Raw genomic sequence first — 57,671 nt, forward strand, 5'->3', positions numbered from 1 at the left:
TCGCTCCAAAAATTTGAATGATCCGATTGATCGTCGGATGATCTATGCGACACTAGCTCAGCTGGTAGAGCGCAACCTTGCCAAGGTTGAGGTCACGAGTTCGAACCTCGTGTGTCGCTCCAAATTTTGATTTCCTTCGGGAAAAACCACACGCAAGGAACCTTGCCAAGGTTGAGGTCACGCCTAAGCCTTGAAGATCGGGAACCTCGTGTGCTGCTCCAAATTTTGATTTCCTTCGGGAAGCGCAGAATAGGCTAAGCCTAACCTGCTAAAAACAAAAAATAATCCAACACTGTTGGAACAAAAAGCGACACTAGCTCAGCTGGTAGAGCGCAACCTTGCCAAGGTTGAGGTCACGAGTTCGAACCTCGTGTGTCGCTCCAAATTTTCTTTCGATAAGAAAGCTCGAATGGCAAATTTAGCCGTTTGATTCAAATTTACCGAAGCATTTCGGACGCTCTTTGAATGCGACACTAGCTCAGCTGGTAGAGCGCAACCTTGCCAAGGTTGAGGTCACGAGTTCGAACCTCGTGTGTCGCTCCAAACTTCCATTTGGAAGTGCGCTACAGCAGGTATCAAAGCCAAGGTTGAGGTCACGTCTTTTACCTTGAGAGCAGGAACCTCATGTATCGCTCCAAATTTCTTACAGAACATCATCTGTAAGCACCAACACTCCGCGTTGAATGCACCAGTTATTTTTAGGGTGTAGCGGGTCGTTGTCTTTTAATGCTGTGAAGCATTATCTCCGGGCAAGGTCTAGCCCAAATACAATCTGAATGAGTTTTTTGCAGGAACGTGTCTGCATCGCGCTTTGAGCACCTTTTTATCGTGTTTCTTAACAGAGTTATCCACAAAGTCTAGCTTGTGGGTAAAGCCGTTGATGAATATCAGAAGATGTGACGTTACTCAGAGTTATTTGTGCGGATGTTGATCGGTGGAAAACTGATCCCTGTGAATTGTTTTCATTGTAAGTCTATGTTTTTAATGGGATTAAAGTTTCGGTTTTCAATGTTTTCAAAAGATTATCCCCAGTTTCATCACCTTTCGTGACTTTCATCTGAGATTATTCACAGAGTGTGTTTAACTTTATCAGCATGCACTGTTTTATAGCGTACTGAAAAGGTTTTCCACATTTCGCAGAAGAAGTGAATCTATGTCTTGTTTTTGCATTAATTTTGAGCAGATAGGTGACTTTCCACTACCGCACGATTGCGCTTAGGCATCCCTTGGTAGACCTTTCTGAACGATTCTGACTAACCTCTTGGTTGAGGAAGGCAGAACATCAACAGCATGTTCATTCCGGCGTTTAATCTGTTGTTCAAGCGCCCAATCAAGGTGCTGATCAAGCATAGCAGAGAATCCTTTGGCCGATTCCAAAAGTTCAATAATCTCTGGATCATAAGGGGCATTTCCCATGGCCACAGAGAGGTTACGGCGCCATTTTTCGTGGCCTATACGGCGAATGGCCGAACCCTCAGTTTCTTTCAAAAATGTGGATTCATCCCAGCTGAACAACGTTTTCAGAGGTTGTTGGACCAAGCTTTCTCGCCCATAAAAATCAGACTCGTTGGTTAACTCAGCTTCGCGGTTGTATGGACAAACCAACTGGCAGTCATCACAGCCATAGATTCGGTTCCCCATCGCCTCGCGAAACTCTTCTGGGATTTCACCATCAAGTTCAATCGTGAGGTAAGAAATACAACGTCTGGCATCGACAATGGTGTCGCCAACAATGGCATCTGTGGGGCAAGATGTAATACATGCTACGCACTTGCCACACTGGCTTTCTGTCGGCTCATCCACTGGTAAGGGCAGATCAATCAGCAGTTCACCCAGAAAAAACCAGGAACCGACGTCTTCACTGAGCAACAGCGAATGCTTGCCTGTCCAGCCAAGACCGGCCTTCTCTGCCAATGGGCGTTCCAGAACCGGGGCGGAATCGACAAAAGGTCGATAGCCGAATTTCCCAACTTCTTCTTCAATTCGCTGCCCTAATTTTTTCAGGCGGTAGCGGATGAGTTTGTGGTAGTCACGGCCAAGCGCATAACGACTGATATAGGCGAGAGAGGGAGTTTCCAATGTTTTGGCGAACCCGGCATCTGGCGGAAGGTAATTCATTCTGGCACTGATCACGCGGACTGTGCCTTCAACCAGTTCCTGAGGACGGGCGCGCATCATGCCATGGCGCGCCATCCAATCCATTTCCCCGTGATAGCCATTATCGAGCCAGCGTTGCAACTGAGCTTCATGCTGACTGAGATCAACATCGGTGATCCCAATATGCTGAAATCCTAGTTCATGTCCCCATTGCCTGATATTTTCAGCAAGTTGGGTAAAATTGATCGACGATGAAGATCGGGACTCAGACATAAGATCAGCAAGGAAAAACTAAGATGAGCGCAAGTCTACCACACTCGCTTTACCGATCGGATCAGGTCAGAGACGGAGAGCGCAAGATCGCAGCAGATCTTGGCGTAGAAATGTACAACCTAATGGAGCTCGCAGGCTGTGCTGTCTTTGAAACGATGAAAGATCGTTGGCCTGATGCTGAGTCGATCCTCGTATGTTGTGGTAGCGGTAATAACGGCGGTGATGGCTATGTTATTGCGAGATTAGCTCTGGAAGCCAATATGTCGGTGACCCTCTGGTCGGCTGCCGACCCATCTAGTGCTAGCGGTGATGCGTTAAAAGCGCAGCAGAAGTTTGTGGCTGCTGGTGGCTTGATTGGGCAAGGTGCCTTTCCTGATGGTGATCATGATCTGATCGTTGATGCGCTATTTGGTACAGGGCTTAGCCGCGATTTATCGGGCGCATGCCTGTTAGCAGTGAATGCTATCAATGCGATTAACTGCCCCAAGATCGCGGTGGATCTTCCCAGTGGCTTGGATGCGGATACCGGACATGTTTGGGGTGGGGCCGTCATCGCAGATTGCACCGTCAGCTTCGTTGGGTTGAAGCAAGGCCTGTTTACCGGCAAAGCGCGTGATTATTGTGGTGACATTCTTTATGACGGCTTGGGTATTGGTGAAGAGTTTGCTGCGCATATCCCTGCTTCGTCTACACTGCTGACGCTTACTCTTGCCAAGACACTGGAGCCACAACGCCAAAATAGTGCACACAAAGGGCATGCTGGACGCGTCATTTGTATTGGTGGCCAAAAAGGAATGGGTGGGGCAATTATCCTCAGTGGTCAGGCGACACTGCGAAGCGGCGCCGGCCTCGTCGCGGTGCTCACCGATGAAAGCCATATTCCGGCAGTGCTGGCCCGCCAGCCTGAACTGATGACACGTTGGTGGCTTGAAGATGATGGCATTGAAGCGTTAGAAGAAACGCTGCGATGGGCTGATGTGATTGCCATTGGTCCCGGTCTTGGCCAAAGCGAGTGGGCGAAGAAACTATTTGATGCCGCGGTGGCGTGTGGGATTCCCATGGTGGTGGATGCTGACGCACTGAATCTCTTGGCATTCTCCCCGATGCGCAGGGATAACTGGATTTTGACTCCACATCCTGGAGAGGCCGCAAATTTATTGAGTACTCACGTAACAGAAATTGAACGGGATCGTTTTTCTGCCGTCAAAGAGTTACATAAACGCTATGGTGGCGTAGTGGTGCTTAAAGGCGCAGGCACAATCGTTTATGATGGCAGCACTTTACAGATCATCGATGCAGGCAACCCTGGAATGGCCAGTGGCGGCATGGGGGATGTTCTGACCGGTGTGATTGCCGGATGCGTGGCACAGATGTCTTCGCTGTCGGAATCAGCCAGTTTTGGTGCCTACTTACATAGCTATGCAGCAGATATTGCTGCACAAGACGGTGAGCGTGGCCTGATCGCCAGTGATTTGCTCCCGCTTCTTGGCAACAACATAAAAACAGAATCGCGATAGGGTAGCGCCTTATCGCAGAAAAGCAGTGAGAAACATGACACAGACTTTAATGACTGAGCTTGCCGATGAGCAAGCAACAGTGGCCTTTGGTGCAGCTGTCGCAGCCGCCTGCGCGCAGCAAACAACCCTTTATCTTCATGGCGATCTGGGCGCAGGAAAAACCACTTTTTCTCGCGGATTCATCCAGTCTCTTGGCCATTCTGGCAACGTAAAGAGCCCGACTTATACTCTGGTTGAACCCTACCAACTGGTTAGCTGGCAAGTCTATCACTTTGATCTGTACCGATTGGCTGATCCCGAAGAGCTTGAATTCATGGGGATACGGGATTACTTCACACCTGACGCACTTTGTTTGGTTGAATGGCCAGAAAAAGGCGAAGGTTTGTTGCCGCAACCTGATCTTGATATCACACTGAAATATAACGATGAACAACGCACAGTGCAGGTTCAGGCCAATACGCCTGTTGGTGAAGCGTTGCTGGCAAAACTGGAGTGGAAATAACGATATGCTTTGGCGGGGTGTGTTAGCAGGGTTGCTATGCTGGTTAGGTACACTTTCTCCTGTACTGGCTAATTCACTGGAAAATGTGCGGATCTGGCCTGCGCCGGATGAAACGCGCGTGGTGATGGATTTGGCCGATGAGCCTTCCTATACCTATTTTACCCTGACCAAACCGAATCGCCTGGTGGTAGATCTGAAAGACACGACCTTAGGGATGACATTGCCTAAAACGGTCAGCGACAGTAAAATTCTGACGAAAATCCGCAAGAGCAATCCGCCTGACAACAAAACATACCGTTTGGTCTTTGAACTAAAGGATCAAAGTGTCCCGCGCCTGTTTCCTCTGGCACCCGGCGGTGAATATGGCCACCGTCTGGTGATTGATATTCCTCACGGAAAGAAAACTGTCGCGGTGAAATCTGCCAAGCCTGCTGCTCCAGCCGAAACCCAGACCGCACTGCCGTTTGGTACCGACGACATTATTATCGCTATTGACCCAGGCCACGGAGGAAACGATCCGGGTGCCGTGGGACCAAGACGTAAATACGAAAAGCACGTAACACTGGCTATTTCGCGCCAAGTCGCCGCCAAGATTAACGCGGTGCCGGGCATGAAAGCAGTGCTGACGCGTAATGGTGATTACTTCGTCGATCTTAACAAGCGCTCGGATATTGCCCGCCGTAAGGGAGCGCATCTGTTGGTGTCTATTCACGCTGATGGTTTCCACAAACCGCAGCCTCGCGGAGCGTCTGTATGGGTGCTGTCCCGTCGTCGCGCGAACAGTGAAATTGGTCGTTGGATTGAGAAGCACGAAGAGCAATCGAACCTGTTAGGTGGTGGTGCGCTTCTGAATGACAACGAGGACGAATACCTGAGCCGTGCGGTGTTGGACTTACAGTTCAGTAACTCACAGAAAGAGGGGTATGACGTTGCAGTTCGCGTGCTGAAAGAAATGGGTAAAGTGACCAAACTTCACAAATCCAGCCCGGAACACGCGAGTCTTGCTGTGCTGAAATCCCCAGATATTCCATCTCTGTTGGTTGAGGCGGGTTTTATCACCAACCCACAGGAAGAAAAGCTGTTGCTGAGCTCCAGCCACCAGAACAAGATTGCCAATGCTGTATATAAAGGTGTGTTGACCTATTTTGAGGATTTCCCGCCAGATGGCACCTTGATGGCTGCGCGTAAGAATGGCGTCAAACACAAAGTGACGTCTGGTCAGTCTTTGTCAGTGATTGCGAGTAAATACGGCAGCTCAGTGTCGGCGATCAAAGCGGCAAATGGCTTGAAGTCCAATAACCTGAAAGTCGGTCAGGTTCTGACAGTGCCTGACGTCAACGTTGGGGCATTGACTAACGCCTCGAGACCTTCGTCTTCAGGTGCCAGTGCAAAACCCGCGTCACCTTCGGGTAAAACCGTGACTCACACCGTCAAACGTGGAGAGTTCTTGGGTAAAATCGCGCAGGAATATGATGTCAGTGTCGCCAGTATTCGCAGTGCCAATAAGCTGCGCTCAGATGAATTGGCGATAGGACAGAGACTGAAAATTGTGGGTGTCCAGCCCAAAGACAAGCAGCACAAAGTGCAACGCGGAGAGTATCTGGGTAAAATCGCCAGCAATTATGGGGTGACGGTAGACAGTATCCGTCGTGCCAACAAGTTGCGTTCTGACGAGTTGGCGATCGGCCAGACCCTGATTATTCCCGGGAGTTAAGCATGGCAATTCAAATCCTACCTGCACGTCTGGCAAACCAGATTGCGGCAGGCGAAGTGGTTGAAAGGCCTGCTTCTGTCGTTAAAGAGCTCGTTGAAAACAGCATTGATGCGGGGGCGACCCGCATTGATGTTGATATCGAAAAAGGCGGCAGCAAGCTTATCCGTATTCGAGACAATGGCTCAGGCATTGCCAAAGAAGAACTCGAATTGGCGCTCAGCCGTCACGCAACCTCCAAGATCTCCTGCCTTGATGACCTCGAAGCGATTATCAGTCTTGGGTTTCGTGGTGAGGCGCTGGCGAGTATCAGCTCGGTATCGCGACTCACCCTGACATCGAGAACAATCACTCAATCAGAAGCTTGGTCTGCCTATGCGGAAGGGCGTGATATGGCTGTTCAGGTTAAACCGGCGGCTCATCCAGTCGGCACGACGGTTGAAGTAGTGGATTTATTCTTTAATACACCAGCCCGCCGCAAGTTTCTCCGTACTGACAAAACTGAATTCGGACATATTGATGAGCTTCTGAAGCGCATTGCGCTGAGCCGTTTCGATGTGGCCATTACCCTTCGTCACAACGGTACCATCGTGCGCCAGTACCGCGCGGCATCGAATGATGTGCAGCGTGAAAAGCGACTGGCGGCTATTTGCGGTTCGCCGTTTGTAAAAAGCGCTGTGGCAGTGAGCCTTGAACATCAGGGTTTAACCCTTCATGGCTGGATTTGTACGCCGGAAGGTGCACGGGCCCAGAACGATATTCAGCACTGCTTCGTGAACCAGCGGATGATGAAAGACAAACTCATCAATCACGCGATTCGACAGGGCTATGAAGCATCATTGCGTCCCGATCAATTCGCCGCTTACGTTCTTTACATTGACATCGACCCGCACCAGGTGGATGTCAATGTTCATCCAGCCAAGCATGAAGTCCGTTTTCATCAGGCCCGCTTGGTGCATGACTTTATCTATCAGGCTGTAGCTGATGCCCTGATGCAAGTTGCGGCGGAACAAGCGCCTGCACTTGAGTTTGAACATCCACCAGTGAGTGATCTCAGCAGTGGGCAGAGTGCTACCCAACCTGAAATCACGCCTGATACCCCCGCATCTGAAACTCTCGAATCGTTGGAGCCTCAGGGGGCGGGAAATGCCTCATACTCAAACTACCCCGGTCAGACTGAATACACAGAATGGCGGCCACAGTCGTCAGGGCAAAGTCCACGAGGTTCAAGCCTTAGCCAATCATCTGGTAGCGGCTCGCGCCGAGAGCAATATGGTGATAACGCCCCTTCAAAGCGTGAGCAAAAAGTGTATCAAGCACTCATGACAACGCCTGTTGTCCCAGCTGCGGATACGCAGGTAGCCGAAGCACCACCTGTCTTTACGCCTTCATCAGTGGTGCAAACACCGGTCTCCGTCGGGCATGCAGGAAATGGCTTAGGTAAGGCGTTGGCCGTGGTGTCGTCTAAGTATTTGTTGCTTCAACGCGCCGAGGGTATTGCCCTGCTGGATTTGGATGCGGCTTCTTACCTCGCCACGCTTGGACAATTCCATGCTGCGGCAGAGGGTGAAGGCTTGAAAGCGCAACCGCTTCTGATCCCCCAGGCGCTGCCCGCTTCGACGGAAGAATTGGCATTGATTGCGAAACATGAAAGTCTGCTTCAGCAATTTGGTATGCTTCTTCGTCAAAAGTCGCCAACCCAATTGATGGTGATGGCGGTTTGTCAGCCTTTACGCAATCATAACTTGCAGCAGCTCATTCCTTCGTTGATGACATTTCTTGCCGGCGAATCTGACACTTTGTCGGCTGAGTTGCTGGCAAACTGGTTTGCAGCTCAGGCGACGCAAAAACAGACGTCTATGGTTTATCACAAGCCGTTACACTGATCACTGACTTAGAAAACTGCTGGCAGGAAAGGCTGGCAGCGCATTATTCAACGTTGTTGCGTCCGGTTGACGTAGCAGCGGCAATAGAAGCTTTTAAACATGACTAAGCCATTGCCGAAGGCAATTTTTTTAATGGGGCCTACCGCGTCGGGTAAAACTGATCTGGCGATCGGCCTGAGAAAACAATTTCCTGTCGAGATCATCAGTGTCGACAGCGCCCTTATCTACAAAGAGATGGATATCGGCACCGCCAAACCAACTGCAGATGAATTGGCACTGGCTCCACACCGTTTGATCGACATCCTCGATCCGTCAGAAGCATACTCAGCGGCTGATTTCCGTGCTGATGCCTTGCGGGAAATGGAAGAGATTGTCGCAAAAGGGAGAATTCCCCTTTTGGTTGGTGGTACCATGCTTTACTTCAAAGCATTATTAGAAGGTTTGTCACCTTTGCCACCCGCGGATCCAGCGATTCGCGCTAAAATTGAACAGGAAGCAAAGGAACACGGCTGGCAGGCTTTGCATGATGAGTTATGCAACATTGACCCTGTCGCAGGTGCGAGGATCCACCCGAATGATCCTCAACGATTGTCGAGAGCGCTGGAAGTTTTTCGTATTTCGGGTAAAACTCTCACTGAGTTGACCGAAACCAAAGGTGAACCATTGCCATATGAGGTTCACCAATTTGCTATAGCCCCTAAGGAAAGGGGAGAACTGCATCGCCGTATTGAACTGCGTTTCCAGAAAATGATGGAAGCGGGTTTCGAAGCGGAGGTACGCAAACTGTATGATCGTGGCGATCTGAATCCTGATATGCCATCGATCCGCTGCGTTGGGTACCGACAGATGTGGGATTATTTGGCGGGTAGCTGTTCGCTTGACGATGCAGTTTATCGCGGTGTGTGCGCAACCCGTCAGTTAGCCAAACGTCAGATCACTTGGCTTCGCAGCTGGGACAATTTGACATGGCTTGATAGCGACGATGCCGAGCTATCGTTACAAACAGTCACAAAGTGTCTGACCTGATCTAGGAAGAGACAGGTATACTTTGGGTTGTTGTAAGCGGCATTGTTGATTTTATTGTTGCTAATACAACTACAAACCAATAAGGAAAATTAAAAATGGCTAAGGGGCAATCTCTACAAGACCCATTTCTGAACGCACTGCGTCGTGAACGTGTACCTGTTTCTATCTATTTGGTAAACGGTATCAAGCTTCAGGGCCAGATCGAATCTTTTGACCAGTTCGTGACACTGTAAACCAAATGGTTTACAAGCACGCGATTTCTACCGTGGTCCCAGCTCGCCCAGTGAACCACCATCACAACAACTCTGAGCGTTCGCCAAACGAACGTCAGCAAGAGAAGACTGAGGAGTAATAATCCTTTGGTAAGGAGTTGATCGCTTGTTTGACCGTTATGAAGCCGGTGAACAGGCTGTTTTAGTTCATATCAACTTCACCCAGGAAGGCGAATGGGAAGATCTCAGCGAATTTGAAATGCTGGTATCGTCAGCGGGGGTTAGCAGGCTGCAAACCATTACGGGCAGTCGGCAGTCCCCGCATTCCAAATACTTCGTTGGTGAAGGTAAAGCCCTAGAAATCGCTGATGCAGTTCGATTGACAGGGGCTGACATTGTTATCTTCAACCATGCGCTTTCTCCTGCGCAAGAACGAAACCTTGAACGTCTGGTCAAATGTCGAGTGCTTGATCGCACTGGTCTGATCCTGGACATCTTTGCACAGCGTGCCCGCACTCACGAAGGTAAGTTGCAGGTCGAGCTGGCACAGCTTCGCCATCTTTCCACCCGACTCGTCAGAGGCTGGACGCACTTGGAGCGTCAGAAAGGGGGGATCGGTTTGCGTGGTCCGGGTGAGACCCAGCTTGAGACTGACCGTCGATTGCTGCGTGATCGCGTTAAGGCAATTTTGCGTAGACTTGAGAAAGTGTCTAAACAGCGCGAGCAAGGGCGACGAGCCCGAAACCGTGCTGAAGTACCAACCGTCTCGCTGGTGGGATACACCAACGCTGGCAAATCCACCCTCTTTAACCGTATTACTGAAGCGGGGGTCTACGCAGCTGATCAGCTGTTCGCGACCCTGGATCCGACGTTGCGAAAGATTGAGGTGGAAGATGTTGGTGATGTGATTCTTGCTGATACCGTTGGTTTTATCCGCCACTTACCGCACGATCTGGTTGCGGCGTTTAAAGCCACTTTGCAGGAAACACAGGAAGCGACCTTGCTTTTGCATGTGATTGACGCGAGTGATGATCGTTTCCGCGAAAACATCGAAGCGGTTGACGTGGTACTTGAAGAGATTGATGCACACGAAGTTCCGACTTTGTTGGTGATGAACAAAATTGACAACATGGATGAAGCCTCGCCACGTATTGAGCGTGATGAAGAAGGTTTACCTCAGGTTGTTTATGTATCAGCACTGGCAGATCAGGGCATAGATCTTCTTTTTGAGGCACTAACCGAGAGGCTAGCGGGGACTATGGTAAGCTATCGCTTACGTATTCCACCTGCGGCTATCGGCAGAATGCACAGTAAATTCTGTCAGTTGCGCTGTATTACGCATGAAGAATACGAGCAGGACGGACATTTGCTGGTCGACGTGCGGTTACCTCAAACAGACTGGTTGAGGTTGAAAAAAGGGAAGGCAGTGAGTTAGGCGACTTTATCGTCAACTGACAGCCTGTTACAGTATAAAAACTATCGTCATATCATACTGATGGAGTGCTCTAATGGCGTGGAATGAGCCAGGAAACAATGGCGGTCAGGACAAAGACCCGTGGGGAAACCGCGGAGGTCGTGACCAAGGGCCGCCGGACCTCGATGAGGTGTTTGGCAAGCTAAGCCGCAAACTGAGTGGCTTGTTTGGCGGCAAAGGGCCGTCTTTTGGTGGCAGCGGTGCTGCTGGTTTGGGCGTAATTGCCGTTGTGGGTGCAGTTATCTGGGGTGTCTCAGGCTTTTACACTATCGGTGAAGCTGAGCGCGGTGTCGTGCTGCGCTTTGGCGAATACAACCGCATTGTGCAGCCAGGTCTGAACTGGAAGCCAACGTTTATCGATGAAGTGACCCCGGTAAACGTTCAGGCAATTCGTTCTTTGCGCGGCTCAGGCGACATGCTGACCAAAGACGAAAACGTTGTGCGTGTTGAAATGGACGTGCAATACCGCGTTGCTGATCCGAAGAAATATCTGTTTGCAGTCACCAATGCCGACGACAGCCTGCGTCAGGCAACTGACTCTGCGCTGCGTGCAGTGATTGGTGATGCTGTGATGGACCAAATCCTGACCTCTGGTCGTCAGGAAATCCGTGAACGCACTGAAGTTGAAATCAACCGCATCGTGGACCGTTACGACATGGGTCTGCTGGTAGTTGATGTGAACTTCGATACAGCACGTCCACCGGAGCAGGTCAAAGACGCATTCGATGACGCTATTGCAGCGCGTGAGGATGAAGAACGTTTCATTCGTGAAGCAGAAGCTTATCGCAACGATATTTTGCCTAAAGCAACGGGTCGTGCAGAGCGTCTGAAGAAAGAAGCTCTGGGTTACAAAGAGAAAACTGTTAATGAAGCAGAGGGTGACGTAGCGCAGTTCGAGAAGCTGCTGCCTGAATATCAGGCTGCACCTGAAGTCACGCGTAGCCGTCTGTACCTCCAGACCATGGAGAACGTCTTCGGTAACACCAGTAAAGTGTTGATTGATTCACAGGAAGGCGGCAACAACCTGCTTTACCTGCCATTGGATAAGCTGATGAACCAAACTCCTCAGCAACGTTCGACCACGGTTAACAGCAATGCATCAGATTACGGCATTGAGCTGGAAAGCTCGACGCAATCTGCAGCGCCAAGCAACAGCCGTTCGTCGACTTCGCGCCAGGGGAGATATTAATTATGCGTAAGTTGTTAATTCCTCTAATCATCATATCGCTCGTTTTAGGCTTGATGTCAGTATTCGTCGTCGACGAAGGTGACCGCGGTATTGTGATTCGTTTCGGTCGTGTACTGAAAGCTGACGATGACATGGCGAAAATTTACCCGCCGGGGCTTCATTTTAAAGTTCCTGTTTTCGACAGCGTTAAAGTGCTGGATGCACGTATCCAGACCATGGATGACCAATCAGATCGTTTTGTAACGTCTGAGAAAAAAGACGTGATCATCGACTCCTACGTGAAGTGGAAAATCAAAGATTTCGGTCAGTACTACCTTTCAACAGGTGGTGGTAACCGTCTGACTGCTGAAGCCCTTTTGCAACGTAAAGTGGCTGATGGTCTGCGTGCAGAAATCGGTTCAAAAACCATTAAGGAAATCGTATCCGAGAAGCGTGAGCAGGTGATGGCAGACGTACTGACTGAGCTTCAGGAAGGTGCTAACGACATCGGCATTGAAGTGATTGACCTTCGTATCAAGAAGATCAACCTGCCTGATGAAATCAGTGAGTCAATCTACGCACGTATGCGTGCAGAGCGTGAAACTGTTGCGCGTCGCCACCGCTCGCAAGGTCGTGAGAAGGCGGAAGTTATCCGCGCTCAGGCTGAGCTGGAAGTGGCTACCGTTTTGGCAGAAGCAGAGCGTACTGCACGTGTAACACGTGGTGAAGCTGATGCAGAAGTTGCAAGGATCTATGCAAATACCTTCAACAAAGAGCCAGAGTTTTATAACTTCCTGCGCTCTCTGCAAGCTTACGAGAAAAGCTTCAACAACAAGGGCGACATCATGGTTGTTGACCCTAACAGTGAGTTCTTCCAGTACATGAAAGAGCCAACGTTGAAGGCAAATTAATCGTTGCCAGACAGCAAAACAGAAAAGACAAGGCGTCATGCCTTGTCTTTTTTTATCCAAACGAACGAGAGTGAAAAATGGGCAATGAGTTGTGGCTTGCAATGGGTTTAGTGCTGGTAGTTGAAGGGCTGGGGCCGATGTTGGTACCGAAAAAATGGCGGCAAATGGTCAGCGAAATGAGCCTGTTACCAGATGCTACCCTACGTCGCATTGGCGGGTGTTTAGTCGTCGCAGGCGCGGTAATCGCATATATGATGTGGCCGTCCAAGTAAATCGAAAGAGCAAAAAACTGTGACAGCCCGATGACCATAAGCAGGACGGCGCTCAAAAAATGACTGCATCCTTCAAACGATGGTGCTAGAATCCCGTTTTAATCATCAACTGACTGGAAAAGATGAGTAATAACGTAGTCGTTCTCGGCACCCAATGGGGTGACGAAGGTAAGGGTAAAATCGTTGATCTGTTGACTGAAGACGCTCAGTACGTTGTTCGCTACCAAGGCGGCCACAACGCAGGTCACACTCTTGTCATTGACGGTGAAAAAACCGTTCTTCACTTGATTCCTTCTGGCATTCTTCGCAACAACGTAAAATGCATCATCGGTAACGGTGTTGTTTTGTCCCCAGACGCCCTGATGAAAGAAATGAGCGGTCTGGAAGAACGTGGCATTCCAGTACGTGAGCGTCTTTTCCTGTCAGAAGCTTGTCCGCTAATTCTTCCTTATCACATCGCCCTTGATATGGCGCGTGAAAAAGCACGTGGCGCGAAAGCAATCGGTACAACCGGTCGCGGTATCGGTCCTGCGTACGAAGACAAAGTTGCCCGCCGCGGTCTGCGCGTTGGTGACCTGTTCGATAAAGAAGCGTTTGCCGAGAAGCTTAAAGAAGTGATGGAACTGCACAACTTCCAGTTGGAGCATTTCTACAAAGCTGAACCAGTAAGCTACGAAGAAACCCTGGCGAAAGTGATGGAGCAAGCTGACATCCTGACCAGCATGGTTATCGACGTGACTCAAGAACTGGATGACGCACGTAAGCGTGGCGACAAGATCATGTTCGAAGGCGCGCAAGGCACGCTACTGGACATCGACCACGGTACTTACCCATACGTAACGTCTTCAAACACTACCGCTGGTGGTGTTGCTGCAGGTTCTGGCTTTGGTCCTCGTCACCTGGGCTACATCCTGGGTATCGCGAAAGCATACTGCACCCGCGTTGGTTCTGGTCCTTTCCCGACTGAACTGTATGACGGTCAAGAAAAACAAGATCCAATCGGTAAGCACCTGGGTACTGTTGGCCACGAGTTTGGCGCGACTACCGGTCGTCTGCGCCGTACTGGTTGGTTTGATGCGGTTGCAATGCGCCGTGCAATCCAGATCAACTCGATCACTGGCTTCTGTCTGACCAAGATGGACGTTCTGGACGGTCTGGAAGAAATCAAAATCTGTACGGGTTACCAGAAAGCTGACGGCACCATCCTGAATGTTTCACCGATGGCGGCTGACGAGTACGAGAACATCACACCAATCTACGAAACCGTTCCAGGTTGGAGTGAGAAGACTTTCGGTGCTAAGTCTATCGAAGAGCTTCCACAAGCTGCACTGGATTACATTGCACGTATCGAAGAACTGACCGGCGTGCCAGTAGACATCATTTCGACTGGTCCAGACCGTAACGAGACCATCATCAAGGTTCATCCTTTCGCGTCTTAATCAGTTTCCGGTGAAAAAAACCAGCCTCCAAGGCTGGTTTTTTTTGCCCAATCGGCCCTATACTGTTGATATTGGTCGGCGGAAATTTTTCGCCGGAAAAAGGGTAAAGTTCGGCAAATCCTTGCCGATATAAGTTAGGCAAGACACACCGTATCCAAGGCCAAAGAGGTGGATGTTTCCTCTTTTTGGCAGAACAATACCTGTATAGTGGGAAGGCATGAAACTGCGTACCTTATTTATATCCATGATGTTAGCCAGCCCTTTCGCGAAAGCAGAAGTGGGTCCGGCTCTTCCTGTGTATGAAGAGTCGCAACTGATCCGCCTGTTTGAGTCGAATACGCACCTCAAGAAGGTGAAAGAAGACGATTGTCAGCTCCTTCAAGATATCGAGGCCCGCGCCATTCGCGTTGAATCCCCAGCTTACCAGTTCCTTTATGGTGATATGTTGGCATGGGGGGTGTGTGTCGACAGAGATGTCGAAACTGGCGTTTATTACATGCAGGTCGCGGCGCAGCAGGGTTTGCCTGCGGCGCTAGAGCAACTCGGTCGCTATTACTCCAAAGGCACCTTGGTGCAGCAGGACAAAGAACGGGCGATCCCATACTTGCGTGAAGCTGCATCTCTAGGGAACACCCGGGCTAGGCTTCAATTAGCCGAACTACTGGTGGCTGATTACGGTAGCCCGTTGGATTACGAAGATGCCTATCGCTGGCTGTATCACACCATTACCGCTGACACATCCACGCACAATCGCATTGCATTACTACGAAGAGCGTTGGAAGATAAAATGCCGCGAAATGTCATTGCCCGCGCGAAACGACGCGATACCTATTGGTGATGACCAGAACAAATTAAAAAATGCCCGCAGATTGCGGGCATTTTCGCTTTTAGGTGAACGCTTAAATCACCTTATGCGGGCCAAAGCATTCGTAGAAAATACGATCTTTGCTGATGCCCGCATCCACAAGCTGTGTGGCAACTGCCTGCATGAAACCGACGGGGCCACAAAGATAAAAGTCTCGGCTCGAGCCTTGGGCTAACCCTTCAACTTTGCTGATATCTATCAGGCCTTGATGGTCAAATTGTTCGCCCTGCAAATCTGAGTCTGAAGGTTCACGGAACCACACGTCACGCTTGGCAGTATGATGCTGGCTCAGCAAGGTATCAATATGAGCACCAAAAGCGTGGTGATCGCCATTTTCAGCGGCATGTAGCCAGTGGATTTCTGCATCATGCTTGCTGCTGAGAGACTCCAGCATCGACAGCATAGGCGTCAGCCCAACACCGCCTGAAATGAGAGCGACAGGGGTGTCAGTGTCTGAATGGAAGAAAAAGTCGCCGGTTGGTGGCGCGAGCTCAACGGTATCGCCCACGTTGAGGTGGTCATGTAGATAATTCGAAACCGTTCCCTGAGCTTCTCGTTTCACAGAGATACGGTAAAGCTCACCATTTGGGGCGGCAGACAGGCTATATTGGCGGATTTCCTGATTGGAAAACTGTTCAGGAGACAGGTAAATACTGATGTATTGTCCCGGTACGTAATCCGCCACTGGCTGACCATCGACAGGGGCGAAAATGAAACTGGTGATCACTTCGCTTTCGGGTGTTTTGCTGACCAGCTTGAAAGTGCGTGTTCCACGCCAGCCGCCGTTGGAGCCTGCATTCTGTTGGTAGATTTCCTCTTCACGATTAATGAATACCTGTGCAAGTACACCATAGGCTTCTGCCCATGCGTCTAACACTTCCTGACCTGGCGAGAAAAGCTCATCGATCGTTGCCAACAGGTTTTCACCGACGATGGCATACATTTCCGGGGTGATATTAAAGCTCGCATGCTTTTGCGCGATCTTTTCCACCACTGGAAGCAGGGCTGGCAAGTTATCAATGTTGGCGGCGTAGCCGTAGACCGCATTGAAAAGTGCCTCGCGTTGAGCTCCCGTAAACTGGTTACTCATATTGAAAATATCTTTGAGATCCGGATGTCGGCTGAACATGCGCTCGTAAAAATGCGCTGTCAGTTTAGGGCCGGTTTCAGCAAGCAAAGGGGCTGTGGACTTTACAATTTCAATGGTTTTCTCGTTGAGCATGAAGTTTACCTTCTTATGTTTTTAAAGATTCATCTGAAATGCATGTTTAAAGTTGTATCTAAAATGAATGTTTAAATCAACAAAAAATGGATTAAAAGGTATGATGATTTAAAACTGAGCAGTTTGGTTACTGAGAAGTAAAGAAAAATCAGAGAGTGCGCGCTTTTTACTTTCAAAGTACACTGTGTGCAAGGAGAGTTGATAACGTGCAATTAACCAGTTTTACCGACTATGGCCTGCGGGCACTGATATATCTGGCTACCCTCCCAGAAGGAGAGTTGACGAGCATTACTGTGGTCACCGAAAAATATGGGGTGTCCCGTAACCATATGGTGAAAATTGTTCACCGTATGAGTCAGATAGGACTTGTAGAAGCTGTTCGGGGAAAGAACGGTGGCATCCGGTTAGGTAAACCAGCAAAGAGCATTGTTGTCGGCGAAGTGATCCGTGCTCTCGAACCTTTGCAACTTGTTAATTGTGAGCAGCCAAATTGCCACATTACGTCAGCTTGTCGTCTGAAAGGTGCCCTTGCTAAAGCCTTGGAAGCTTTTCTTAACGAGATGGACAATTACACACTTCATGATTTGGTGTCAGGTAATAATGACCTGCAGCACCTTCTTATCCCAGCGCGCCCGCTCTGATTCTCATCGTTTGAGACGAACTGCCAGTTTTTGTCGGTATTTCTTGCGGGTGCCCAATTTCTTTTATTCAAAGCGATATACTGAGTAACACATGTCGCTAATGGGAATTTTATATGTCTCAGGACAAACACCTACACAGCAACGACCCTTATTTGGGTCGTGAAGCAGAAAAATACGACAATCCTGTGCCGAGCCGAGAGCACCTCCTCGAGGTGATTAAAGGTTTTACCACTCCGGTAAGCCGCGACCAGCTTTTCGAAGTACTGGGTTTGCGCAGCGACGAAGAATACGAAGGCTTGCGCCGCCGACTCCGTGCTATGGAGCGTGATGGCCAGCTCATTTTTACCCGCCGTCAGTGCTATGCACTGCCTGAGCGCCTGGACCTCGTCAAAGGCACCGTGATTGGTCACCGCGACGGTTTCGGTTTCTTGCGCCCCGAAGGCAAAGGCAACCGTGAAGACTGGCTGCTGCCACATCACCAGATGAAGCAGGTGATGCATGGTGATTTCATTCTTGCGCAGCCAGCAGGAACGGATAAACGCGGCCGTAAAGAAGCCCGCGTGGTTCGTGTGCTGGAAGAGCGAAAAGGCCAGATTGTTGGCCGCTATTTTGTCGAAAACGGCATGGGCTTTGTGGTGCCGGATGACTCGCGTCTCAGCCAAGACATCGTGATCCCGCAAGAAGAGCGTAAAGGCGCACGTATGGGTAACGTTGTGGTGGTGGAAATCTTCCAGCGTCCAACCCGTCAGCACAACCCGGTTGGCCGTGTGGTTGAAGTGCTGGGCGAAAACATGGCGCCAGGCATGGAAATCGAAATTGCCGTGCGTACCCACAACATTCCGCACGAGTGGCCGCAAGACGTCGAAAAACAAATCAAGAGCTTCACCGAGCAAGTACCGGAAGACGCGAAAAAAGGTCGTGTTGACCTGCGTGACTTGCCGCTGGTCACCATTGACGGTGAAGATGCCCGTGACTTCGATGACGCCGTATTCTGTGAGAAGAAAAAATCTGGCGGATGGCGCCTTTGGGTCGCGATTGCGGACGTGAGCTACTACGTACGTCCAGACTCGGCGTTGGACAAAGAAGCAGTGAACCGCGGTAACTCTGTGTACTTCCCGTCGCAGGTCATACCAATGTTGCCGGAGGTGCTTTCCAATGGCCTATGCTCACTGAACCCACAGGTAGACCGCTTGTGTATGGTGTGTGAAATGACCATTTCAGAAGCGGGTAAGCTTTCCGGCTTCAGACACTACGAAGCAGTGATGAACTCACATGCGCGCCTGACTTACACCAAAGTCGCCGCGATGCTGGACGGTGATGAAGAGCTTCGCGAGCGCTACGCGCCGCTGGTTCCGCACCTGGAAGAACTGAATCACATGTACAAAGCGCTGAAGGCGTCACGTGAACAGCGCGGTGCGATTGAGTTCGAAACTGTTGAGACCAAATTCATCTTCAATGCCATGCGTAAGATTGAACGCATTGTGCCGGTTGAGCGTAACGACGCCCACAAGATCATCGAAGAATGTATGATTCTGGCCAACATTGCGTCAGCGCGTTTTGTTGAGAAAGCCAAAGAGCCTGCACTGTACCGCGTGCACGAAGCGCCGGGCGAAGAGCGTCTCACAGGCTTTAAAGACTTCTTGAGCGAAATGGGTCTGGCACTTGAAGGTGGCTTAGAGCCGTCTCCAACCGACTACGCCAAACTGGCACATTTGATTGCTGGTCGCCCGGATCAGGAACTTATTCAAACCATGCTGCTGCGCTCCATGAAGCAGGCGGTATATCAGGCCGATAACTCTGGTCACTTTGGCCTAGCGCTCAAGCAGTATGCGCACTTTACCTCGCCAATCCGCCGTTATCCGGATTTGCTGCTGCACCGTGCGATCAAATATCTGATTGCTAAAGAGGAAGGACGTAACAAAGACCGCTGGACGCCAACCGGTGGTTACCACTATTCCTTCGACGATATGGACGTGATGGGTGAACAGTGCTCGATGACAGAACGCCGCGCGGATGACGCGACCCGTGATGTCTCTGACTGGCTGAAGTGTGAATACATGCAGGATCACGTTGGCGAAGTCATGGAAGGCACTATTGCCAATGTCACTGGTTTCGGTTTCTTTGTACGGCTAAAAGAGCTGCACATTGATGGCTTAGTGCATATCTCGAACCTTGACAACGACTATTACAACTACGACATGGTGGGTCAAAAACTGGTGGGTGAGAGCTCTGGTCGTATTTTCCGACTTGGCGATCAGGTCACGGTCAAAGTATTATCCGTCAACCTTGATGAAAGGATGATCGATTTCGAGCTGGACGGAACAACCCGTAAAGCGCGTGGAGCAGGTAAAACTGCCCGCAATAAAGCCAAGAAAGGCCGCGCCGAGTCAGGGAAAAATCCTGAAGCCCGTCAAGAGCGTATGTCTGTTCGCCAACAGTTGAAGCGTGGCGCAATTCCAAAAGGTGAGGGTGATAAAGCCCCGTCCGGAAAGCGTGGCGATAAAGCTTCGGCAGGAAAGCGCGGCGGCAAAAGCGAAAACCCGGCGAAGAAGAAAACCAAGGCAGAGAAGGTGCGCAAGAAAAAGGCGCAGAAAGGCAAACCAGCCAGAGCAGGCAAGAATAAGAAGTAATCCATGAGCAATGAAATGATTTACGGCATCCACGCCGTTAAAGCCGTACTGGAGTCTGATCCGTCCCGCTTCATCGAAGTCTTCGTGCTGAAAGGCCGTCAGGATGATCGTGTATTGCCTGTATTGAATGAGTTGACCCGCCTAGGTATCACTTTGCAGGAAATGGGCCGTAAAGCACTGGATGACAAAGCGAAAGGTGCCTCTCACCAGGGCTTGATTGCCCGTGTGAAGCCAGGTCGCCAGTACAATGAAAACGACCTCGACATCATTCTGGATGGCAAAGAGAGCCCTCTTCTATTGGTGTTGGACGGGGTGACGGATCCACATAACCTGGGCGCATGTCTGCGTAACGCGGATGCTGCCGGTGTGTGTGCGGTGATTGTGCCGAAAGACAAATCTGCTCAACTGAACGCGACAGCTCGAAAAGTGGCTGTTGGCGCTGCAGAAGTGGTGCCTTTGGTTCGTGTGACCAACCTAGCCCGTACCATGCGTGCGTTGCAGGAAAAAGGTGTGTGGTTTGTCGGCACTGCCGGCGAAGCAACTCATGATGTGTATGACGCGAAACTGACTGGACCTCTGGCGATTGTGATGGGCGCAGAAGGTGACGGTATGCGCCGACTGACCCGCGAGACTTGTGACGATCTCATCAGTATTCCAATGGCGGGCAGCGTGTCGAGCCTGAACGTGTCGGTCGCAACTGGTATCTGCCTGTTTGAAGCCGTGCGCCAGCGCCGCGGATAACTGCAAGAAAACAGACCGTTTTCACACAAAGCAACGCCCGGTGATTTATTTCTCCGGGTGTTGTGCTTTTTGTTGCTATTAGCGGCGCAATTCTGTACTATCCTGCCTCCAAATTCCCGGTCTTTTACTTTCGTTCCTTGCTTCCGCTGGACGACCGGGCCAAGCGTGGAAGCTGAATAATCCGTAAGGAGCAACCAATGCGTCATTACGAAATCGTATTCATGGTGCACCTGATCAAAGCGAGCAAGTTGCTGGCATGATCGAGCGTTACACTGGTTCTATCAAAGAGTCAGGTGGTCAGATCCACCGTCTGGAAGACTGGGGCCGTCGTCAACTGGCTTACCCAATCAACAAACTGCACAAAGCACACTACGTTCTGATGAACGTTGAAGCTGAGCAATCAGTTGTTGATGAGCTGGAAACTGCGTTCCGCTTCAACGACGCTGTGATCCGTAACATGATCATGCGTACCAAAGGCGCTATCACTGAGCCATCTATCATGATGAAGGCTAAAGAAGAGCGCGCACCACGTCGCGAAGAGCGTGCAGAAGCACAATCTGAAGGCGAAGCAGCAGCTGAGTAATTTGATTTGAAGACCAATCGAATTGAGCTTGCCGGTGTTATCACCCAGGGGCCGATTCGAAAACAGAGTCCTGCCGGAATACCTCATTGTCACTTTGTGCTTGAGCATCGTTCGGAACAACAGGAAGCTGGATTGCCAAGGCAAGCCTACTGCCGATTACAAGTAGTAGCGAGCGGGCAAGGGTCTCAACACAAAACACAGCATTTAGCTTTAGGCAGTAACATTAAGGTGAGTGGGTTTCTCGCTTACCAGACCAGCCGAAACGGCGCAGGTAAATTAGTGTTACACGCCGATGAAATTATAGATATTTAGATCAGGAGATAGCCCCATGGCACGTTTCTTCCGTCGTCGTAAATTCTGCCGTTTCACTGCAGAAGGCGTACAAGAGATCGATTACAAAGACGTAGCGACTCTGAAAAACTACATCACCGAAGCTGGTAAAATTGTACCTAGCCGTATCACTGGTACCCGTGCTAAGTACCAGCGTCAGCTGGCACGCGCTATCAAGCGTTCACGTTACCTGGCTCTGCTGCCATACACTGACAAGCATCAGTAATCGGCACTGTCCAAGTTAATAGAGGAATAGATAATGCAAGTTATTCTGCTTGATAAAATCGCTAACCTGGGTGGTCTGGGTGATCAGGTAACTGTTAAGTCTGGTTACGCACGTAACTTCCTTATCCCACAAGGTAAGGCAGTAATGGCAACTAAATCTAACGTTGAGCACTTCGAAGCTCGTCGTGCAGATCTGGAAGCTAAAGTTGCTGAAGCTCTGGCAGCTGCACAAGCGCGCGCTGAGCAAGTTGAAGCACTGGAAGCGGTAGAAATCGCTTCTAAAGCTGGTGACGAAGGTAAACTGTTCGGTTCTATCGGTACTCGTGACATCGCTGACGCTGTAACTGCAGCTGGCGTTGCTGTAGCGAAGAGCGAAGTTCGCCTGCCAGAAGGTGCACTGCGTAACACTGGTGAGTACGAAATCAGCCTGCAACTGCACTCTGAAGTATTCGCTACTGTTAAGCTGAACGTTGTTGCTGAGTAATTCAGACACATCGTCGCTTTGAAAAAACCGACCTTAGGGTCGGTTTTTTTGTGCCTGGAGTTTGAGAAAGCGATGCTAGGAAAAGTGAAAGCGGATCTAGTTCGCGGAAAAAGCAGATCCTAGGAAAGGGCAAAGAGCTAGTCTCTAGATACCATCCAACATCTTTCAGTACCCAGTTTCTAAAACTTATAAAGCATATTCACGGTGAAAATCGAATCTAGGTTCTCAAGACCCGGAGGCACTTCACTGATGTATTTTTGGGTGGTGGAAAGCATAATTGCCAGATCATCAATCAGGCTGGTGGACACCGATGCCCGCGCTTCAAAACTGGTGTTGCTTGATCCACTGATAGCCGTAATTCGACCTTCAAATTGGGCGGTCTTGGTCATTTGCCAGGACAGCTCAGCCTGTCCACGCAAAATCGCCTCTTCCACGTCATAAGGTAAGATGAGGTCATCGTCGTCCAGTTCATCCAGATTTGGGGATTGATAACGGAAACCGGGGCCAATTTCCAGCAAGAGTGATAAATCCTCCTGCCAAATCGCTTGATAGCCCAATCCAGTCGCAACGGTAAGGTCCTTAAAATACGGGCCGTATTTATCATCAAGAAAGCTTACGTTTCCCCACACGTAGCGCTTGGGGTCGAACTTGTAGTTAGCCTGACTTTCGAACTCGCTTTTGCGCTTGTCTTCCTCGCCATCTTTTTCAACCAGCAGGAACTTTGCTTCTGAGGTGTGTCGGTAAGGGCCTTCGGTGTAGTTAACCCCGAGGCGGCTATTGATGGTCATTGAGTCGGAGTTGCCGGATAGCGCTTGGAACCCAAGCTCGACTTCTGATTGCCAAGGTTCAGGTACACTGGCGCTTGCACAAAGAGGGAGTGCCACCAGACAAAACAGAGACGGTTTCAGTAGCGACGACGCCATTTAGGTTACCATTACAACATGAGGAGCCACATTCTATATGAATCCTCCTGCATTTCGTCAGCAACACGTTAAATTGGCAGGTAAAAAAGTCGTGGTCGCTCCAAAGCGGCTAGCGATAGTTATTCGCCAGACGTTCTGGGTATAATGTCGGTCGAATCGACAAGGTAATAAGTGATATGGCAGAGCAACGCAGCAAGCAATTTAATTCCAACAAACCCAAAGATCGTCAGGTTGATGCCCTGAAGGTGCCACCGCATTCTTTGGAAGCCGAGCAGTCAGTGCTGGGCGGTCTGATGCTGGACAATGAGCGTTGGGACAGCGTGGCGGAAAAAGTGGTTGCTGCAGACTTTTACAGCCGTCCTCATCGGCTGATCTTTGAAAGCACCAAGCAGTTGTTGGATGCTGGTCTGCCCCTTGACCTGATCACTCTCTCTGAGAACCTTGAAAAACACAGCCAGCTAGAAGATGTAGGCGGCTTTGCTTACCTTGCAGAGCTTGCGAAAAACACCCCAAGTGCGGCGAACATCGTTGCTTATGCAGATATTGTCCGCGAACGTGCGATGGTGCGTAACCTTATCAGCGTTGCGAATGAAATCGCAGATGCAGGTTATGACCCAGAAGGCCGCACTTCGGAAGACTTACTCGACATGGCGGAAAGCAAGGTTTTCGCCATTGCAGAATCACGTACCACGGAAAACGAAGGTCCACAGAACATCGACAATGTTCTGTCGAAAACCCTTGAGCGTATCGAAATCCTGTTCAAATCGCCGCAAGATGGTGTGACTGGTGTATCGACCGGCTTTGCTGATCTCAATAAGAAAACTGCAGGTCTGCAAGGCTCTGACCTCATTATTGTGGCGGCGCGTCCATCCATGGGTAAAACCACGTTTGCGATGAACCTGTGTGAAAACGCCGCGATGGATCAGGAAAAGCCGGTACTGATTTTCTCGCTCGAGATGCCAGCCGAACAGCTGATGATGCGTATGCTCGCGTCACTTTCCCGCGTTGATCAGACTAAAATCCGTACCGGTCAGTTGGATGATGAAGACTGGGCACGTATTTCATCGACCATGGGTATTCTGATGCAGAAAAAGAACATGTATATCGATGACAGCTCAGGCCTGACACCGACGGAAGTGCGCTCGCGTGCGCGCCGTGTGGCGCGTGAACACGGTGGTCTGTCGATGATCATGGTCGACTACCTTCAGCTGATGCGTGTTCCTGGTCTTCAGGATAACCGTACCCTTGAGATTGCCGAGATCAGCCGCTCGCTCAAGGCGCTGGCAAAAGAACTGAACGTGCCTGTTGTTGCCCTGTCGCAGCTTAACCGCTCACTGGAACAACGTGCAGACAAACGCCCTGTAAACTCCGACTTGCGTGAATCGGGCGCGATCGAGCAGGATGCGGACCTTATCATGTTCATTTACCGTGATGAGGTGTACAACCCGGAAAGTCCGCTCAAAGGCATTGCAGAAATTATCCTCGGTAAACAGCGTAACGGTCCTATCGGTAGCGTGCGCCTGACCTTCCAGGGTCAGTTCTCCCGCTTTGATAACTATGCGGGCCCGGCGTTTGACGAAGAATAAATGGCTTGTTGAGAATTAACCGCGAGGTGTTATGAAAGCGGCGACAGCAATCATCAAAACGGCTGCCCTAAACCACAATATCGACATTATCCGCGCCATGGCGCCGAACAGTCGAACGTGGGCGGCGATTAAAGCTAATGGATACGGACATGGCCTTTTGGCCGTGGCAAAAGCACTTTCTTCTCAGGCCGAGGGTTTCGGTGTTGCGCGCCTTGAGGAGGCGGTGAGCCTTCGCGCTGGCGGGATTGTGAAACCTATTCTACTGCTCGAAGGTTTTTATTCCTCTGCGGATTTGCCAACGCTCGAAGCACAGAATCTGCAAACGGCGGTTCATTGTATTGAGCAACTGGAAGCACTGGAAAAAGCCAACTTGGAACACCCACTCCATGTTTGGCTGAAAATCGATACCGGCATGCATCGCTTGGGGGTACGTCCGGAGTATGTTGCCGAATTTATTGAGCGGCTGAATGCCTGTCCGAACGTCGCTAAACCGCTCAACTTTATGAGCCATTTCGGCTGTGCGGATGAACCGGAGAAGCCAGTCACGGAGCAGCAAATTGCACTGTTTGAAGAACTGACAGCTGGCCAGCCAGGTTACAGATCCTTGGCGGCTTCTTCCGGTAGTTTAATTTGGCCAACCAGCCATTTTGATTATGTTCGCCCTGGAATCAGCCTCTACGGTATTTCGCCGATGGTTGAGCGCTGTGGAAAGGATTTCGGTCTCAAGCCTGCCATGACAATGACTTCAAGCCTTATCGCTGTGCGTGAAGCTAAAAAAGGCGAGACGGTGGGCTACGGCGGACGCTGGATGACAGATCGTGATACCAAAATCGGCGTGGTAGCCATTGGCTACGGCGATGGTTATCCCCGCGTTGCGCCTGATGGCACACCAGTGATGATCAACGGCCGGCGTGTACCGTTGTCGGGACGAGTATCAATGGACATGATCACCATTGATTTGGGGCCAGATGCGACTGATCGCGTGGGTGATGAAGTTATCCTGTGGGGAGAAGACCTCCCGGTGGAAGAAATTGCCCGTCATGTAGGCACCATTGGTTATGAGCTTGTCACCAATCTCACATCCCGTGTTGACCTGATTTATACCTAGGGTCAATAGACCCAAACGTAAGTTGTAAAACGTTTTGAATCTGAATTTTTCTAAAGCCGTAACCCAAGTTACGGCTTTCTTATCTTTGCCTGTTTTGCTTTTTTCTGATGGCGTTCTGGCATCAAGTCAGCCTGAGCCTGACTCGTGGGATATTGAAGTGGTACCGTTTGTCTTCTCAACGGAAACCATGGGCCTCTCCGCGGGCATGGCTGGGCTTTGGAAAGGTGCGGGTCAGCCTCAGGCATCCTTGTTTGCAGCCGGGCTTGGTACTTCGAAAGATAGCTGGATGGGGTTTGTAGCCGCCAACAACTACATGCTCTCTACTGATAGCCGCTGGCTGCTGAGTGGGCAATTCTATGAAGGCGATTTCAAGCAGTTTGACTACTATCTGGGTGCCGCGGCGTCCAACAATTCTTCGTATGAAGACCGTCTGACTGCAGATAGTCGCGATGCCCAGCATCATCTTTCCTTTCGCTACATCCTACCTTTCGGTGAAGCGGTGAATAGCCCCATTCGTGCAGCGCTCTCTCCCAAGCGTGAAGTGAACGGCAATTCGCCGTGGAGCAGCGGTGTTTCTTCCATCGACTTTCGCACTTTCTATCAGGCGAGAGCGTTGAAAGGAGAAGGCGTGAATGCACCAAGTGAGTTTTCGGATGCGACTGAAGTGTGGGGACTGGAAACCCATTTTAAGTGGGATAACCGCGACAGTAACAATAACCCTACAGAAGGCAGTCTCAGTGAGTTTATCGTGACGCTTGACCCAGGAACTAATGACAGGGCAAGTTGGTGGAAGTGGGAGCTTAGCCAAAGCTGGTATTGGGATATCGGGGAGTGGGAAGAGGTTGCGAATGAGCAGGTGCTGGCGTTTAACCTCTACACAACTGATACACCAAGCTGGAATGACAGGACGGAGATAGACGGTGAGTCTGTTTATCGAAGGCCGCCAGAATTCGCAGCAGCCCGCTTAGGTGGTTTGTATCGCCTGAGAAGTTTTCAATCTGGCCGATATGCAGATCGTTCAGCACTCAGTTATAGCCTTGAATACCGCGTGATTCCAAAATGGCAACCGCTTGGTAAATTGCCAGTTTTCAATTGGTACGATGTGCCATGGTGGCAATGGGTACTGTTCAGTGACGTTGGCCGGGTTGCAGATGAGTATGACTTAGGTGAGCTTCACACCGACATGAAGTGGAGTGCTGGCGCAGCGATGCGTTTTCAGGTTGAAGGTATTGTCGTGCGTTCAGAGCTGGCGATGGGTTCGGAAGAAAGTGTCTTTCGCGTGATGATTAATCAGCCGTTCTAATAATGAAAAAGAGCAGCCAAATGGCTGCTCTTTTTAGTAGTGACTTACCAGGTGACTTTACCAATCCCGATAGAGATATCATCACCGCCATCTGGGCGATCGGAAGTGATATTCCAAGTCAGTCGGAACTTCGCCTGCGTTGACGTTGGTGTAAAGTTGAAGGTGTAAGGCACCGTTGTTGGTCTTGAGTAGACTCTTGACTGGTAGTTACCTACCACAACCCAACCATTGCCATAATCCATTTCAACCTTGAATCGCGACAAGCCACCAATGTCCTGCGTTGACAGAATCTTGTAGTTCAGCGTACTTGCTTCACCGATTGCCAGACCACCAAAGGTGCCTTGATAAACGGAAGTATGGGTGGAGTTATGGTAATCACCAATCCAGGTTTCGTTGGCATTTTCGGAACACCATGTCAGCGAGTTGGTTGGTGTTACCCAGTTCCCGTTGCTACACAGTCTTGGTAAAACTTCTGCAGGATCATCGTCAGTCACGGTCACAGTAGCAGAGGTTAAATCGCTCTTGTCCGTGCTCACCCAAGCATCAAGGCTGAAAGTTTCATCAGCTTCATGCACGGCATCTTCGACGGTTGGTACTTCAATACGCACGGAAGTCACGCCTTGTGGCAGTGTGATGTCGGTGCCCGTTGAAGAAAGGGTTGCTGTGCCAGTGGTGAAATCTGAGAACAGCAGCGATACAGTGTTTTGATAATCACTGCTCACTAATGCGCTGCCGTCTTTCAAAGCAACACGCAGCTTGGTATTTGAATCAGTGGTTGCTTTGTCCAGAGTAACAACAAAGTATGCAGAGTCACCTTCGGCAACACTGTTTGATGTCAGGGAAACGCCAGTCACCTGCGGGATCAAATCGCTCTTGAATTCAGTTTTTTCGTAACAGGTATGGTCTTCAGATGTCACGGTTGCCATGGCGCTGATGCGGCTTGGGAACAGGCCCACACGCTTCTTCTCGCCGGTAGAAGGCTTGATGCGGTAAAGGTGATTACTGTTCACGTTGCCCGACACATTCTGGTTCTTGGCAGCAACCAGCATTTGACCATTCTGATCCAGCGTCGCCGCAGCGACAAAATCGATGAAGTGGAAGGCTTTCAGGGTTTGTGCACCCGTCGTGGTATCAATGACAAAGGTACGGCCATTGGTGACAAACAGCAGTTCACCATCCTGGAACACAAAGTCACCCCAACTCGCGAAACCGCCAAACTTCAAATTATCCTCAAAGTCTGCAATGTGGGTGGTCTCACCCGTGTTTGGATTGACCTTGAAAATGGTTCGCGCGTCTGAAGCAAACAGTTCACCGGAATCCGGGTCAAATGCCATGCGCAAAATTTGCTTGCTTACTGTTGGGCCAGCGACATGTTCACCCGTCGTAGGATCCATATAAGCTAATTGGTAGCTTTCCACTTTGTTGGCGTGAAGGTCCAGACTTTCCAGCTCATCTTCAGAGAAAGTACCCTCAGGCACATCGACATAGTAGGACGTCGGTTGTGGAGCATTGGTGTAGTAGAGGCGATCTGTCACGCGGTCATAAGACATGCTTGAAGCACTGAAGAGAGCACGTGAATGAAAAATCGAACGCTCACTTGCATCTGCATAGTATTGGTTCGACATTTCTTTGGCTTCTTTCACATCAAGCAGCATACCGACATGTCCACGTCCTGCATTCATGGAATAGACGTTACCGGCACAGTTTGCAAAAGCCTGAGCGGAGGTAAATGCTCCTGCAACGATTGCTGTAGCGAGAAGTGTTTTTTTCATTATCGTCGTATCCATAGTCCAGTGAAAGTTTGCAAATCTAGGTCCCTGATTGGCTACATCAGGCTGATCAATTGATTTGGCTGTTCTCGCTTATGAAACAGTAGCGATAATAGGAGTGTATTGAAAAGTTCCAATAAATTGTTGCTGAAAGATGATATGCGTATTTTTTTAATAAATTATTAGGAAATAAATATGTGGGATATAAACATTTAATTAGAAATTGACTGTAAAAAATTTCAGTGAAAATAATTAAGGTACTAAAAAAGTGCTAATTACTACTTAATTGGCAAGCTTTCCTGAAAGAGGGTCTGATGTCTATTTTTATCATCATGACTGTTCAATAAGCTGGTTAGTTAAATGTTGGTGAGATTCTTTCTCGGAATCACGAATCAGAAAAGGTGAACACGAAACTCACCCACCCAGTCGAATGGGCTGATGCCGTTCTCTTTGTTGTTACTTATTCATGGCAGTGATTACGCCTACAAAGGAATGTCGCGAATGCAACCCTAGTCAAAACTCATTGAACCCTGAATCCTTGGGTGGTTTATGTCTATCGACTACAGCAGTTTTTACTTTTTTGCTTTGCTCGATACATGGCTTCATCTGCATGCCGGATCAAGGAAGTGGTATCTTCAGCATCGTCAGGGCATACTGCAACTCCAAGACTCAATGTCACAGGGATAGTCGAACTTACTAGCTTCAGCCCTGTTTCGATGGAGACGACGAGCTTTTCAGCTATTTCCATTGCTTCTTCTGCTTCTCGAAGATTGGTGAACAGCAGTACAAATTCATCACCACCAATTCGGGCAACAAAGTCACCATCACGCAATGCTTCCTGAAAAATACGAGCGGCGGCTTTAAGCACTTCATCGCCAATATGGTGACCCAAGGTGTCATTGACGGTTTTGAAGTTATCAAGATCAGCGAACATAACCGCAAACGGGAAATGCTCTTTGCTGTAGCTTTTTGTCATGGTCTGAAGGCGATCTGTAATGAGCTGCCGAGTTGGCAGCCCTGTTAACATGTCGTGGTGCGCCATGTAAGTTAGCTCTTTTTGTAGTTTATCTTTTTCAATGGCGTTACTTTTAAATACCTCCAGCGCTTTGGCCATGTGGCCGACTTCATCTTTCCGCTCTGATACAGAAATGTTGATGTCCAATTCATTGTTGGCAATACGGTTCATCATTGATGACATGGCAGCGATCGGCTTTGCAATGTCTGAAGCAAGAAAATATCCGACGATAAAAATAACAACGGTTCCTGCCAGCACTGAAAAGGCTAACGCGCTGACAAAAACGCGAAGAGGGCTCAATATTTCGTCTCGTTCTATTTCAGCGATGATTGCCCAATGGAGCGACATAAAGTCAAAAGGCGCGAAGGCACTGAGTACTTCCATCCCTCTGTAATCTTGCTCAAACTGAACGCCAGAAACACCACTGAGTGCTTTGACTGCAGATTCGGTATGAACAGAGGCTTCCAGAATACTTTCTCCATCAAGAAATCGGGAATTGCTTCGCATCAGCTCATCAGGACCAATCAGAATGGTTTCACCGGTCTCCCCCATACCTGCGCTGATTTGCATGACACTGTTGATATATTTAATTGGCATTTCGAAGATGAGGACGCCTATGTATTCCTCACCATTTTTGTGTATGGGTGTAGCGAAAAAGGCTTCAGGTTGATTGAAGCTGGGCTCATATCTTTCGAAATCAGTGAGGTAGGCATTACCCACTGAAGGGTTCTTATTGACCATGGTAAATGCCCGGGCCAAGTGAGTGTCTTTCCATTTGCCATTGAGAAGATTAGTGGCAAAGTCATCTTCTTTTTTGACGGTATAAAGGATATTGCCCGTTTTATCGACGAGGAAAATATCAAAGTATCCATGCTCAGCGGCTAGATTACGGAAGAAAGGGTGATATTTTTTATGGGCTTGGCTATATGCAGAACCATCTTCGGCATTCAGCAAAGCTTCTTTCTGGCCGACATCGAATGGGTTATCAGTAATATAAAGCGATTGAAGAGTTGATTGCTGAGAACGACCTAAATCTGCCCATGCCTCAGAGATTTCAATCACCGCATCTCTCGTCTGAGGTGAGCGGGCGTGAATAAACAGATCACGTTTTACTGTATCAAAGTACTGGAGTAGTGATTCCTTTCTTGAGTCGAGCAATGCAACAAGTTTTGACTCCGCAGAGAGGATGAGCTGTTCCGCAGCGAACTTATAACTCATCATTCCTGTGCTAATTGAAGATAAAAGTGCGAAGGAAATGATAACCAGCGGCAGTTTTCTTGTGATTTTGACGTTTTCTAACATTTGACCTCCCCAAGCCCTTTGAAAAGTATAGGAAGTGGGTAGTCAAACGAGAGGTTGTTTATGCGGTGTTATTCATGTTTTGACAAGCTAGCAGTGCAGTTAGCGTGAACGGACTCAGTTTTGCCCGCCTTGTATTGTCACAATCATTCTTCGTGTACCACCGTGGTCTCGATGCTCGCCCAGATAAATACCCTGCCAGGTTCCTAATGCCAATCTGCCATTGCTGATTGGAATCATAACACTCGCGCCCAACAGTGATGCTTTGATGTGCGCGGGCATATCGTCGTCGCCCTCGTAGGTGTGCTGATAGTAAGGTGCGCGCTCTGGCACGAACTGGTTAAAGTGCGCTTCCATGTCGCTTCTCACCGTTGGGTCAGCGTTTTCATTGAGTGTCAGACTGGCCGAAGTGTGTTGAATAAACAGGTTCACCAAGCCGACATCCAGGCTGCGAATTTCCGGTATTTGCTTTACCACTTCGTCGGTGATCAGGTGGAAGCCTCTTGCGCGGGGACGTAGGCTAATTGTTTTTTGTGTCCACATTTAAAACAACCTGCTTTAAAAATTTTGGGTAGAGTGCGTGACGCTGCGAGTTCAAGTTGGTTAATCGGTCGTCACTGACCTAGCGCAACATTGCAGCAATTTTTTCGTGGCAAACTGTCACGCCCTTGGTGCCTGTAAGCTAGCGGCGATATTTGAATGCGGCTAAAAGTATACAGGACTTGGAGTTGATGTCGGTGACATCTTGTACTCAGGTACCCTGAAACCTACACCTTCAGGAAGTTTGGGTATACCATTATGCGATTCTGGAGGCTGCCCCGAAACAAGGCGGCCTACCTCTGTAACGTGGGAAGGCAGTGCCCGCGATAACAGACTCTGTCTACAAAGGAACAATGATTATGTTGAAGTCCATCAATCCGACGCAAACCGCAGCGTGGAAAGCGCTGACGGCTCACTTTGAAGATGCGCAGGATTTGACCCTCACCTCGCTTTTCGCCAACGATCCAAACCGTTTCGATAAGTTCTCTGTGCAATTCGGCAATGACATCCTGCTGGACTATTCAAAGAATCTGATCAGCGAGCAAACGCTGGACAAACTGTTCGCATTAGCTGATGAAACGGAAGTAAAAGGCGCTATCGAAGCGATGTTCCGTGGTGACAAGATTAACCACACTGAAGGCCGCTCAGTGCTGCACGTTGCCCTGCGTAACCGCAGCAACACGCCAATGATGGTCGATGGTGAAGACGTGATGCCTGCAGTTAACGCTGTACTGGAGAAAATGAAAGGTTTCTCCGAGCGTCTTATCAGTGGTGAGTGGAAAGGTTACACCGGCAAAGAAATCACTGACATCGTGAACATCGGTATCGGCGGCTCTGATCTGGGTCCTTACATGGTGAGCGAAGCGCTGGCTGCTTACAAAACACGTCTGAACCTGCACTTCGTTTCTAACGTTGACGGTACACACGTTGCGGAGACCCTGAAAGATCTGAATCCAGAAACAACCCTGTTCCTGATTGCATCAAAAACTTTCACGACGCAAGAAACCATGACCAATGCTCTGTCTGCGCGTGATTGGTTCCTGGCGTCAGCAGACGATCAGGCGCACGTAGCGAAACACTTCGCTGCGTTGTCTACCAACGCACAAGCCGTTGCTGAGTTTGGCATCGATACCGACAACATGTTCGAGTTCTGGGACTGGGTGGGTGGCCGTTACTCACTCTGGTCTGCGATTGGTCTGTCAATCTGTCTGGCCATTGGCTACGACAACTTTATTGAGTTGCTGGCTGGCGCGCATGACATGGATAAACACTTCCAAAGCTCGCCGTTCACTGAAAACCTGCCTGTGCTGCTGGCACTGATTGGTCTGTGGTACAACAACTTCCACGGCGCGGAATCAGAAGCGATTCTGCCTTATGATCAGTACCTGCACCGCTTTGCGGCGTACTTCCAGCAAGGCAACATGGAATCAAACGGTAAGTATGTGGACCGTGACGGCAAGCCTGTTGATTACCAGACCGGCCCAATCATCTGGGGCGAGCCAGGCACCAATGGTCAGCACGCGTTCTACCAGCTGATCCACCAAGGCACCAAGCTGATCCCATGTGATTTCATTGCACCTGCAATCAGCCACAATCCGCTGAGCGATCACCATCCTAAACTGATGGCGAACTTCTTCGCGCAAACGGAAGCACTGGCATTCGGCAAAACCCGCGAGCAGGTAGAAGCAGAATTCGCAGCAGCGGGTAAATCGGCTGAGGAAGTGGCGGATCTGGTACCGTTCAAAGTCTTTGAAGGTAACCGCCCAACCAACTCAATCCTGGTGAAGCAAATCACCCCTCGCAGTTTGGGTGCGCTCATCGCGATGTACGAGCACAAAATCTTCGTACAGGGCGTGATTTGGAACATCTATAGTTTCGATCAGTGGGGCGTAGAGCTGGGTAAACAGCTGGCGAACCAAATCCTGCCTGAACTGGCGGATCAGGATGAAGTGACCAGCCATGACAGCTCAACCAATGGTCTGATCAACGCGTTCAAACAGTGGCGCGCATAATACCAATCGTAGTAAATATCTGCTCATCCTAGCTTGTTAAAATGCTCGATAACTGCGTTGAAAAATTTAATTGTAGAGTAACTACTTATCGAAATTTTCCGCCTTGTTCTCGAGCATTTTCCCTGCGCTATTTCTGATCACCTACCCACTGTGATCGGTATAACCGCTGAAGTTTGAATGTCAGAAACAAAAACGCCGCATCAATGATGCGGCGTTTTTTTATAACGGGGTTTTCGGCTTAGTCGAAGCAAATTTCGATATAAGCACGGCCAAATTCGGAATCGAACGGCATGATGATGATCTGACCTTCACTCTTATGGGTGATGGTATGTTCACGGCCAGACACCACAATCGGGGTCGCCATATCAAAATCGAAGCCTTTTTCCGCCAACAGACGTTTGGCTCCACCGGTCACCATGTTGGTGATTTCGCCCACCATGTCGGTGACATCCGCATCAATAGAAGTGGGCCTTTCACCCAGCATGCGGCTCATGATTTCCAGCGCCAGTTCTTCTTCAAAGGTCACGGAGAAAGAGCCTTTGGTCTTTGGACCGACCATGCCAATAAGACCGGATACATCGCCCTTGGCGACTTCAGATGTCTTTAGCTGAGGTTTTTTAGGCGTAATTTCCAGCTGCGCCATGGTGGTCAGCACATTCACCAACGAAGACAAAAAAGGGTTTACAAATTCAGCGCGCATAATAGTTCTTTACCGTCCTACTGCATTTTCTGTGTTGCTACCTGGCAGGTGTGACAGGTTCCATGTGTTTCAACCACGTGATGACTCACCGCAAAGTTAACCTGATTGGCTTTTTGCTGAAGGGCTGTCGATAGTGTATCAGTGTGACACTCTTCGACTGTGCCACATGAGTCACAAATCAATAGCTGTGAACAATGTTGCTCATGTCCGGGCAAGCAGCAAGCAATAAAGCTATTTGTTGACTCCACTTTGTGCACAAAGCCCTGAGAAAGCAAAAAATCGAGCGCGCGGTACACCGTGGGTGGTTTGGCTTGCGGCTCTGTTTCCCGCAATACATCCAGCAAATCATAGGCGCTAATCGCCCTTTTGCTCTGGACGATAATCTCATATACCCGCTCGCGCTGTGCTGTCAGTCGAACGCCGCGCTGCTCACAAAGTGACTGAGCTCGGGCAATTAGTTGTGAAAGATTGGCCATAAGACCTCAAAAATCAGGCTGAGGGCAATATTCTATCACAGCAAACAATTCACGCACCCGCCAAGCCGTGACCGCTGTTTGCCTTTGAATAATTGTAGATGATACTCAATCATCGAATGGCGGCGACAACCAGTGCGTGATCCCGCTTTCTAGTAAAGTGGTTGAGTGTTAGTCGAGCGTGTGTTCCCGGCAAATCAGCTCTCCTCCTGCCGCATCCAGCGTTTCCTTGGTTAACTCGCAGAAGAATTGACCATCAGTAATGGGTTGATGGAATTTGCAGGTTTTACAAAGCCCGAAGCTGGCGCTATTGGTGGCTTTTTGCATGCTACGTAGCAGGGTCTCGAGTTGCTCCTTCAGTGCGTGTTGACCTTCGCCCAACTGCTCCAATCCATTTTTCAGCACGGTGGGAGGAATCGCGCTTTTCGCGACCTCTTCGCCCTTTTCCGTTAACACCAAATGGGTGACACGGCGATCAACCGGATCTTTCTCTTTGGTTAGGAAACCTTTTGAAGCCAGAAGGGTGATGGACTGAGAGGTTGTGCCTTTGGTGATCCCCAAAAACTCAGTAACAGCAGCCGGCGTGTCGCTGAATTTGTTGCAGCGGAAGAGGTAATACAGCACCTCCAGGTGCACAGGGTGCAAGCCATGCTCCACGCCAACCAAGCGCACTTCATTGCGATAAAGGGTGGTGATGCGTTCGAGAATGTCGCTCAAAGGGTCAATGTGGCTCATTCGTTTTCTCTGCAAAAAGGTTTTTTGTCGAAACTATGTTGACAAGCTTAGCAGGATCCTTATTCTGAATAAAGTTTCGATGCGAAACCAATATTCAAAAGACAAGGAGTTTATGATGAGAAAGACATCTCTTGCTTTAGCGCTTTTGGGGGCTATCAGCTCGGTAAAAGCACATACCAGCGCCCATGAGGGGCATATCGTCAGCGCTAAGAACGGTGCGATTTCCCCGACATTCGATATTGTTCACGCCAAAGTGGTGAAAAATGGCGGCTCACTGTCGTTCCAAACAGAAGTAGCCGCTGACATAGGTGAGGAAAAGCCGACAGCAGTTGGCAAGCTCGCGGGTTCATCGGTTTATAGCTACGTTTGGCCAACCTCGCTCAACTCGGCAGACATTGGCTTTGATGAAGGCAAAGGCATTGTGGCGCTTTCGGTTACTGCACACCCAGATTTTGACGATACCCCGCGTTACGACGAAAACAAAGATGGCAACAAAGCCAATGATGGTAACGAATGGCACTCGCACTGGGTGGTGTTAACCGAAGACAAAGCCTGCCCAGCAGGTCTAAAAGTCCGCGACATTCCAGAAGGAGCCACACCCAAAGTACCTGTGACCTGGCCGGAGCTTCCGATTTATATCGACAGTCCGGGCTATGAGCCACGCTTTACCAGCACAGAACTAACGGTGGAAGTGCCAGTTAAAGACATTGGTTTTAAAGACGACTTCAACTTCGATGCCGTGACGTCAGTGCTTAAAGTGAATGCGAGTGTGCACAACCCGCTGCTTTGCGTGACCGTCGTTGATGATATTGCCTCTGGCGATCTGTCGCTGCCCGGTTTCACCAAATAAAAAGGAGAGTGCGAATGGCGATTCATGTTTACGACACCTACGCGACCTCATCTTCCGGAAAAATCCTGCATTTTGATGTGTTGCTTCGGGAGAAAAGCGATGAGTTAGCGGTGAAATATGCCAAAGCCTGGCTGGCTGAGATTGGCGAGGCGGACGCCACGGTAAAATCTGGCAACTGTGCGTTTTGCCACACCACCGCTGACTTGCCTGAGTTTGATAGTGAGATAAACGAAAAAGGATATGCGATATACAAACTGGAAGGGTGCCCTGTGTGACGATGGGTAAATCTGCAGAAAATGAAGGGCATAGCTGCGGGCTATGCCCTTTGTGTTTCCGGTGTCAGAATGGATGTGAAAGCACTGCACCTACACGACTTGGGCAAACGCCCGAGTTAGGGTAGAATCCGCACACTTTTTTATTAGGTACTGTTTAAGACGGTGCCTTTGCGTGACCAAGTGCAATGAGGTTTATCCATGCTGAACGAAACAACTGACATCCAAAACTCATCATCAGGCGTTGTGTCTGAGGGTGTGTCCTACCCGTCAGCGCGCTTCAGTGTGGCTCCAATGCTGGATTGGACTGACCGCCACTGCCGCTACTTCCACCGTATTCTGTCTAAGAACGCTTTGCTGTACACCGAGATGGTCACCACGGGTGCGATCATTCACGGCAAAGGTGACTTTCTGGCATTTAACGAGGAAGAGCATCCTGTCGCGCTGCAACTGGGTGGCTCAAACCCTGTGGATTTGGCGACTTGTGCCAAACTGGCGGTTGAGCGCGGCTACGATGAAATTAACCTTAACGTGGGTTGCCCGTCTGATCGCGTTCAAAATGGTCGTTTCGGTGCTTGTTTGATGGGCGAAGCGGAACTGGTCGCGCAGTGTGTATCGGCAATGAAAGAAGTGGTCGATATTCCGGTGACCGTAAAAACCCGTATCGGTATCGACGATCAGGACAGCTATGAGTTTCTGGTCGATTTCGTGCGTACAGTGAGCGAGAAAGGCGGCTGCGATAACTTCACGATTCACGCCCGTAAAGCGTGGCTTTCTGGCCTGAGCCCTAAAGAGAACCGTGAAATTCCGCCGCTGGATTACCCACGCGTTTACCAACTGAAGAAAGACTTCCCGCACCTGACCATGGCGATCAACGGTGGTATCAAATCGCTGGAAGAAGCAGAAGAGCATCTGAAGTATCTGGATGGCGTCATGATTGGCCGTGAGGCTTACCAAAGTCCTTACATGCTGGCAGAAGTGGATAACCGCCTTTTTGGTAGCGATGCGCCAATCATCAAGCGCAGCGACGCTGTGAAAGCCATGTTCCCTTATATTGAAGCGGAACTAAGTAAGGGCACTTATCTGAATCACATCAGTCGTCACATGCTGGGCCTGTTCCAAAACATGCCGGGTGCACGTCAATGGCGTCGATACATCAGTGAAAATGCGCACAAACCAGGCTCAGGTGTTGAAGTACTGGAAGCCGCACTGGCGAAAATCCCTGCGCATCTGGATGTGTAAATCAGCCTGGTTAAATTTGACGCAATAGTCGGTAAAATTTACCAAGAATAAATGAAGCGCTGCAGCCAAACTGCAGCGCTTTTTCTTTATCTGTCTGTTTTTAAAGGGATTGGTGAAGTTGGCCTGCTTCGTGCAATACCTAATGCAAACAAGAAAGAGTCACTGACCTTAGGAGGGTATGATGATCGAGTTTCTGTTTATTGTTGGTTTTACGATTGCACTGTTGGCAACGGGTATCAGCTTTCTGGGCATTGTCGCTGCAATGGCGGTGGGATTTATCGTGATGGCACTGGCAGGCATGATTGGCTTGGTATTCAAAATGCTGCCATGGATTTTGCTGGCTGCGGTGATTGTCTGGTTGCTCAAAGGCCGTGATAAAACAGCCACCCAAGCGCGTGATTACTGCTATAAACGCTCACGTCGCTACCACCGAGCGCGCCGTTATTAAGCGGCGCTACCATTGAATCGGGCTATGATTAAGGCAAAAGGTTTCGCATAAAAATCCGGCAGATTATGCGGAATCTTTGTCTTGGTTTTGCTATAGTGCTCGCAAACCATAAACTCAAAAAATGTAAGGCGGAGCCCTTTCAATGAAAAAACTAAACCTTTCTCTGGCTGCACTGGCAGTGGCTGGTGCATTCGCAATGCCTGCACAGGCTGCAGTGCTTTTAGGGGCTAAAGTTGGTGCAGATGCATGGTATGCAGATGCGAAAGTCAACGACGTTCGTGCTGACGATACTAACGTGCAAGGCTCTTACTATGCGGCCTTTGAGCATTTTATTCCACTGGTGCCAAACGCAAAAATCCGTTACACTGGTGTTGAGTCAAATGGCTCTGCGACTCCAAATGTAGAGTTCACCCAGTATGACCTGATTGCATACTACGAAATTCTGGATAACGACCTGATCTCTTTCGATATCGGTCTGAACCTGCAGAAGTTTGAAGGTGACTTTGGTCCTCACAAATTCGATGAGTGGCAGCCAGCGGTTTACTCTGATGTGCGTCTAGGCATTCCAGCAACCCCAGTTTCTCTGTTTGGTACCTTCAGCTTTGGTAGCTATGACGACACCAGCACTGTTGATGCAGAAGCGGGTGTGTTGTTCACTCTGGGTCTGGTTGCGGCTGACCTGAACTTCAAAGCGGGTTACCGTGTTCAGGACTATGACTTCAACTACTTTGGTGCGGACGACGGTAAGTTCTACAACGACGGTTTCTTCGGTGGCGTAGAGTTCAACTTCTAAGCACTGAAAGCGAAGAAAAAACCGCGCAAATGCGCGGTTTTTTTGTGTCTACAGTTTAGCGAAAGTTACTGGTTCACTTACGGTCTTCCGCCAGGTTTGCCTTGGTCTTTCACAGGTTGGAAACCCACGACGGCGAGAATCACAAACGCCAGTGTACAGCCGGACACCACCAGCAGGGCGGTGACATTCAACTGCTGATACAGCGAAAACCGGATAAGTTCCACGCCAAAAGTGAATGGGTTAAAGCGACAGATTTCATACAGCCAGATGCTCGCTTCCTGCATTTTCCAAAGCGGATACAGCGCCGAAGAAAGGAAAAACATCGGGAAGATGACAAAGTTCATCACCCCGGCGAAATTCTCCAGTTGTTTGATGCGAGAGGCGATAACAATGCCCAGCGCGCTTAACATCAGAGCGACGAGGAAAAGGGCGGGGATCACCAGCACATAACCCATGGGCTCCAATGGCCTGTCATACAACGCAGCGATCACCAAAAAGGCGCCGACCTGAAGCACACTCACCAAGGCACTGGCTATTTGTTTGGAAAGCAGCAAAAAAGGGCGCGGCAGTGGGCTGGTCAATAGCACCTTGATGCTTCCCATTTCCCGGTCATAGACAATCGACAGTGAGCTTTGCATGCCATTGAACAGCAAAATCATGGCGCAAAGACCAGGCAGAATGTATTCCTCGTAATTGATGTAGGTGGCGTAGGGTTCCATGATGGCAATGCCAAGCGCCGCCCTGAAACCTGCGGCAAACACCACAAGCCACAAAAGTGGCCTGACAAGGCTGGCGGCAAATCTTGCCCGCTGGGAGAAAAAACGCAGCCATTCGCGATAGCAAATCCCGACAAACGCATACCAATAGCTCATCGGCTTTCTCCCTCGTTATCTGAGGTTAGGGTGGCGAAGACTTTCGCAAGCGTTGGATGCTGGTGCAAGGCTCTGAGCTCACTGGCTTTGTTGTGTGCTCGCAAGGTGCCGCGATGCAGGATCAATACATCATCATGGTCGTCCACCTCCTCAATCAGATGAGTTGCCCAGAGCACACATAATGGCTGTTGCTCGCAAAGGCGTCTTACTGCCTCAGACAGTGAAGCCCTTGCTTTGGGGTCTAGCCCGCTGGTGGGTTCATCCAACAGCAAAATAGAGGGTGAATGCATCAACGAACGGACAAGTTCGGTGCGACGCCTATGCCCGCCATTTAAGGTGCGGACTTTATCGTTCAGACGATCGGTAAGGGAAAAATGCGCCAACAGAGGCGCCGCTTTTTCGAGGCTTTGTTTTTTGCTGTAGCCATGAAGTGCACCGTAATAACTGAGGTTTTGCCCTACGGTCAAATCAAGATCGAGAGTGTTTTGCTGGAATACCATGCCGAGCTTCGCCATGGTTTGGCGGGATGGCACTTCTCCCAGCAAAGCGATTTCGCCCTGTTGGATGGGCGTGAGGCGGGTGAGTAAGGAAAATAGCGTGCTTTTCCCAGCACCGTTAGGGCCAAGAAGCATATGAAGGCCGCGCCCCAGCGAAAGGGAAAGATCGCTCAGGGCGCAGCGCGAACCATAGTGGTGAGACAGTCCGGAGACTTCAATCATGTCAGGCAGTTATCTCATTTTTAGTCAGCTTGGCGCACGGCGACACCCCAAGGATAGCGGCCGACTTTTACGGTTTTCACCACCTTGCGGTTGGGAACGTCAATGATCGACACATCGCCGCTCACGCCATTGGTGGCCAGCAGTCTGTCCTGTTCGCCATTAAAGGCCATTTGCCAAACACGGCGACCCACCAGAAGATAGTCTTCTACTTCCAAGGTGTCAGTATTGACCGCGGCTACATGGTTTGCTGGGCCTAACGCGACAAATGCGGTTTTGCCATCTGCTGTAATTTTCACGCCGACTGGTTGCACTTTGTCTTTGTGGACGCCTTTGGGCGCAAAACCGATTTTCTTGATGATTTCTTTGGTGTCGGTATCTATCACCGCTACCGTGCCGCCAATTTCTGCGCTTACCCAAAGTTGCTTACCGCTTGGCGTAAATTCGGCGTAACGCGGGCGGGCATCAACCAAAGTGTTATGTACCATCTGGTTAGATTCGGTATCAATCCAGTGCGCCATGTTGGAGGTTTCAGAGGTGATGATGGCGATTTTTCCATCTGGGCTCACGGCTACGCCTTCTGGCTCAACACCCACTTCCACCTGCGCGACCACGCTGGAGCTTGGGATATCGACCACTGTCATCAGGGCGTCGTCTTCGTTCGCGATGTATAAGCGGTTGCCATCAGGATGGAGCGCAAAAAGCTCTGGGTCTTCGCCCGACGGCAAGTCGCCGATGATGCTGTTGGTGGCGAGATCGAGGATTTGCACCGTGTCGGATTCGCTGGCGCAGATATAGAGCTTGGTGCCGTCTTTACTAAGTTCGATGCCGCGTGGGCGATCGCCCACTTCAATAGTGTCAATCACTTCCATGGAGTCCATGTCGATCACACTGACGGTGTCATCCTTTTCGTTTGCCACATAAGCCACCTCCTTTGCCAAAGCGGGAGTGGCTAACAGCGCCGAGAAGATCACGGCGAGAATCGATTTCGAATAATTCATGGTGATGTCCTTATTGTTAGCTGTCGTTCGATGAAACAAAGTTAAAACTGGCGGCACTGGCTTTGCGCTTCATCGATACCGAGCGAATCAAGCTCGTTACGGGGATGAAGGAAACCCTCGAATGGGGCGCTGGCCACCAGCGCTTGCGAGTCAAACAAAGGCACTGTTTGACGGAGTTGACCGTTCCATGGTCGGTAGGTCAGCTTCCGACCCTTATAGGCCGCAAGCTGGAATTTGTCGCTCATCATGAAAGGCAAAACAGTTTTCACATTGCCTTTGTTGAGCACGGTTACCGCTTCATTAATGGAGCGAACGGCCACCCATCCTGCGTAGTCTTTGGCGGTCATTGGGCGGTCGAACTTCTTGGTGAAACGGTTTTGAAGCTGAATGGCGGCCCACTGCTCAATCACGTAGTGCCAGCCGTCGGCACGCAGGCCATGTGTGCCGATCACCGGGCGGGGAAGCCAGGTGTTGTAGGGTAGGTGTTGACCAAACAGGTTGCCCTCATCAATCACCAGCACCAAGTCGTAGTCATCTGCCTGGGTGAAAAGCGGAAGCTCCGCTGAAGCAGTGCGGCGAAGGTCAGTGTCAAAATTCCAGACTTTCTCTTCGACGACTTTGAGGTTGTACTTCTTGAATACGTTTTTCACCGCGGAAAGATAAGCCTTATCAGCGTCTGATACACCGGAGACCAAGAAGGCGTCATTGAGGCGGCGAACCCGCATCCACTGAGCAAGGGCGTCAGCGCGCATGGTATAGCTAAGTGCCGTATGCAGAGTGTTCGACAAGCAGACACTTCGTCTTAACGCATCGTCCTGATTGCCGATGTTAAACAGCAGTGCATCGTCTGGCAGCGCTTTACGGAGCGCTTGCAGAGAAGGTGTGTCGAGATCGGCAAGAAAATATCTCACCCCTTCGTCATACCAGGTTTTCGTGGTGGTAATGAGCGCAGTGGTATCGTCGTTGGTTTCTGCGCGAAATGCGTACTTTTGCCCCAGAAATTTCCCAGTGCCGTTGGCATCATTCACCGCGAGCTCTGCCCCTGCTTCTCCATTGTTTTCCGGCTCTGCCAGATAGTCGGGAACCGCAGTGGTAGTTTCAACCGGTACTCTCAATAGCCCTATCTCCACCTCAACTGATGCGTGGGCAGAGAAAGAAAGCCAGCTAAGTATTACTAATAAAATATTGGTGTAATACCTTGTTTTAAATTGTTTTATTGCTTTATCCATCGAAAATACTGCTCCGTGGTCGCATACGTTTTTTACTGTATGCAGCGCTGGGATATTTGCCAAAAACCAGAACGAGACTTTTTAAAAAATCCTCCCAAAGAATGAGGAATATCCCCGCTTTTGTACCATGTCCTCAAACTCTCGCCGCTCCTACACTTTTTCCAACGCTGACCAATTAAGGAGTCGAGAGACATGGAAAAGGTTGAACGTAATATTTGTATTCTGACTGCCGTGGCACTGCTTTCTGTGCTGAGTACCCAACTGGCATTTGCCCACGGTGATGTCACCCCACAATCCATTGATACCTCAAGCATCCCCACTCTCGGAGAGGATTGGGCCGAAACCAACCCTTACCGTGAACTTGATGGTGATGTGAAGGTGGAAATCGAGCGTCTTGGGGCATCAGCCTACAACCAGAACTGTGCACGTTGCCATGGACTTGAAGGCATTTCAGGCGGTATAGCGCCTGACCTTCGTATGCTCGAGCCAGACTACGACGGTGATGAATGGTATGTGTACCGGGTGCAGAATGGCGCGGTACGTAACGGCGCGGTTTACATGCCGAAAATGACCGAACACCTCAATCAGGAAGCATTGTGGGCGATCCGCACCTGGCTGGAATCTGTGGCACCGGATAACGGCTAACGAGGAGGGCGCCGGGATGAAGTTGATAACCGCTATTCGGACTTTCTGCTTGCTGCTATGTATGACGCTGACTACGCCATCCCACGCGCTTTCCTATGACGATATTCAGTCCCGTGGCGTGATTGCTATTGCGGTCTACAAGGATTTCCCGCCGTACTCGTTCAAGGATGAGAATGGAAATCCGAAGGGCATTGATGTGGAGCTTGCCAAAGCCCTTGCCAAGGGGCTGGATGTCGAACTTGACCTTCGCTGGATGACCCCGGACGAAACGGTCGAAGACGATATGCGTAATTATCTTTGGAAAGGGATGAACCTCACCAGTGAGGACGGCCAGCGCGTGAAAGCAGACGTCATGTTGCGAGTGCCGTACGACCGCGAATTTGCGATGAAACGTGATGATATTGGTCATCCCGCTCATGAACTGGTGCACATGTTCGCCCCTTACCAGCAAGAGCGTTGGTTGATGGCTTACGATGCGGCCAAGCTCGACAGGCCACAAACTGCCGCCCGTTTTATGTATCACCCGGTGGGCGTTGAAGTGGACACGGTCCCTCAGTTCTTCGTGACCACAGCCTATGGGGGGCGTTTCCGCGAAAAAAGCCGCACTTATCCCTCTACCCCCGACGCTTTTCAAGCGCTCAACGATGGCGAAGTTTCTATCGTGATGGGCACCGCTTCGCAGCTCGAATGGCTGCATCACAACAACAAAAAGCCGCAAGCCAACGAGCAACTCACTGAGCTCGCGTTTCCACTTCTGGGGCGCAGCGAGTGGGAGCTCGGTATTGCGGTGCACTCGAACTACCGTCAATTGGCCTACGCACTGGAAGACATTGTGATGGCTCATATCAACAACGGTGACTTTGTGCGCTGGGGTGAAAAGTTCGGGGTGGATTTCCAACTTCCTGAACGTTTCCGTCCTGAGCCAGAAGTTACCAATGAAGAGGCCATCGCACAGACACCGTAATTCCAAACAGCCTGTTATCTCTCGCGAACCGAACTCTCCCTCATCGCGATGCGGGGGCAGGACAGGCACCACTATAACGAAACAAGCATTCAGCCAACAATGAGGTATCCCTATGACAATTAAGTCATTTAAACATTGCGGACTCTATGCCGCACTCTCGCTCGCGATGACGGCTTCGCCCGTTTACGCGGGTGTCACGGACAAAGACATCCTCGCCGATCAGGAGACCATAGAGGACGTGGTGACTTATGGTCTTGGGCTTCGTGGTCAGCGCTACAGCCCGATGGACACCATCAACCGCGAGACCGTCAAAGAAATCCGTCCTGTGTGGGCCTTCTCTCTTGGTGGGGAAAAACAGCGTGGTCAGGAAAGCCAGCCCATGGTGAAAGATGGCGTTATGTACATCACAGGTTCCTATTCCCGAGTGTTCGCGATTGATGCGAAAACCGGAGAGGAGCTGTGGCAATACGACGCACGCCTGCCGGATGGCATCATGCCCTGTTGTGACGTAATTAACCGTGGTGTCGCGCTTTACGACGACTTGGTTATCTTTGGTACGTTGGACGCCAAGCTTGTGGCGCTGGATGCGAAAACCGGTAAAACCCGCTGGAAAAAAACCGTTGATAATTATCAAGATGGCTACTCCATTACTGCGGCACCCATTGTGGTGAAAGGCAAAGTGATCACCGGTGTATCGGGTGGTGAGTTTGGTATCGTGGGTAAGGTTAGAGCTTATGACGCAAAAACCGGTAAGTTGGTCTGGGAACGTCCAACGGTCGAGGGCCACATGGGCTACGTCTGGAAAGACGGTAAGAAAACTGAAAACGGGATCTCGGGCGGTGCACCGGGGAAAACCTGGCCAGCAGACCTCTGGAAAAGCGGCGGCGCAGCACCTTGGTTAGGCGGTACTTACGATGCCGACACTGACCTTTTATTCTTCGGTACGGGTAACCCTGCGCCTTGGAACTCACACATGCGTCCGGGCGACAACCTCTTCTCTTCTTCACGTCTCGCGATCGATCCGGATGATGGCAAAATTGTCTGGCACTTCCAGACCACGCCGCATGATGGCTGGGACTTCGATGGTGTGAACGAGCTGATTGCGTTTGATTACACCGAAAACGGCAAGAAAGTGAAAGCGGCTGCAACCGCTGACCGTAACGGCTTCTTCTATGTGCTTGATCGTACCAATGGTGATTTCATCCGTGGTTTCCCGTTTGTGAATGAAATCAGCTGGGCGAAGGGGCTCGATGACAAAGGCCGTCCGCTTTACGTCAAAGACAACCGTCCCGGAGACCCTTCCGGTGACAAGCAAGGCAAAACGGTAGAGGCAGTACCTTCCTTCCTCGGCGGGAAAAACTGGATGCCAATGGCATACAGTCCAGATACCGGCCTGTTCTATGTGCCTGCCAATGAATGGAAAATGGATATCTGGAATGAGCCCGTCGCCTACAAAAAAGGCGCGGCCTACCTCGGTGCGGGCTTTACCATCAGAACACTCAATGATGAGTACATTGGTGCACTGCGTGCTTACGACCCTAAGACCGGTGAGCGTGTCTGGGAATACCAGAACTACGCGCCATTGTGGGGCGGTGTGATGACCACGGCAGGAGGTCTGGTGTTTACGGGTAACCCAGAAGGTTATCTGATGGCATTCGATGACAAGACCGGCGAGCTGCTTTATAAGTTCAACACAGGCTCTGGCATCGTAGGTAGCCCTGTGACCTGGGAAATGGACGGTGAGCAGTATGTGTCCGTGCTTTCCGGTTGGGGTGGTGCGGTACCGCTTTGGGGCGGTGATGTGGCCAAACGTGTGAAAGATTTCAACCAAGGTGGCATGGTGTGGACCTTTAAGCTGCCGAAAAGCTGATGCTTTATACCCAAACTCGCTGAATCCTGCATCTTCAGGTTGTTTGGGTATATATCTGATTGATAAAACAAATGTAAAAACCAGCAAGGCCGGATGATTTCCGGCCTTGCTGCGTTTTGGTGCATAACAATCCGGCAGGGTATTGAATTTGTGACGGCCTCCTTTCCGGAAATCCTCAGATACTGAAGTGAAAGCAACATTATCCTCCTCTCTGTCTCCCTCCAAAGTATGAGATTTTGCCAACCAAGGGGCGATGGAGAGATTTGGTGGTCATTCCATACTGTTACTACAACAACGCCTGACTCCGTATCTTCGGTTCGTCAGGGAGGACACAGGGAATTTCGCCAAAACAGGGGTGGATAATGATTTACGCAAAACCAAATACCGACGGAGCCGTCGTAAACTTTAAGGCGCGTTATGCAAACTACATCGGTGGTGATTGGATTCCGCCAGTCAAGGGGCAGTACTTCACGGACACCTCGCCTTGTACAGGTGATCCCATCGCTGAAATCCCGCGTTCAACGTCAGAAGACATCGAGCTCGCGCTGGACGCCGCCCACTCGGCAAAAGCCACTTGGGGTGCTACCTCGGTCACTGAGCGTGCCAACATCCTGCTTAAAATCGCTGACCGCATCGAAGCCAACCTCGAATATCTGGCCGTGGCAGAGACTTGGGAAAACGGCAAAGCAGTGCGCGAAACCCTTGCCGCTGACATTCCGCTTTGTGTCGACCATTTCCGCTACTTCGCCGGCGCGATTAGGGCGCAAGAGGGCTCTGCGGCTGAAATTGACTCCAATACCGTGGCCTACCATATCCATGAGCCACTTGGTGTAGTCGGTCAAATCATTCCATGGAACTTCCCACTGCTGATGGCAGCATGGAAACTGGCGCCGGCACTGGCTGCAGGTAACTGTATTGTTCTGAAACCCGCTGAGCAAACTCCAACCACCATTCTTCTATTGATGGAAATCATCGGCGATCTGCTGCCACCGGGCGTACTGAATGTCGTCAACGGTATGGGTCCAGAAGCCGGTCAGGCACTGGCTACCTCAGACCGCATTGCGAAAATTGCCTTCACCGGTTCAACCGCGATTGGTAACCATGTACTTCGCTGCGCCGCTGACAACCTGATCCCATCCACGGTGGAGCTGGGCGGTAAGTCGCCAAACATCTACTTCGAAGACGTGATGCAGCAGGAAGACGAGTTCATCAGCAAAGCCGTAGAAGGTTGTGTGCTGGCGTTCTTCAACCAAGGTGAAGTGTGTACTTGTCCTTCACGCCTGCTGGTTCAGGAAAGCATCTACGAAGAGTTTATTGCCAAAGTGATTGAGCGTGCGAAAGCCATCAAACACGGTAACCCATTGGATACAGAAACTCAGGTCGGTGCGCAGGCTTCTAATGAGCAGTTTGAGAAAATCAAAGGCTACTTCGACATTGGCCGTGCGGAAGGTGCTGAAGTGTTGATTGGTGGTGATGCCGCAGACTTCGGTGGTGGTTACTACATCCAGCCAACCATCCTGAAAGGCGAAAACCACATGCGTGTGTTCCAGGAAGAGATCTTCGGTCCGGTTGTGAGCGTGGTGACCTTCAAAGATGAAGCGGAAGCGCTGGCGATTGCCAACGACACAGAATACGGCTTAGGTGCCGGTCTGTGGACCCGCGACATCAACCGTGCTTATCGCGTTGGTCGCGCGATTGAAGCAGGTCGTGTCTGGACTAACTGTTACCACCTCTACCCAGCGCATGCTGCATTCGGTGGCTACAAGAAATCCGGTATCGGCCGTGAAACCCATAAGATGATGCTCGACCATTACCAGCAAACGAAGAACCTGCTGGTGAGCTACGACATCAACCCATTGGGTTTCTTCTAAGTCAGTCTGAGAGCGTGTTGCTGCGAGGTGAAAGTCGACAGCAGTAACACGCACTTTGTTCTAAGTCCGTTTGTTCGATATCCGCTTGTTCGAAGGCAGTTAATCCTCCCGGTGCTGCCTGAGGCGAGAGCTTTTGCGGGGCATATGCCCCGCTTTTTTCTTTCAAAGGACGGTTGTTCTCTCGCGCTTTCTGGCGCTTGAGCCTAGAGGTGTATCATGCGTTGGCGTAGTGCCCTGATACTGTGGCTGCTTCTCATGTTATTGCCCTTCCTCTCGATGGCTTCCCCTTGGCTGGAAGTGAGCGAGGAAGCAGCATCATTGTTTCCCAGCGCCACCCGGATGAAAGCCTCGGAAGACGCGCTGCCTGTCACTGAAATCTACCAGCTCGACCAGCCCATCGGCTATTTGTTTGAAACCGATAACCTCACCAACTTTCCCGGTTTCTCCGGCGATACGATTAACCTGCGCGTTGGGCTTGATACCAAAGGGCGCATTGTGGGGCTGCTATTGCTTGGTCACCACGAACCGATATTTCTGCACGGTCTTGGCGAAAAACCACTGATTGATTTTATCCGCCAATATCAAGGGTTGTCGTTGAAACAACAGGTGCTGGTGGGCAGCGACCAACAACGCATCGCGAGTGATGACATCGCTTACTTTGACGGTGTCACCAAGGCGACCGTGTCAGTAATGGTGGTGCACGACACCATCATCGCAGCGGCAAGGAAAGTGGCGCAGTCGCGGCTGACTGGGTTCGGCTCAGCGACTCAGGCGATTTTGAATACGGAAAGCTATCACCCGAAAACCCTCGACGTTCTTCGAAGCGAAGGCCTGCTGTTCCGATGGCAAATGGGGAATGAAGAGGCTGAAACTGCCCTTAACACCTCACCGGACAGAATCGCCGAGGCAAGAGAAGATAACGCAGACAAAGATGCGCCATTTTTGGATTTAACCTTTGCAGTTCTAAACCCTCCACTGATAGGCAAAAATCTGCTGGGGGAGGAGGAATACGCCCGCATTATGGCAACACTGGAGCCGGGTGAAGTGGCAGTGCTGGTGGGCTCTCGCGGTGGCTATCATCATGTGGCGGAAGACTTCGTGGCGGGCACTGCGCCCCAGCGCCTGACCTTGAAGCAGGAAGCCAGCCCGCTCGCCCTACGGGATGCTGATTTGTTCCACGCACAACCTCCTACTTTTTCCGTTGCGCTTGCGCCATTCGAGCGTACCCATATATTTACCTTTTCAGACCAAAGTGGCTTCGACCCTTCGCTTCCGATCACCGTTGGAATCAATGTTCAGGTGAAAAAGAATTTTCTGGAATCGGAAACAATCACCGTTTCTACCGATTATTCACTCCCCAAATCGGTGCAAACCCCGGTTGAGCCTCCGGAGAAGCCGTTGTCACTCTGGCAGCGTATCTGGTTGGATAGAACGCTAGAAATCAGTGTGCTAGCGGTATATTTGGTGTTGCTGACGGGGGCATTCGTCTTTCAGCACAGGCTGGCCAGATTCGGTCAATATTTAACGCCGATAAGATTGGTATCTCTCTGTTTTATCATTCTTTTTATTGGGTTTTATACCCAGGGGCAATTGTCGGTGGTGAACATCTACACCTTGCTGTTATCGCTATGGCAAGGGTTTGATATCCAAGTCTTTTTGCTCGATCCCATGCTGTTTATTCTTTGGAGTTACGTGTTTATCAGCCTTTTTCTATGGGGAAGGGGACTGTTCTGTGGCTGGCTATGCCCGTTTGGCGCCATGCAGGAGCTGGTGGCAGCGGTGGCTGAGAAGCTTCGTATCCGGCAATGGAAGGTCGATAACGTACTTCATAGCCGATTGATTTACCTGAAATATGGTGTGCTTTTGGTGCTGGTGGGAACGTCCTTTTACAGCCTCTCTTTAGCTGAAACCATGGCCGAAATTGAGCCCTTTAAAACTGCTGTCACCCTGATGTTTGAGCGCAGCGTCCCATTTGTCATTTATGCGGTTTTACTGCTGCTGATCAGCGCCAAAATCCACAAGGCTTACTGTCGGTATTTGTGTCCTCTCGGAGCGGGTTTAGCGGCGCTTGGAAGGCTCAGGATGTTCAGTTGGTTAACCCGAAGAAAGGAGTGTGGAACTCCCTGTCGGCTTTGTGAAAAACACTGTGGGATCAACGCTATACATAAAGATGGCTCGATAGATTACAACGAGTGTGTACAGTGTTTTGCCTGCCTTGCGATCATCAATGACAACACCCGTTGCGTGGCGGATAAATATGGCAAACGCAGACGCAAAACGAGGGGGCCGGGCGAGGCGATTCCGGTTGCCATCTGTGACCCTTCGAACAGCACCCAACAAGGCCCATCAGAGATATAAAATCAGTGTCTTAGATGAAAGAAATCATCACAAAGTAGGATTGGTAGATCCGGCGCATGTGCATAGGCTAAATCAGGAGGCAAGATCAGCCTCGAAGTATCGGTACAAGGAGCGAAAGTTATGTGGAAGAAACCAAGCTACACAGAGCTCAGACTCGGTTTTGAAGTAACCCTTTACATCAGTAACCGTTAAGTAGCTGACAAACGGGATGCGCCTTCACAGATTCACTGAAGGGTATCCCGTTTTTAATTCCAACCTGTTTATCGACAGGACAGCAATCGACGAGGTGAATGGATGCAAATTGTTGTGTTAGGTTCAGCCGCCGGAGGCGGGTTTCCTCAGTGGAACTGTCATTGCCGCATGTGTCAGTCGGTGCGAAATGGTGCCAGTCGCGCTGAGCCACGCACCCAATCTTCTATTGCTGTGAGCGATGATGGTGAACATTGGGTGGTGATTAATGCTTCCCCCGATATCCGTCAACAAATCAATGCGTCGCCGCAACTTGCGAAAGCAGATGGAGCTAGAGGCTCTGCCATTAGCGCAGTGGTGGTCACAGATGCACAGATAGACCACACGACCGGATTGCTCATTCTTCGCGAAGGATTACCACTCGAGCTTTACTGCACCCCTGAAGTCGCAGAAGAGCTCAGTACCAGCTATCCGATTTTGTCGATGATGAAGCATTGGGAAGGCGGCTATCAAACCCGAACTGTTGATATCCATTCGCGGGAAGGCTGGCGCATTCCTTCAGTGCCGAATCTCGAATTCCATCCGATTTCCCTGTCATCCAATGCGCCGCCGTTTTCGCCTTACCGGAACCGCCCGCGCCCCGGAGACAACATTGGCCTCAAGATTGTCGATACCCGAACGGGTGCCACTCTCTTTTACGCACCGGGTCTGGGCGCACCGGAAGATGCTGTGCTGGCAGCCATGCGTGATGCCGATTGCGTGATGATGGACGGCACGCTCTGGACGGACGATGAAATGATCCACGAAGGACTTGGCACCTCTCTGGGTTCGGAAATGGGTCATCTTTCGGTCTCTGGCGACGACGGTATGTTGGCGCTAATGGAGGATTTCACCAAGCCGCGCAAGGTGCTCATTCATATCAATAATACCAACCCCATTCTGGATCCTGACTCGCCGCAGCATCAGGCGGTGCTGGATGCCGGAGTGGAAATTGCCTTCGACGGCATGACGATTGAGATTTGATTCAGGGAGGCGCCATGGCACAGCCAATGACACGAGATGAATTTCAACAGGCACTGCTCGCCAAAGGGGAGTACTACCATATTCACCATCCCTTCCATCAAGCCATGTACGCGGGCAGGTGCACCAAAGCGCAAATCCGTGCCTGGGTAGCAAACCGCTTTTATTATCAGACCTCTATTCCGGTGAAGGATGCTGCCATCATGGCGAACTGTCGCGACCCGGAAATCCGCCGCGAGTGGGTGCAGCGCATCCTTGACCATGACGGTCACAAGAGTCTGGATTGCAAATGGGGGGGCATTGAAGCCTGGTTGCGTTTGGCCGAATCCGTTGGCCTGAATAGACAAGAAGTGCTCGATGAAAAATGGGTGCTGCCGGGCGTACGCTTTGCGGTGGATGCGTATGTTAATTTTGCCCGTCGGGCCACCTGGCAGGAGGCAGCCTGCTCATCACTGACCGAGCTGTTCGCACCGGAAATTCACCAGTCCCGTCTTGATTCTTGGCCGAATCATTACACTTGGATTGACCCTGAAGGGCTGACCTATTTCCGCCAGCGTCTCAGTCAGGCCCGTCGTGATGTGGAGCATGGCTTGTCTATCACGCTCGATCATTTCCAGACGGCTGAGCTACAGGCGCAAGCGCTGAATATTCTGCAATTTAAACTCGATATCCTTTGGTCGCTGCTCGATGCCATCAGCATGGCATACGAATTTGAGCGTCCACCTTATGTCGGCATTACCGACAAACCTGTCTGGCACCACGCGCTCGACAGATAGTTAAAACAAGAATACGACACTAAAGCAGGGAGGCGACATGAACAGCGATACCGTCTATCAGCGCAACAGCATGTTCCGCATGCAGTTTGAAAAAGCGCAGGATTGTCACGTACTGCTCTATCCAGAAGGGATGGTGAAACTGAGCGAAAGCGCTGCTGAGATTCTGATGCAGTTTGACGCACCAAGCTCGGTAGATGCCGTAATCTCACGTCTGGAAGAAAAGTTTCCCGGTGTGGATTTGGCTGATGACGTGAACGAGTTCGTGGAGGTCGCCCGTGACAAGAAATGGCTCGAAGCCTGTTAATCCGCCGCTCTGGCTTTTGGCGGAGCTGACCTATCGTTGCCCGCTGCATTGCGCCTATTGTGCCAACCCGCTGAATCTCGGCGATCCCGATGACGAGTTGTCTACCGATGACTGGTTCCGCGTGCTAGAAGAAGGTCGGGAACTGGGCGCGGTGCAGCTTGGCTTTTCCGGTGGCGAGCCTTTGATGCGCAAAGATCTGGAACAATTGGTCGCTCACGCCAAAGGGCTGGGCTACTACACCAACCTGATCACCTCTGCGGTTGGACTCAATGAGAAGCGGGTTCTGGCGCTGAAAGAAGCAGGGCTCGATCATATCCAAATCAGTTTTCAGTCGGCCGACCCGGATTTAAGTGATGCGATAGCCGGAAAGCGTCACGCCTTCGAACACAAAAAAGCCATGTTCAAAGCCGTCAAAGATAACGGTTTTCCCATGGTGATGAACGTGGTGATCACCCGCCAGAACATCGAATCGATTGAAGCGATTATGGCGCTTGCGATTGAACTGGAAGCGGATTTCGTTGAGCTGGCTACCTCGCAATATTATGGCTGGGCGCTGCATAACCGTGATGCGCTGCTGCCATCCCAATCCCAGATTGAAGAAGCCGAAGCTAAGGTGAACGCACTTCGCGACAGTCAAAACGGCGTGGGGCCCAAGTTCATCTTCGTCACGCCGGATTATCATGAATCCCGCCCCAAGCCTTGCATGAGCGGTTGGGGAAACATTTTCCTCAACATTGCGCCGGATGGAAAAGCCCTGCCTTGCCACAGCGCAGCAATGTTGGATTTGCCCCATCCAAACGTGAAGGAACACTCACTTTCCTACATTTGGAATGAATCAGAGAGCTTTAATCACTTCCGCGGATTTGACTGGATGCGGGAACCTTGCCGAAGCTGTAATGAGAAAGAAAAAGACTTTGGTGGTTGTCGTTGTCAGGCCATGTTGTTGACCGGAGACCCGGCGAATGCCGATCCGGTTTGCAGCAAATCCCCGCATCATCACGTGATTGAGGAGGCGGTGGCGAAAGCCAATCAGGGGTGTCACAGCGCCGCCTTGGCGAGAACCGTGAAGAACAGCCAGATGATTCTGTCCGTCAAACCCTAAGGTTTGATGAACACAATGAGTGAGGAGTCGCAATGGCGAAACCGCATCCTGCTGCGCCGGATTGGCTGCTGTTGCCGCCAGATGAACAGCAACTGGAAACAGGCTGGGTTGGGTATCGTCATGTCAGCGGCGCCATGCACTGGCATCATGCTGCGTCAGATGAGGACAGGTTAAGCGCAGCGATTGTGTTTCCAACGCCGGCAGATGATGACAGCGGAATCACTCATGCGCTTGAACACATGGTACTTCGCGGCTCTGCACGCTACCCCGAGCCTGATACCTTTCTGACCTTGCGCGCCGAGCTGGCGCTGCTCGAATTTAACGCCACCACCCAAAAGGAAAGCACCCGTTTTCACCTTACTGGATACGATCCCCACTCAGTACTGCGGGGCATCGGGTTTATGGCGGACTCTGTGCTGGCACCGCAACTGGCCGACGATGATTTTGACGATGAAATCGTCCGTGAAGAGGGGAATGGTCATGATGGCGCACTATATCGTGAGCTTGGCGAATACATGCGCCACGAGCGGTTCCAGCAATCCACTGAGCAGGCGGCAATGAGCGAGCCCCGTGCGCCATTATATGGCGGTATGCCTGAGACAGTGCCGCTGCTGGATATCAATGACCTTCGCCGTTATCACAACCATTACTATCGGCCCGAATCCATGGTGATCCTCACAGCCGGCAGTTGGCCCATGGTGGCGCTTTGGCGACAGATTTCCAAATCTCTCAGCAACGTTGGGAAGCCGTTGCCGACAGAGGTGCCAGAGTTGTCGCTGCGTGCTGATGTGGCATCAGAGAATCACATATCCATTGAAACCCTTTCCTATTCTCCACATTGGGCGGCGGCACTTTATCCAACGCTTTGTTCTCTGAGAAACCAGCAAATGTTGAAAACACACGGGGCGACCCTTTTGCCGCTCATTACCGATTTTCAGCCGGTACCAGCACTGCGTTTCAGATTGGATGAAAACGCGGATACTGAGGCGCTTCATCGCCATGTTGAGGAGGTAGCAAAGCGCATGCCTTCACGGCGTGTTAACTGGCAATCCGGATATTTCTCTCTGCAACAAGGGCGGGACATGGTTAGGCGATGGGGAGATGGACTGCAACGGCTTTACCATGATTTTTCAGTGACACCATTTGCCCCGTCTTATCTTAAAGGCGATGTCAGTGAGCCTTTGCTTGAAGAGGCGCAGCTTTCCATTGCCAATACCGAATGGCTTTCTCCTTGTAAACCGTTGACGCGAATGGCGATCCTCTGTCGTTGCAACGCGCGTGATGAAGAAACCAAAGCAGCATTGGAACGCTGGCTAATCCTCTGCCAGCAGCGAACCTTGCGCTGGGCATGGATGCAAGGAAAACCTGTGCTGGGCAGTATGGGCGAGTGGCATTGCGCCAATGCGCTATTACTTGGATACACAGTGGACTTGCCCCTAGAGCAGGTCGATGTGCTTCGTCATTTCTGGCACAACCATCTGAGCGCTGATGAGATCAATGCGCTGGACGGTGAATGGCAGCATACCCAAAACGGTATTGAGTTTTATGTCGCGCACAGCACACCTGTCTTCCGTGCCGGCAACATCATGGCCAGTCACAAAGACGAAGAGGGCGCGATGCATGTGACGCTTTCGTTCCCACACACGGTAGAAGCGGGCGATATTGCAACTTTTGGCCAGGCAGTGATGGCGAGCGACATGGTAAAAAAACGCCGTCTCGGTGGGCGTTGCTACAGCTTTGGGGTGTCGATTGATTTGATGACATACGAACTGGCTTTTGACACGGTAGCGGACAGTGACCCAAGTGTCAGCTTTGTTGCTTTGCTCAACGCGATTGAAGGGCTGACAAAGCCAATGGAATTTGCTGAGTTGGAAAAGCGCTGTCAGGGCGGTTTAGGTTTGGTTTCAGCTTGTTACCGGAAGTCCCACGCACGGTTCCACACCTCGTTGTTGGAATCTGTTGGCCAGTCAACGGCAGTGGATTTTAGCGCGGTAACACCCACCAGTCTGGCTGACATTGCCACTGATGTGCTAACTGCGCTTAAACATCCCACCGTACACTGAGGCCCCGAGTATCAGCGCTTTAGATAGCGGTCAAAGTCGATATTGGTAACGCCGACAACGGCCTGGATTCGATTGTGTACGCCAAGCTTTTTCAAAATTGCCGAGACGTGCGATTTTACTGTGGTTTCGGAGATATTCAGATCGTAGGCAATCTGTTTGTTTGCTGCGCCTTGTGCCATGGACTTCAACACCAGTAGTTGGCGACGAGTGAGGGTATGGAGCATTTCTGGGGAGAATTGTGGTTCTTCTTTGCGCCGGTGTGAGCCTTCACTCTCTCCTTCCGCACGGATGATATCGGCAGGTAGATACACATGCCCATCCAGAATTTGTTCGAACGCTTCCCGCATTTTTTCACGCGGTGCACTTTTGGCGATAAACCCGACTGCGCCATAGGCGATGGTTTGTAGAATGATTTGTTTGTTAGTTTCCGCAGAGATAATGGCAACAGGAATCGTGGGGTGTTGGTTTCTAAGCTCAAGCAACCCTTTGAGCCCCGCCATACCGGGCATGTTCAGATCGAGAAGGATAAGGTCAAGATCGGGATTTTTCTCAGCCACATCCAGTGTACGTTCAATGTCTTCAGACTGCAGGATTTCACACTCTTCGAAACGTCCGCGTATCACCGCTATTAAGGCATCGCGAAACAGCGGGTGGTCGTCTGCAACGAGAAATTTGTACATGATTCAATCCTTTTTAATACTGCAAACACCGTCGTCCCAACGGGTGTCACATCAAGAATGACCCTTTAAGGCGTCACTAAAATAGCCGCTTTATCACTAAGGTTTTGCGTGCTATTCAGTGTAGTGACCCTGATTCCATTTGTAGTGGTCGAGGTGTCACAATCTTGAAACTTTTGATATGCAAAGTTTGCAATTTTGTAAATATCCTTCCTAAGTATGACGTTACTCCGACCTGCGAGCGATTAAACTTAAGTCATATGCCCAACGATCAATAGGCATGCTAAGTTGTCTTAAAAGTGAGCAGGAGAGCCCATGGCAGCCCGTCAACCTTCCACGCAGCACCGCGCTATTTTTAGTGCGGCCACTTACCAGTTAGACCCGGCCAAAGCCGCACGGGAACTGGCGATGCAGCTCGATGACGAAGATATTGGCTTTGTGCTTTTCTTCTGCTCAGCCGCTTACGATTTGGAACCGCTCGGCCGTGAAATGAATCAGGCATTTTCCCATTGCGAAGTGATGGGGTGCACCACGGCGGGCGAATTGATGCCTTCTGGCTATGCCAAAAGCAGCATCAGTGCGCTGGGCTTTTCGCGACGTGACTTCAAGGTCAGCGGTCGGAGGGTTTCACTTGATGGCTTCGATCTTCAGTCTGCACAGCTTTGCGTTAGTGATTTGATGGATGCCTGCCAGCAAGATCTCAAAGCGCCGATCAATACCAATACTTTCGTCTTAAC

General features: G+C 50.5%; 51 protein-coding genes, 3 tRNA genes and 3 pseudogenes (1 of these 57 running past the window's edge). 43 read left to right on the forward strand and 14 right to left on the reverse strand.

Annotated features, from left to right (window positions below):
* Positions 1–46 precede the first annotated feature (46 nt).
* The 3 genes from G5S52_RS15420 (at position 47) to G5S52_RS15430 (ending at position 543) form a co-directional block, all read left to right on the forward strand.
* A tRNA-Gly gene (locus G5S52_RS15420) sits at positions 47–122 on the forward strand.
* 185 nt (positions 123–307) lie between these two features.
* A tRNA-Gly gene (locus G5S52_RS15425) sits at positions 308–383 on the forward strand.
* An 84-nt stretch (positions 384–467) separates the two neighbouring features.
* Positions 468–543: transfer RNA gene (locus tag G5S52_RS15430), tRNA-Gly, on the forward strand.
* Between the two features lie 672 nt (positions 544–1,215).
* Here G5S52_RS15430 and queG read toward each other — a convergent pair.
* Positions 1,216–2,343: a tRNA epoxyqueuosine(34) reductase QueG gene (gene queG / locus G5S52_RS15435; protein WP_165015875.1), complete on the reverse strand. Its 1,128-nt coding sequence runs from the start codon at positions 2,341–2,343 to the stop codon at positions 1,216–1,218.
* Positions 2,344–2,393: 50 nt separating this feature from the next.
* Here queG and G5S52_RS15440 point away from each other — a divergent pair, with 50 nt between their 5' ends.
* The 12 genes and pseudogenes from G5S52_RS15440 to motX all read left to right on the forward strand — a co-directional run bounded on the left by G5S52_RS15440 (position 2,394) and on the right by motX (position 15,326).
* Complete coding sequence (locus G5S52_RS15440; protein ID WP_165015557.1) at positions 2,394–3,887, forward strand: NAD(P)H-hydrate dehydratase; 1,494 nt, start codon at positions 2,394–2,396, stop codon at positions 3,885–3,887.
* Between the two features lie 34 nt (positions 3,888–3,921).
* Positions 3,922–4,389, forward strand: coding sequence for a tRNA (adenosine(37)-N6)-threonylcarbamoyltransferase complex ATPase subunit type 1 TsaE (gene tsaE / locus G5S52_RS15445; RefSeq protein ID WP_165015560.1), 468 nt, complete (start codon positions 3,922–3,924; stop codon positions 4,387–4,389).
* 4 nt (positions 4,390–4,393) lie between these two features.
* Positions 4,394–6,103, forward strand: coding sequence for an N-acetylmuramoyl-L-alanine amidase (locus G5S52_RS15450; protein ID WP_165015562.1), 1,710 nt, complete (start codon positions 4,394–4,396; stop codon positions 6,101–6,103).
* Between the two features lie 2 nt (positions 6,104–6,105).
* On the forward strand, positions 6,106–7,986 hold the full coding sequence (gene mutL, locus G5S52_RS15455; protein WP_438590724.1) for a DNA mismatch repair endonuclease MutL: 1,881 nt from the start codon (positions 6,106–6,108) through the stop codon (positions 7,984–7,986).
* Positions 7,987–8,085: 99 nt separating this feature from the next.
* Positions 8,086–9,012 (forward strand): tRNA (adenosine(37)-N6)-dimethylallyltransferase MiaA, encoded by a 927-nt coding sequence (miaA, locus tag G5S52_RS15460; protein WP_165015566.1) that lies wholly within the window; start codon positions 8,086–8,088, stop codon positions 9,010–9,012.
* A gap of 95 nt (positions 9,013–9,107) precedes the next feature.
* Positions 9,108–9,364: pseudogene (gene hfq, locus G5S52_RS15465) on the forward strand (RNA chaperone Hfq).
* Positions 9,365–9,390: 26 nt separating this feature from the next.
* Positions 9,391–10,679, forward strand: a pseudogene (gene hflX / locus G5S52_RS15470) (ribosome rescue GTPase HflX).
* Positions 10,680–10,732: 53 nt separating this feature from the next.
* On the forward strand, positions 10,733–11,887 hold the full coding sequence (gene hflK / locus G5S52_RS15475) for an FtsH protease activity modulator HflK (RefSeq protein WP_002539401.1): 1,155 nt from the start codon (positions 10,733–10,735) through the stop codon (positions 11,885–11,887).
* Between the two features lie 2 nt (positions 11,888–11,889).
* Positions 11,890–12,777, forward strand: a complete 888-nt coding sequence (gene hflC / locus G5S52_RS15480; protein WP_165015572.1) for a protease modulator HflC — start codon at positions 11,890–11,892, stop codon at positions 12,775–12,777.
* 77 nt (positions 12,778–12,854) lie between these two features.
* Positions 12,855–13,049 carry a DUF2065 domain-containing protein gene (locus G5S52_RS15485; RefSeq protein WP_002539404.1) on the forward strand — a complete coding sequence of 65 codons (195 nt, stop codon included), beginning with the start codon at positions 12,855–12,857 and terminating at the stop codon, positions 13,047–13,049.
* A 122-nt stretch (positions 13,050–13,171) separates the two neighbouring features.
* Positions 13,172–14,488, forward strand: a complete 1,317-nt coding sequence (locus G5S52_RS15490) for an adenylosuccinate synthase (protein ID WP_002539405.1) — start codon at positions 13,172–13,174, stop codon at positions 14,486–14,488.
* A gap of 217 nt (positions 14,489–14,705) precedes the next feature.
* On the forward strand, positions 14,706–15,326 hold the full coding sequence (motX, locus tag G5S52_RS15495; RefSeq protein WP_002539406.1) for a flagellar protein MotX: 621 nt from the start codon (positions 14,706–14,708) through the stop codon (positions 15,324–15,326).
* A 61-nt stretch (positions 15,327–15,387) separates the two neighbouring features.
* Here motX and hmpA read toward each other — a convergent pair whose 3' ends face one another.
* Positions 15,388–16,575, reverse strand: coding sequence for an NO-inducible flavohemoprotein (hmpA, locus tag G5S52_RS15500; protein WP_165015576.1), 1,188 nt, complete (start codon positions 16,573–16,575; stop codon positions 15,388–15,390).
* A gap of 206 nt (positions 16,576–16,781) precedes the next feature.
* Between hmpA and nsrR the strand changes: the two genes are divergently transcribed.
* The 7 genes and pseudogenes from nsrR to rplI all read left to right on the forward strand — a co-directional run bounded on the left by nsrR (position 16,782) and on the right by rplI (position 22,209).
* Positions 16,782–17,216 carry a nitric oxide-sensing transcriptional repressor NsrR gene (gene nsrR / locus G5S52_RS15505; protein ID WP_062666664.1) on the forward strand — a complete coding sequence of 145 codons (435 nt, stop codon included), beginning with the start codon at positions 16,782–16,784 and terminating at the stop codon, positions 17,214–17,216.
* Between the two features lie 113 nt (positions 17,217–17,329).
* Positions 17,330–19,846 carry a ribonuclease R gene (gene rnr, locus G5S52_RS15510; RefSeq protein ID WP_165015579.1) on the forward strand — a complete coding sequence of 839 codons (2,517 nt, stop codon included), beginning with the start codon at positions 17,330–17,332 and terminating at the stop codon, positions 19,844–19,846.
* Between the two features lie 3 nt (positions 19,847–19,849).
* Positions 19,850–20,587: a 23S rRNA (guanosine(2251)-2'-O)-methyltransferase RlmB gene (gene rlmB, locus G5S52_RS15515; protein ID WP_062666659.1), complete on the forward strand. Its 738-nt coding sequence runs from the start codon at positions 19,850–19,852 to the stop codon at positions 20,585–20,587.
* Positions 20,588–20,784: 197 nt separating this feature from the next.
* Positions 20,785–21,170, forward strand: a pseudogene (gene rpsF / locus G5S52_RS15520) (30S ribosomal protein S6).
* A 6-nt stretch (positions 21,171–21,176) separates the two neighbouring features.
* Positions 21,177–21,482 carry a primosomal replication protein N gene (gene priB, locus G5S52_RS15525; protein WP_165015585.1) on the forward strand — a complete coding sequence of 102 codons (306 nt, stop codon included), beginning with the start codon at positions 21,177–21,179 and terminating at the stop codon, positions 21,480–21,482.
* Positions 21,483–21,498: 16 nt separating this feature from the next.
* Positions 21,499–21,726, forward strand: a complete 228-nt coding sequence (gene rpsR, locus G5S52_RS15530; protein ID WP_002539422.1) for a 30S ribosomal protein S18 — start codon at positions 21,499–21,501, stop codon at positions 21,724–21,726.
* Between the two features lie 33 nt (positions 21,727–21,759).
* On the forward strand, positions 21,760–22,209 hold the full coding sequence (rplI, locus tag G5S52_RS15535) for a 50S ribosomal protein L9 (RefSeq protein ID WP_062666656.1): 450 nt from the start codon (positions 21,760–21,762) through the stop codon (positions 22,207–22,209).
* Between the two features lie 179 nt (positions 22,210–22,388).
* On the opposite strand, the gene G5S52_RS15540 is transcribed toward rplI, so the two are convergent.
* Positions 22,389–23,132: a DUF481 domain-containing protein gene (locus tag G5S52_RS15540; protein WP_165015588.1), complete on the reverse strand. Its 744-nt coding sequence runs from the start codon at positions 23,130–23,132 to the stop codon at positions 22,389–22,391.
* Between the two features lie 176 nt (positions 23,133–23,308).
* Between G5S52_RS15540 and G5S52_RS15545 the strand changes: the two genes are divergently transcribed.
* The 3 genes from G5S52_RS15545 to G5S52_RS15555 all read left to right on the forward strand — a co-directional run bounded on the left by G5S52_RS15545 (position 23,309) and on the right by G5S52_RS15555 (position 27,129).
* Positions 23,309–24,718 (forward strand): replicative DNA helicase, encoded by a 1,410-nt coding sequence (locus tag G5S52_RS15545; protein WP_062666651.1) that lies wholly within the window; start codon positions 23,309–23,311, stop codon positions 24,716–24,718.
* A gap of 31 nt (positions 24,719–24,749) precedes the next feature.
* Positions 24,750–25,826, forward strand: a complete 1,077-nt coding sequence (gene alr / locus G5S52_RS15550; RefSeq protein WP_165015591.1) for an alanine racemase — start codon at positions 24,750–24,752, stop codon at positions 25,824–25,826.
* Between the two features lie 85 nt (positions 25,827–25,911).
* Positions 25,912–27,129 (forward strand): BamA/TamA family outer membrane protein, encoded by a 1,218-nt coding sequence (locus tag G5S52_RS15555; RefSeq protein WP_235956308.1) that lies wholly within the window; start codon positions 25,912–25,914, stop codon positions 27,127–27,129.
* Positions 27,130–27,173: 44 nt separating this feature from the next.
* Here the strand turns inward: G5S52_RS15555 and G5S52_RS15560 are convergent, their stop codons facing one another.
* From G5S52_RS15560 to G5S52_RS15570, 3 genes are all read right to left on the reverse strand, one after another.
* Complete coding sequence (locus G5S52_RS15560; RefSeq protein ID WP_205743934.1) at positions 27,174–28,901, reverse strand: hypothetical protein; 1,728 nt, start codon at positions 28,899–28,901, stop codon at positions 27,174–27,176.
* 550 nt (positions 28,902–29,451) lie between these two features.
* Positions 29,452–31,215 (reverse strand): GGDEF domain-containing protein, encoded by a 1,764-nt coding sequence (locus tag G5S52_RS15565; protein WP_165015597.1) that lies wholly within the window; start codon positions 31,213–31,215, stop codon positions 29,452–29,454.
* A 114-nt stretch (positions 31,216–31,329) separates the two neighbouring features.
* Entirely contained in the window at positions 31,330–31,755 is a 426-nt protein-coding gene (locus tag G5S52_RS15570; RefSeq protein WP_002539432.1) for a secondary thiamine-phosphate synthase enzyme YjbQ, read from the reverse strand.
* Between the two features lie 356 nt (positions 31,756–32,111).
* Here G5S52_RS15570 and pgi point away from each other — a divergent pair, with 356 nt between their 5' ends.
* The gene (pgi, locus tag G5S52_RS15575) at positions 32,112–33,764 is read left to right on the forward strand and encodes a glucose-6-phosphate isomerase (RefSeq protein ID WP_165015602.1); all 1,653 of its coding nucleotides are present in this window, start codon (positions 32,112–32,114) and stop codon (positions 33,762–33,764) included.
* 238 nt (positions 33,765–34,002) lie between these two features.
* Here the strand turns inward: pgi and G5S52_RS15580 are convergent, their stop codons facing one another.
* From G5S52_RS15580 to G5S52_RS15590, 3 genes are all read right to left on the reverse strand, one after another.
* On the reverse strand, positions 34,003–34,464 hold the full coding sequence (locus tag G5S52_RS15580) for a chemotaxis protein CheX (RefSeq protein ID WP_165015605.1): 462 nt from the start codon (positions 34,462–34,464) through the stop codon (positions 34,003–34,005).
* A gap of 17 nt (positions 34,465–34,481) precedes the next feature.
* Positions 34,482–34,940: a zinc uptake transcriptional repressor Zur gene (zur, locus tag G5S52_RS15585; RefSeq protein ID WP_062666636.1), complete on the reverse strand. Its 459-nt coding sequence runs from the start codon at positions 34,938–34,940 to the stop codon at positions 34,482–34,484.
* Positions 34,941–35,108: 168 nt separating this feature from the next.
* On the reverse strand, positions 35,109–35,672 hold the full coding sequence (locus tag G5S52_RS15590) for a MarR family winged helix-turn-helix transcriptional regulator (RefSeq protein WP_165015608.1): 564 nt from the start codon (positions 35,670–35,672) through the stop codon (positions 35,109–35,111).
* 115 nt (positions 35,673–35,787) lie between these two features.
* On the opposite strand from G5S52_RS15590, the gene G5S52_RS15595 reads away from it, so the two are divergent.
* The 5 genes from G5S52_RS15595 (at position 35,788) to G5S52_RS15615 (ending at position 39,277) form a co-directional block, all read left to right on the forward strand.
* Positions 35,788–36,522, forward strand: a complete 735-nt coding sequence (locus tag G5S52_RS15595; protein ID WP_165015611.1) for a hypothetical protein — start codon at positions 35,788–35,790, stop codon at positions 36,520–36,522.
* Between the two features lie 14 nt (positions 36,523–36,536).
* Complete coding sequence (locus G5S52_RS15600; RefSeq protein ID WP_046305634.1) at positions 36,537–36,797, forward strand: DUF2024 family protein; 261 nt, start codon at positions 36,537–36,539, stop codon at positions 36,795–36,797.
* A gap of 198 nt (positions 36,798–36,995) precedes the next feature.
* Complete coding sequence (gene dusA / locus G5S52_RS15605; protein WP_165015614.1) at positions 36,996–38,036, forward strand: tRNA dihydrouridine(20/20a) synthase DusA; 1,041 nt, start codon at positions 36,996–36,998, stop codon at positions 38,034–38,036.
* A gap of 181 nt (positions 38,037–38,217) precedes the next feature.
* Positions 38,218–38,484 carry an envelope stress response protein PspG gene (gene pspG, locus G5S52_RS15610; protein ID WP_002539445.1) on the forward strand — a complete coding sequence of 89 codons (267 nt, stop codon included), beginning with the start codon at positions 38,218–38,220 and terminating at the stop codon, positions 38,482–38,484.
* Between the two features lie 142 nt (positions 38,485–38,626).
* Positions 38,627–39,277, forward strand: coding sequence for a TIGR04219 family outer membrane beta-barrel protein (locus G5S52_RS15615; protein WP_165015617.1), 651 nt, complete (start codon positions 38,627–38,629; stop codon positions 39,275–39,277).
* Between the two features lie 77 nt (positions 39,278–39,354).
* On the opposite strand, the gene G5S52_RS15620 is transcribed toward G5S52_RS15615, so the two are convergent.
* The 4 genes from G5S52_RS15620 to G5S52_RS15635 are packed head-to-tail and all read right to left on the reverse strand — an operon-like array spanning position 39,355 to position 42,981.
* The gene (locus G5S52_RS15620; protein ID WP_165015620.1) at positions 39,355–40,149 is read right to left on the reverse strand and encodes an ABC transporter permease; all 795 of its coding nucleotides are present in this window, start codon (positions 40,147–40,149) and stop codon (positions 39,355–39,357) included.
* The gene (locus tag G5S52_RS15625; protein WP_165015623.1) at positions 40,146–40,868 is read right to left on the reverse strand and encodes an ATP-binding cassette domain-containing protein; all 723 of its coding nucleotides are present in this window, start codon (positions 40,866–40,868) and stop codon (positions 40,146–40,148) included. The genes G5S52_RS15620 and G5S52_RS15625 overlap by 4 nt, the downstream gene beginning before the upstream one ends.
* 20 nt (positions 40,869–40,888) lie before the next feature.
* Positions 40,889–41,866, reverse strand: a complete 978-nt coding sequence (locus G5S52_RS15630; RefSeq protein WP_165015626.1) for a YVTN family beta-propeller repeat protein — start codon at positions 41,864–41,866, stop codon at positions 40,889–40,891.
* 41 nt (positions 41,867–41,907) lie between these two features.
* Positions 41,908–42,981 carry an ABC transporter substrate-binding protein gene (locus tag G5S52_RS15635; protein WP_235956311.1) on the reverse strand — a complete coding sequence of 358 codons (1,074 nt, stop codon included), beginning with the start codon at positions 42,979–42,981 and terminating at the stop codon, positions 41,908–41,910.
* Between the two features lie 306 nt (positions 42,982–43,287).
* Here G5S52_RS15635 and pedF point away from each other — a divergent pair, with 306 nt between their 5' ends.
* The 11 genes from pedF to G5S52_RS15690 all read left to right on the forward strand — a co-directional run bounded on the left by pedF (position 43,288) and on the right by G5S52_RS15690 (position 56,257).
* Complete coding sequence (pedF, locus tag G5S52_RS15640; RefSeq protein WP_165015632.1) at positions 43,288–43,740, forward strand: cytochrome c-550 PedF; 453 nt, start codon at positions 43,288–43,290, stop codon at positions 43,738–43,740.
* Between the two features lie 16 nt (positions 43,741–43,756).
* On the forward strand, positions 43,757–44,704 hold the full coding sequence (locus G5S52_RS15645) for a substrate-binding periplasmic protein (protein WP_165015635.1): 948 nt from the start codon (positions 43,757–43,759) through the stop codon (positions 44,702–44,704).
* A 112-nt stretch (positions 44,705–44,816) separates the two neighbouring features.
* Positions 44,817–46,574 (forward strand): PQQ-dependent methanol/ethanol family dehydrogenase, encoded by a 1,758-nt coding sequence (locus tag G5S52_RS15650; RefSeq protein WP_165015639.1) that lies wholly within the window; start codon positions 44,817–44,819, stop codon positions 46,572–46,574.
* 362 nt (positions 46,575–46,936) lie between these two features.
* Entirely contained in the window at positions 46,937–48,445 is a 1,509-nt protein-coding gene (gene exaC / locus G5S52_RS15655) for an acetaldehyde dehydrogenase ExaC (protein WP_165015642.1), read from the forward strand.
* 216 nt (positions 48,446–48,661) lie between these two features.
* Positions 48,662–50,803 carry a NosR/NirI family protein gene (locus G5S52_RS15660; RefSeq protein ID WP_235956312.1) on the forward strand — a complete coding sequence of 714 codons (2,142 nt, stop codon included), beginning with the start codon at positions 48,662–48,664 and terminating at the stop codon, positions 50,801–50,803.
* A 120-nt stretch (positions 50,804–50,923) separates the two neighbouring features.
* Positions 50,924–50,995: a pyrroloquinoline quinone precursor peptide PqqA gene (pqqA, locus tag G5S52_RS15665; protein ID WP_081796241.1), complete on the forward strand. Its 72-nt coding sequence runs from the start codon at positions 50,924–50,926 to the stop codon at positions 50,993–50,995.
* Positions 50,996–51,097: 102 nt separating this feature from the next.
* Positions 51,098–52,015 carry a pyrroloquinoline quinone biosynthesis protein PqqB gene (gene pqqB / locus G5S52_RS15670; protein ID WP_165015645.1) on the forward strand — a complete coding sequence of 306 codons (918 nt, stop codon included), beginning with the start codon at positions 51,098–51,100 and terminating at the stop codon, positions 52,013–52,015.
* A gap of 14 nt (positions 52,016–52,029) precedes the next feature.
* Positions 52,030–52,788, forward strand: coding sequence for a pyrroloquinoline-quinone synthase PqqC (gene pqqC, locus G5S52_RS15675; protein WP_165015649.1), 759 nt, complete (start codon positions 52,030–52,032; stop codon positions 52,786–52,788).
* Between the two features lie 37 nt (positions 52,789–52,825).
* Positions 52,826–53,092: a pyrroloquinoline quinone biosynthesis peptide chaperone PqqD gene (gene pqqD, locus G5S52_RS15680; protein ID WP_165015652.1), complete on the forward strand. Its 267-nt coding sequence runs from the start codon at positions 52,826–52,828 to the stop codon at positions 53,090–53,092.
* Positions 53,064–54,194 carry a pyrroloquinoline quinone biosynthesis protein PqqE gene (gene pqqE, locus G5S52_RS15685; protein ID WP_165015655.1) on the forward strand — a complete coding sequence of 377 codons (1,131 nt, stop codon included), beginning with the start codon at positions 53,064–53,066 and terminating at the stop codon, positions 54,192–54,194. Before pqqD ends, pqqE begins: the two co-directional genes overlap by 29 nt.
* A 32-nt stretch (positions 54,195–54,226) precedes the next feature.
* Positions 54,227–56,257 (forward strand): insulinase family protein, encoded by a 2,031-nt coding sequence (locus tag G5S52_RS15690; RefSeq protein WP_165015658.1) that lies wholly within the window; start codon positions 54,227–54,229, stop codon positions 56,255–56,257.
* 11 nt (positions 56,258–56,268) lie between these two features.
* Here G5S52_RS15690 and G5S52_RS15695 read toward each other — a convergent pair whose 3' ends face one another.
* Entirely contained in the window at positions 56,269–56,937 is a 669-nt protein-coding gene (locus G5S52_RS15695; protein ID WP_165015661.1) for a response regulator, read from the reverse strand.
* A 312-nt stretch (positions 56,938–57,249) separates the two neighbouring features.
* On the opposite strand from G5S52_RS15695, the gene nosP reads away from it, so the two are divergent.
* A protein-coding gene (gene nosP, locus G5S52_RS15700; protein WP_165015664.1) for a nitric oxide-sensing protein NosP crosses the window boundary here: on the forward strand, positions 57,250–57,671 show its 5' portion. It continues 781 nt past the right edge of the window; only the first 422 of its 1,203 coding nucleotides appear in the window; the start codon lies at positions 57,250–57,252; the stop codon falls past the right edge of the window.

This window comes from Grimontia sedimenti (assembly GCF_011045095.1).
Lineage (GTDB): Bacteria > Pseudomonadota > Gammaproteobacteria > Enterobacterales > Vibrionaceae > Enterovibrio > Enterovibrio sedimenti.

Bases quoted from the DNA above. Each gene is read 5' to 3' on its own strand.
- G5S52_RS15600 (WP_046305634.1), top strand. From the start codon at position 36,537: ATGGCGATTCATGTTTACGACACCTACGCGACCTCATCTTCCGGAAAA.
- G5S52_RS15645 (WP_165015635.1), top strand. From the start codon at position 43,757: ATGAAGTTGATAACCGCTATTCGGACTTTCTGCTTGCTGCTATGTATG.
- hflK (WP_002539401.1), top strand. From the start codon at position 10,733: ATGGCGTGGAATGAGCCAGGAAACAATGGCGGTCAGGACAAAGACCCG.
- G5S52_RS15560 (WP_205743934.1), bottom strand. From the start codon at position 28,901: ATGAAAAAAACACTTCTCGCTACAGCAATCGTTGCAGGAGCATTTACC.
- exaC (WP_165015642.1), top strand. From the start codon at position 46,937: ATGATTTACGCAAAACCAAATACCGACGGAGCCGTCGTAAACTTTAAG.
- hmpA (WP_165015576.1), bottom strand. From the start codon at position 16,575: ATGCTCAACGAGAAAACCATTGAAATTGTAAAGTCCACAGCCCCTTTG.
- zur (WP_062666636.1), bottom strand. From the start codon at position 34,940: ATGGCCAATCTTTCACAACTAATTGCCCGAGCTCAGTCACTTTGTGAG.
- G5S52_RS15590 (WP_165015608.1), bottom strand. From the start codon at position 35,672: ATGAGCCACATTGACCCTTTGAGCGACATTCTCGAACGCATCACCACC.
- G5S52_RS15630 (WP_165015626.1), bottom strand. From the start codon at position 41,866: ATGAATTATTCGAAATCGATTCTCGCCGTGATCTTCTCGGCGCTGTTA.
- G5S52_RS15485 (WP_002539404.1), top strand. From the start codon at position 12,855: ATGGGCAATGAGTTGTGGCTTGCAATGGGTTTAGTGCTGGTAGTTGAA.
- G5S52_RS15620 (WP_165015620.1), bottom strand. From the start codon at position 40,149: ATGAGCTATTGGTATGCGTTTGTCGGGATTTGCTATCGCGAATGGCTG.
- G5S52_RS15690 (WP_165015658.1), top strand. From the start codon at position 54,227: ATGGCGAAACCGCATCCTGCTGCGCCGGATTGGCTGCTGTTGCCGCCA.
- miaA (WP_165015566.1), top strand. From the start codon at position 8,086: ATGACTAAGCCATTGCCGAAGGCAATTTTTTTAATGGGGCCTACCGCG.
- G5S52_RS15650 (WP_165015639.1), top strand. From the start codon at position 44,817: ATGACAATTAAGTCATTTAAACATTGCGGACTCTATGCCGCACTCTCG.
- alr (WP_165015591.1), top strand. From the start codon at position 24,750: ATGAAAGCGGCGACAGCAATCATCAAAACGGCTGCCCTAAACCACAAT.
- G5S52_RS15545 (WP_062666651.1), top strand. From the start codon at position 23,309: ATGGCAGAGCAACGCAGCAAGCAATTTAATTCCAACAAACCCAAAGAT.
- G5S52_RS15695 (WP_165015661.1), bottom strand. From the start codon at position 56,937: ATGTACAAATTTCTCGTTGCAGACGACCACCCGCTGTTTCGCGATGCC.
- rpsR (WP_002539422.1), top strand. From the start codon at position 21,499: ATGGCACGTTTCTTCCGTCGTCGTAAATTCTGCCGTTTCACTGCAGAA.
- pqqB (WP_165015645.1), top strand. From the start codon at position 51,098: ATGCAAATTGTTGTGTTAGGTTCAGCCGCCGGAGGCGGGTTTCCTCAG.
- G5S52_RS15595 (WP_165015611.1), top strand. From the start codon at position 35,788: ATGAGAAAGACATCTCTTGCTTTAGCGCTTTTGGGGGCTATCAGCTCG.
- rplI (WP_062666656.1), top strand. From the start codon at position 21,760: ATGCAAGTTATTCTGCTTGATAAAATCGCTAACCTGGGTGGTCTGGGT.
- G5S52_RS15580 (WP_165015605.1), bottom strand. From the start codon at position 34,464: ATGCGCGCTGAATTTGTAAACCCTTTTTTGTCTTCGTTGGTGAATGTG.
- G5S52_RS15490 (WP_002539405.1), top strand. From the start codon at position 13,172: ATGAGTAATAACGTAGTCGTTCTCGGCACCCAATGGGGTGACGAAGGT.
- hflC (WP_165015572.1), top strand. From the start codon at position 11,890: ATGCGTAAGTTGTTAATTCCTCTAATCATCATATCGCTCGTTTTAGGC.
- mutL (WP_438590724.1), top strand. From the start codon at position 6,106: ATGGCAATTCAAATCCTACCTGCACGTCTGGCAAACCAGATTGCGGCA.
- rnr (WP_165015579.1), top strand. From the start codon at position 17,330: ATGTCTCAGGACAAACACCTACACAGCAACGACCCTTATTTGGGTCGT.
- G5S52_RS15440 (WP_165015557.1), top strand. From the start codon at position 2,394: ATGAGCGCAAGTCTACCACACTCGCTTTACCGATCGGATCAGGTCAGA.
- motX (WP_002539406.1), top strand. From the start codon at position 14,706: ATGAAACTGCGTACCTTATTTATATCCATGATGTTAGCCAGCCCTTTC.
- pspG (WP_002539445.1), top strand. From the start codon at position 38,218: ATGATCGAGTTTCTGTTTATTGTTGGTTTTACGATTGCACTGTTGGCA.
- G5S52_RS15450 (WP_165015562.1), top strand. From the start codon at position 4,394: ATGCTTTGGCGGGGTGTGTTAGCAGGGTTGCTATGCTGGTTAGGTACA.
- pqqD (WP_165015652.1), top strand. From the start codon at position 52,826: ATGAACAGCGATACCGTCTATCAGCGCAACAGCATGTTCCGCATGCAG.
- rlmB (WP_062666659.1), top strand. From the start codon at position 19,850: ATGAGCAATGAAATGATTTACGGCATCCACGCCGTTAAAGCCGTACTG.
- G5S52_RS15625 (WP_165015623.1), bottom strand. From the start codon at position 40,868: ATGATTGAAGTCTCCGGACTGTCTCACCACTATGGTTCGCGCTGCGCC.
- pqqC (WP_165015649.1), top strand. From the start codon at position 52,030: ATGGCACAGCCAATGACACGAGATGAATTTCAACAGGCACTGCTCGCC.
- G5S52_RS15660 (WP_235956312.1), top strand. From the start codon at position 48,662: ATGCGTTGGCGTAGTGCCCTGATACTGTGGCTGCTTCTCATGTTATTG.
- pgi (WP_165015602.1), top strand. From the start codon at position 32,112: ATGTTGAAGTCCATCAATCCGACGCAAACCGCAGCGTGGAAAGCGCTG.
- tsaE (WP_165015560.1), top strand. From the start codon at position 3,922: ATGACACAGACTTTAATGACTGAGCTTGCCGATGAGCAAGCAACAGTG.
- pedF (WP_165015632.1), top strand. From the start codon at position 43,288: ATGGAAAAGGTTGAACGTAATATTTGTATTCTGACTGCCGTGGCACTG.
- G5S52_RS15565 (WP_165015597.1), bottom strand. From the start codon at position 31,215: ATGTTAGAAAACGTCAAAATCACAAGAAAACTGCCGCTGGTTATCATT.
- dusA (WP_165015614.1), top strand. From the start codon at position 36,996: ATGCTGAACGAAACAACTGACATCCAAAACTCATCATCAGGCGTTGTG.
- G5S52_RS15540 (WP_165015588.1), bottom strand. From the start codon at position 23,132: ATGGCGTCGTCGCTACTGAAACCGTCTCTGTTTTGTCTGGTGGCACTC.
- G5S52_RS15570 (WP_002539432.1), bottom strand. From the start codon at position 31,755: ATGTGGACACAAAAAACAATTAGCCTACGTCCCCGCGCAAGAGGCTTC.
- G5S52_RS15615 (WP_165015617.1), top strand. From the start codon at position 38,627: ATGAAAAAACTAAACCTTTCTCTGGCTGCACTGGCAGTGGCTGGTGCA.